At 73.0% G+C, this 55,673-nt stretch carries 54 protein-coding genes and 1 pseudogene (2 of these 55 only partly in view); 29 read left to right on the top strand and 26 right to left on the bottom strand.

Translation table 11 applies throughout. The annotated features are described in order from the left end of the window. The 3 genes from IE108_RS06780 to IE108_RS06770 all read right to left on the bottom strand — a co-directional run. On the bottom strand, nucleotides 1-873 hold the 5' portion of the coding sequence (locus IE108_RS06780) for a universal stress protein (RefSeq protein ID WP_064726614.1). The gene continues 36 nt to the left of window position 1, outside the view; only the first 873 of its 909 coding nucleotides appear in the window; it begins with the start codon at nucleotides 871-873; its stop codon lies beyond the left edge, outside the window. 100 nt (nucleotides 874-973) lie between these two features. Continuing rightward, nucleotides 974-1,555 (bottom strand): Rv1733c family protein, encoded by a 582-nt coding sequence (locus IE108_RS06775; RefSeq protein ID WP_064731650.1) that lies wholly within the window; start codon nucleotides 1,553-1,555, stop codon nucleotides 974-976. A 157-nt stretch (nucleotides 1,556-1,712) separates the two neighbouring features. Further along, a complete protein-coding gene (locus tag IE108_RS06770; protein WP_064726613.1) occupies nucleotides 1,713-2,384 on the bottom strand; it encodes a CBS domain-containing protein in 672 nt (223 codons plus the stop codon). A gap of 219 nt (nucleotides 2,385-2,603) precedes the next feature. Between IE108_RS06770 and IE108_RS06765 the strand changes: the two genes are divergently transcribed. From IE108_RS06765 to IE108_RS06745, 5 genes are all read left to right on the top strand, one after another. Then, nucleotides 2,604-3,500, top strand: coding sequence for a pyridoxamine 5'-phosphate oxidase family protein (locus tag IE108_RS06765; RefSeq protein WP_064726612.1), 897 nt, complete (start codon nucleotides 2,604-2,606; stop codon nucleotides 3,498-3,500). An 87-nt stretch (nucleotides 3,501-3,587) separates the two neighbouring features. Continuing rightward, the gene (locus IE108_RS06760) at nucleotides 3,588-4,235 is read left to right on the top strand and encodes an OsmC family protein (RefSeq protein ID WP_107420072.1); all 648 of its coding nucleotides are present in this window, start codon (nucleotides 3,588-3,590) and stop codon (nucleotides 4,233-4,235) included. 379 nt (nucleotides 4,236-4,614) lie between these two features. Continuing rightward, a complete protein-coding gene (locus tag IE108_RS06755; RefSeq protein WP_229851685.1) occupies nucleotides 4,615-5,490 on the top strand; it encodes a universal stress protein in 876 nt (291 codons plus the stop codon). A gap of 145 nt (nucleotides 5,491-5,635) precedes the next feature. Next, complete coding sequence (locus IE108_RS06750; protein WP_064726610.1) at nucleotides 5,636-6,331, top strand: response regulator; 696 nt, start codon at nucleotides 5,636-5,638, stop codon at nucleotides 6,329-6,331. A 132-nt stretch (nucleotides 6,332-6,463) separates the two neighbouring features. Continuing rightward, entirely contained in the window at nucleotides 6,464-8,203 is a 1,740-nt protein-coding gene (locus IE108_RS06745) for a sensor histidine kinase (protein WP_373296923.1), read from the top strand. Between the two features lie 39 nt (nucleotides 8,204-8,242). Here the strand turns inward: IE108_RS06745 and IE108_RS06740 are convergent, their stop codons facing one another. Further along, entirely contained in the window at nucleotides 8,243-9,184 is a 942-nt protein-coding gene (locus tag IE108_RS06740) for an Acg family FMN-binding oxidoreductase (protein WP_064726608.1), read from the bottom strand. A 273-nt stretch (nucleotides 9,185-9,457) separates the two neighbouring features. Here IE108_RS06740 and IE108_RS06735 point away from each other — a divergent pair, with 273 nt between their 5' ends. The 5 genes from IE108_RS06735 to IE108_RS06715 all read left to right on the top strand — a co-directional run bounded on the left by IE108_RS06735 (nucleotide 9,458) and on the right by IE108_RS06715 (nucleotide 13,828). Continuing rightward, nucleotides 9,458-10,087 carry a DoxX family membrane protein gene (locus tag IE108_RS06735; RefSeq protein ID WP_064726607.1) on the top strand — a complete coding sequence of 210 codons (630 nt, stop codon included), beginning with the start codon at nucleotides 9,458-9,460 and terminating at the stop codon, nucleotides 10,085-10,087. A 157-nt stretch (nucleotides 10,088-10,244) separates the two neighbouring features. Next, entirely contained in the window at nucleotides 10,245-11,150 is a 906-nt protein-coding gene (locus tag IE108_RS06730; protein ID WP_064726606.1) for a universal stress protein, read from the top strand. A 28-nt stretch (nucleotides 11,151-11,178) separates the two neighbouring features. Beyond that, the gene (locus IE108_RS06725) at nucleotides 11,179-12,039 is read left to right on the top strand and encodes a universal stress protein (RefSeq protein WP_064726605.1); all 861 of its coding nucleotides are present in this window, start codon (nucleotides 11,179-11,181) and stop codon (nucleotides 12,037-12,039) included. 195 nt (nucleotides 12,040-12,234) lie between these two features. Beyond that, nucleotides 12,235-13,302, top strand: a complete 1,068-nt coding sequence (locus tag IE108_RS06720; protein ID WP_064731648.1) for a zinc-dependent alcohol dehydrogenase family protein — start codon at nucleotides 12,235-12,237, stop codon at nucleotides 13,300-13,302. Between the two features lie 85 nt (nucleotides 13,303-13,387). Next, nucleotides 13,388-13,828, top strand: a complete 441-nt coding sequence (locus IE108_RS06715; protein WP_064726604.1) for a pyridoxamine 5'-phosphate oxidase family protein — start codon at nucleotides 13,388-13,390, stop codon at nucleotides 13,826-13,828. Nucleotides 13,829-13,910: 82 nt separating this feature from the next. Here IE108_RS06715 and IE108_RS06710 read toward each other — a convergent pair whose 3' ends face one another. The 5 genes from IE108_RS06710 to ppdK form a co-directional block, all read right to left on the bottom strand. Further along, complete coding sequence (locus IE108_RS06710) at nucleotides 13,911-14,591, bottom strand: CBS domain-containing protein (RefSeq protein WP_064726603.1); 681 nt, start codon at nucleotides 14,589-14,591, stop codon at nucleotides 13,911-13,913. 35 nt (nucleotides 14,592-14,626) lie between these two features. Continuing rightward, nucleotides 14,627-15,085 carry a cyclic nucleotide-binding domain-containing protein gene (locus IE108_RS06705; protein WP_064726602.1) on the bottom strand — a complete coding sequence of 153 codons (459 nt, stop codon included), beginning with the start codon at nucleotides 15,083-15,085 and terminating at the stop codon, nucleotides 14,627-14,629. A gap of 174 nt (nucleotides 15,086-15,259) precedes the next feature. Then, entirely contained in the window at nucleotides 15,260-16,579 is a 1,320-nt protein-coding gene (locus IE108_RS06700; protein WP_064726601.1) for a nicotinate phosphoribosyltransferase, read from the bottom strand. Between the two features lie 124 nt (nucleotides 16,580-16,703). Then, entirely contained in the window at nucleotides 16,704-18,230 is a 1,527-nt protein-coding gene (locus tag IE108_RS06695; protein ID WP_064726600.1) for a bifunctional aminoglycoside phosphotransferase/ATP-binding protein, read from the bottom strand. A gap of 149 nt (nucleotides 18,231-18,379) precedes the next feature. After that, nucleotides 18,380-21,082 carry a pyruvate, phosphate dikinase gene (gene ppdK, locus IE108_RS06690; protein ID WP_064726599.1) on the bottom strand — a complete coding sequence of 901 codons (2,703 nt, stop codon included), beginning with the start codon at nucleotides 21,080-21,082 and terminating at the stop codon, nucleotides 18,380-18,382. 164 nt (nucleotides 21,083-21,246) lie between these two features. Here ppdK and IE108_RS35390 point away from each other — a divergent pair. The 4 genes and pseudogenes from IE108_RS35390 to IE108_RS06670 all read left to right on the top strand — a co-directional run. Then, nucleotides 21,247-22,020, top strand: a pseudogene (locus tag IE108_RS35390) (CBS domain-containing protein); the annotation flags it as partial. A gap of 114 nt (nucleotides 22,021-22,134) precedes the next feature. After that, nucleotides 22,135-23,127, top strand: coding sequence for an Acg family FMN-binding oxidoreductase (locus tag IE108_RS35385; protein ID WP_418361222.1), 993 nt, complete (start codon nucleotides 22,135-22,137; stop codon nucleotides 23,125-23,127). Between the two features lie 122 nt (nucleotides 23,128-23,249). Next, nucleotides 23,250-23,996, top strand: coding sequence for a pyridoxamine 5'-phosphate oxidase family protein (locus IE108_RS06675; RefSeq protein WP_079163431.1), 747 nt, complete (start codon nucleotides 23,250-23,252; stop codon nucleotides 23,994-23,996). 139 nt (nucleotides 23,997-24,135) lie between these two features. Then, complete coding sequence (locus tag IE108_RS06670; protein WP_064726598.1) at nucleotides 24,136-24,786, top strand: PAS and ANTAR domain-containing protein; 651 nt, start codon at nucleotides 24,136-24,138, stop codon at nucleotides 24,784-24,786. Between the two features lie 118 nt (nucleotides 24,787-24,904). Here the strand turns inward: IE108_RS06670 and IE108_RS06665 are convergent, their stop codons facing one another. Further along, nucleotides 24,905-25,303 carry a DUF302 domain-containing protein gene (locus tag IE108_RS06665; RefSeq protein WP_064726597.1) on the bottom strand — a complete coding sequence of 133 codons (399 nt, stop codon included), beginning with the start codon at nucleotides 25,301-25,303 and terminating at the stop codon, nucleotides 24,905-24,907. Between the two features lie 159 nt (nucleotides 25,304-25,462). Here IE108_RS06665 and IE108_RS06660 point away from each other — a divergent pair, with 159 nt between their 5' ends. The 3 genes from IE108_RS06660 (at nucleotide 25,463) to IE108_RS06650 (ending at nucleotide 28,002) form a co-directional block, all read left to right on the top strand. Next, entirely contained in the window at nucleotides 25,463-26,827 is a 1,365-nt protein-coding gene (locus IE108_RS06660) for an MBL fold metallo-hydrolase (protein ID WP_064726596.1), read from the top strand. Between the two features lie 69 nt (nucleotides 26,828-26,896). After that, on the top strand, nucleotides 26,897-27,262 hold the full coding sequence (locus tag IE108_RS06655) for a rhodanese-like domain-containing protein (RefSeq protein ID WP_189397592.1): 366 nt from the start codon (nucleotides 26,897-26,899) through the stop codon (nucleotides 27,260-27,262). After that, nucleotides 27,259-28,002, top strand: coding sequence for a sulfite exporter TauE/SafE family protein (locus tag IE108_RS06650; RefSeq protein WP_064726595.1), 744 nt, complete (start codon nucleotides 27,259-27,261; stop codon nucleotides 28,000-28,002). The genes IE108_RS06655 and IE108_RS06650 overlap by 4 nt, the downstream gene beginning before the upstream one ends. 31 nt (nucleotides 28,003-28,033) lie before the next feature. Here the strand turns inward: IE108_RS06650 and IE108_RS06645 are convergent, their stop codons facing one another. Next, entirely contained in the window at nucleotides 28,034-28,321 is a 288-nt protein-coding gene (locus tag IE108_RS06645) for a metal-sensitive transcriptional regulator (protein ID WP_064726594.1), read from the bottom strand. Nucleotides 28,322-28,400: 79 nt separating this feature from the next. Here IE108_RS06645 and IE108_RS06640 point away from each other — a divergent pair, with 79 nt between their 5' ends. Continuing rightward, nucleotides 28,401-28,976, top strand: a complete 576-nt coding sequence (locus IE108_RS06640) for a rhodanese-like domain-containing protein (RefSeq protein WP_064726593.1) — start codon at nucleotides 28,401-28,403, stop codon at nucleotides 28,974-28,976. 262 nt (nucleotides 28,977-29,238) lie between these two features. Here the strand turns inward: IE108_RS06640 and IE108_RS06635 are convergent, their stop codons facing one another. From IE108_RS06635 to IE108_RS06615, 5 genes are all read right to left on the bottom strand, one after another. Further along, a complete protein-coding gene (locus IE108_RS06635; RefSeq protein WP_064726592.1) occupies nucleotides 29,239-29,970 on the bottom strand; it encodes a dienelactone hydrolase family protein in 732 nt (243 codons plus the stop codon). 803 nt (nucleotides 29,971-30,773) lie between these two features. Then, nucleotides 30,774-31,097, bottom strand: coding sequence for a putative quinol monooxygenase (locus IE108_RS06630; protein ID WP_064726591.1), 324 nt, complete (start codon nucleotides 31,095-31,097; stop codon nucleotides 30,774-30,776). A gap of 77 nt (nucleotides 31,098-31,174) precedes the next feature. Beyond that, entirely contained in the window at nucleotides 31,175-32,686 is a 1,512-nt protein-coding gene (locus IE108_RS06625) for a tripartite tricarboxylate transporter permease (RefSeq protein WP_064726590.1), read from the bottom strand. 1 nt (nucleotide 32,687) lies between these two features. Then, entirely contained in the window at nucleotides 32,688-33,248 is a 561-nt protein-coding gene (locus IE108_RS06620) for a tripartite tricarboxylate transporter TctB family protein (RefSeq protein ID WP_064726589.1), read from the bottom strand. Beyond that, nucleotides 33,245-34,231, bottom strand: a complete 987-nt coding sequence (locus tag IE108_RS06615) for a Bug family tripartite tricarboxylate transporter substrate binding protein (protein ID WP_064726588.1) — start codon at nucleotides 34,229-34,231, stop codon at nucleotides 33,245-33,247. Before IE108_RS06615 ends, IE108_RS06620 begins: the two co-directional genes overlap by 4 nt. A 291-nt stretch (nucleotides 34,232-34,522) precedes the next feature. Between IE108_RS06615 and IE108_RS06610 the strand changes: the two genes are divergently transcribed. Both IE108_RS06610 and IE108_RS06605 read left to right on the top strand, forming a co-directional pair. Beyond that, nucleotides 34,523-36,166: a sensor histidine kinase gene (locus tag IE108_RS06610; RefSeq protein ID WP_064726587.1), complete on the top strand. Its 1,644-nt coding sequence runs from the start codon at nucleotides 34,523-34,525 to the stop codon at nucleotides 36,164-36,166. Then, nucleotides 36,163-36,939, top strand: a complete 777-nt coding sequence (locus tag IE108_RS06605) for a response regulator (RefSeq protein WP_064726586.1) — start codon at nucleotides 36,163-36,165, stop codon at nucleotides 36,937-36,939. Before IE108_RS06610 ends, IE108_RS06605 begins: the two co-directional genes overlap by 4 nt. Here IE108_RS06605 and IE108_RS06600 read toward each other — a convergent pair. Continuing rightward, nucleotides 36,902-37,492: a TetR/AcrR family transcriptional regulator gene (locus IE108_RS06600; RefSeq protein ID WP_064726585.1), complete on the bottom strand. Its 591-nt coding sequence runs from the start codon at nucleotides 37,490-37,492 to the stop codon at nucleotides 36,902-36,904. The two genes, IE108_RS06605 and IE108_RS06600, sit on opposite strands and share 38 nt — an antisense overlap. Before the next feature lie 235 nt (nucleotides 37,493-37,727). On the opposite strand from IE108_RS06600, the gene IE108_RS06595 reads away from it, so the two are divergent. Genes IE108_RS06595 through IE108_RS06580 form a run of 4 tightly spaced genes read left to right on the top strand, consistent with a single transcriptional unit; the run spans nucleotide 37,728 to nucleotide 42,601 of the window. Next, nucleotides 37,728-38,321 (top strand): 2Fe-2S iron-sulfur cluster-binding protein, encoded by a 594-nt coding sequence (locus tag IE108_RS06595; RefSeq protein ID WP_064726584.1) that lies wholly within the window; start codon nucleotides 37,728-37,730, stop codon nucleotides 38,319-38,321. Beyond that, on the top strand, nucleotides 38,318-39,310 hold the full coding sequence (locus tag IE108_RS06590; RefSeq protein ID WP_064726583.1) for an FAD binding domain-containing protein: 993 nt from the start codon (nucleotides 38,318-38,320) through the stop codon (nucleotides 39,308-39,310). The genes IE108_RS06595 and IE108_RS06590 overlap by 4 nt, the downstream gene beginning before the upstream one ends. After that, nucleotides 39,307-41,478: a xanthine dehydrogenase family protein molybdopterin-binding subunit gene (locus IE108_RS06585; protein ID WP_064726582.1), complete on the top strand. Its 2,172-nt coding sequence runs from the start codon at nucleotides 39,307-39,309 to the stop codon at nucleotides 41,476-41,478. Before IE108_RS06590 ends, IE108_RS06585 begins: the two co-directional genes overlap by 4 nt. After that, on the top strand, nucleotides 41,471-42,601 hold the full coding sequence (locus tag IE108_RS06580) for an XdhC family protein (RefSeq protein WP_064726581.1): 1,131 nt from the start codon (nucleotides 41,471-41,473) through the stop codon (nucleotides 42,599-42,601). Before IE108_RS06585 ends, IE108_RS06580 begins: the two co-directional genes overlap by 8 nt. A gap of 191 nt (nucleotides 42,602-42,792) precedes the next feature. On the opposite strand, the gene IE108_RS06575 is transcribed toward IE108_RS06580, so the two are convergent. From IE108_RS06575 to IE108_RS06565, 3 genes are all read right to left on the bottom strand, one after another. Then, nucleotides 42,793-43,584: a polysaccharide deacetylase family protein gene (locus IE108_RS06575; RefSeq protein WP_064726580.1), complete on the bottom strand. Its 792-nt coding sequence runs from the start codon at nucleotides 43,582-43,584 to the stop codon at nucleotides 42,793-42,795. Between the two features lie 77 nt (nucleotides 43,585-43,661). Then, on the bottom strand, nucleotides 43,662-44,591 hold the full coding sequence (locus tag IE108_RS06570; RefSeq protein WP_064726579.1) for a DMT family transporter: 930 nt from the start codon (nucleotides 44,589-44,591) through the stop codon (nucleotides 43,662-43,664). A gap of 16 nt (nucleotides 44,592-44,607) precedes the next feature. Continuing rightward, nucleotides 44,608-45,462, bottom strand: a complete 855-nt coding sequence (locus IE108_RS06565) for an SDR family NAD(P)-dependent oxidoreductase (RefSeq protein WP_064726578.1) — start codon at nucleotides 45,460-45,462, stop codon at nucleotides 44,608-44,610. Between the two features lie 277 nt (nucleotides 45,463-45,739). On the opposite strand from IE108_RS06565, the gene IE108_RS06560 reads away from it, so the two are divergent. After that, the gene (locus tag IE108_RS06560; RefSeq protein ID WP_064726577.1) at nucleotides 45,740-46,810 is read left to right on the top strand and encodes an MGDG synthase family glycosyltransferase; all 1,071 of its coding nucleotides are present in this window, start codon (nucleotides 45,740-45,742) and stop codon (nucleotides 46,808-46,810) included. Between the two features lie 79 nt (nucleotides 46,811-46,889). Then, nucleotides 46,890-47,279 (top strand): DUF2267 domain-containing protein, encoded by a 390-nt coding sequence (locus IE108_RS06555; RefSeq protein ID WP_064726576.1) that lies wholly within the window; start codon nucleotides 46,890-46,892, stop codon nucleotides 47,277-47,279. Between the two features lie 24 nt (nucleotides 47,280-47,303). Here the strand turns inward: IE108_RS06555 and IE108_RS06550 are convergent, their stop codons facing one another. Then, on the bottom strand, nucleotides 47,304-47,702 hold the full coding sequence (locus IE108_RS06550; protein WP_064726575.1) for a DUF5997 family protein: 399 nt from the start codon (nucleotides 47,700-47,702) through the stop codon (nucleotides 47,304-47,306). Nucleotides 47,703-47,761: 59 nt separating this feature from the next. On the opposite strand from IE108_RS06550, the gene IE108_RS06545 reads away from it, so the two are divergent. Continuing rightward, complete coding sequence (locus IE108_RS06545) at nucleotides 47,762-48,565, top strand: LysR substrate-binding domain-containing protein (RefSeq protein WP_064726574.1); 804 nt, start codon at nucleotides 47,762-47,764, stop codon at nucleotides 48,563-48,565. Between the two features lie 19 nt (nucleotides 48,566-48,584). On the opposite strand, the gene IE108_RS06540 is transcribed toward IE108_RS06545, so the two are convergent. The 3 genes from IE108_RS06540 to IE108_RS06530 form a co-directional block, all read right to left on the bottom strand. Continuing rightward, the gene (locus IE108_RS06540; RefSeq protein ID WP_064726573.1) at nucleotides 48,585-49,325 is read right to left on the bottom strand and encodes a DUF4142 domain-containing protein; all 741 of its coding nucleotides are present in this window, start codon (nucleotides 49,323-49,325) and stop codon (nucleotides 48,585-48,587) included. A 173-nt stretch (nucleotides 49,326-49,498) separates the two neighbouring features. Then, nucleotides 49,499-50,194, bottom strand: coding sequence for an HAD family hydrolase (locus IE108_RS06535; RefSeq protein WP_064731644.1), 696 nt, complete (start codon nucleotides 50,192-50,194; stop codon nucleotides 49,499-49,501). Nucleotides 50,195-50,214: 20 nt separating this feature from the next. Next, complete coding sequence (locus tag IE108_RS06530; protein ID WP_064726572.1) at nucleotides 50,215-50,691, bottom strand: Lrp/AsnC family transcriptional regulator; 477 nt, start codon at nucleotides 50,689-50,691, stop codon at nucleotides 50,215-50,217. Nucleotides 50,692-50,898: 207 nt separating this feature from the next. Between IE108_RS06530 and IE108_RS06525 the strand changes: the two genes are divergently transcribed. Together IE108_RS06525 and IE108_RS06520 are read left to right on the top strand one after the other, a co-directional pair. Then, the gene (locus IE108_RS06525; RefSeq protein ID WP_064726571.1) at nucleotides 50,899-52,389 is read left to right on the top strand and encodes an FUSC family protein; all 1,491 of its coding nucleotides are present in this window, start codon (nucleotides 50,899-50,901) and stop codon (nucleotides 52,387-52,389) included. Nucleotides 52,390-52,525: 136 nt separating this feature from the next. Next, entirely contained in the window at nucleotides 52,526-53,557 is a 1,032-nt protein-coding gene (locus IE108_RS06520; protein ID WP_064726570.1) for a lactonase family protein, read from the top strand. 125 nt (nucleotides 53,558-53,682) lie between these two features. Here the strand turns inward: IE108_RS06520 and IE108_RS06515 are convergent, their stop codons facing one another. Beyond that, nucleotides 53,683-54,606, bottom strand: a complete 924-nt coding sequence (locus IE108_RS06515) for a sirohydrochlorin chelatase (RefSeq protein ID WP_064726569.1) — start codon at nucleotides 54,604-54,606, stop codon at nucleotides 53,683-53,685. Between the two features lie 137 nt (nucleotides 54,607-54,743). Further along, a protein-coding gene (locus IE108_RS06510) for an N-acetylglucosamine kinase (protein ID WP_064726568.1) crosses the window boundary here: on the bottom strand, nucleotides 54,744-55,673 show its 3' portion. 48 nt of this gene lie beyond the right edge of the window; the window shows 930 of its 978 coding nt (coding positions 49-978); its start codon lies off the right edge, out of view; the stop codon is at nucleotides 54,744-54,746.

Genomic DNA, 55,673 nt, shown 5'->3' with positions numbered 1-55,673 from the left:
GGGACTTCCTCTCACGACCGCGACGGCACAGTGCGCGTGCTGGAGCACGGCCTGGCTCACCGAGCCCAGCAGCAGGCCGGCGAAGCCTCCCCGGCCCCTCGACCCGACGACCACGAGCCGGGCGTCGCGGCTCGCCTCGATCAGCGCCGGTCTCGTCGGTCCCTGGACGCTCCTGCGCTCCACCTTCACGTCGGGATACCGGGCCCGCATTCCGGCAAGGGCCTCCCCGAGGAGGCGTTCCTCATCGGCGGCCAACACGCCGGGGGCGGAGGCATAGGCCTCGGACGGGTCCTGCGGAGGGGGCAGGGGGGCGTTCCAGGTCGTCCAGGCGTGCAGGGCGATCACTCGGGCGCGCTGCACGGACGCCTGGTCGAAGGCGAAACGCACGGCTGCCGCCCCGGCGGGCGAACCGTCCACGCCCAGGACGACGGGCCCCGCAGGCGTCGCGGCCCGCCGCACGACGACCACGGGGCACCGGGCACGGGCGGCGATCCCGACGGCCGTGCCGCCCGGGAGAGGCCGGGCGAACTGAGTCGGGCCGACGTGTCCGACGACGAGGGATTCGGCGGTCCGGGACTGTGCCAGAAGCACACCGACCGGTTCGCCGGGAAGAACCAGCGTCGAGATCTTCAGGCCGGGCGCCTTGTCCTGCGCCCGGTCGGCGGCCTCCCGCACCACCGCGTCCGCCGCCTCCCGGACATATTCTCTGATCGTCCTGGGAAGGGCGGCGTCCAGCGGCAGCCCCAGGGGCCGGGCGAGCACGTGGACCACCCGGAGCCCGAGGCCTCTCGTCTCGGCGTCCCTGGCGGCCCACGCGACGGCATCGAGGGACGAGGCGGAACCGTCCGCCCCGACCGTCACGTTGCGACTCATGACCACTCCTCCTTCCGTCTCACGGGCCTCGGGAGCCCCCGGAGTCGGCGTTCTCGAAGCCTTGACGGCGTGATGGACGTGGGCGTCCGAGGAGGGTGGATCAGCTGGCCGCGCGGCCCCACTGCGACCCGATCACGCGCCACTCGTCCTCCCACGCCGTGCGCCGCCGGCGGTCGAGAACCAACTTGGAGCCGTAGTAGCCGGCCGCCGCCGCCGTAACGACGGCGAAGGTCGATGCGGCGCCCATGAAAGCGGCGTCCACGCCCGCCTGAGTGGCGCTGGGGGGCGCGGGCGTCAGGCGGTCCTGCCGGTCCGTCCAGACCGTGACCCGGGAGCCCGCCTTCATGTTCTCGTCGACGGTGGCCCTGCCCGAGTGCCGCGTACCGTCGGGTGCCGTCCAGCGCACGGCCGCGTCGACGCGCCCGCCCGTGGTTCCCCCGGCCAGGGAGTCGCGGGAGGCGTCCGACGACAGGACCGCTGTGACGGGGTGGCGATCCGCGCGTCGCTGGGCGGCGCTCTGAGCCGAGGCCTGCGCCCCCAGGATTCCGGCCACGGGGGCCGCGACGGCGACGAGCAGCCAGACGACAAGCAGGATCCAGCCTTCAAGCACGTCCTCGCGGCGGCGCAGCGGATTGCGGCGCCAGCGCCACAGAGACCGACGAACGGTTCTGTTCCGGCGCATCCTGACCACCTCCGGCTGTCGTCTTCAGCCTCGCGCCCCGCGACGGTGCGCGGTATGGGCCGTTCGGGCAGCGCTCGCGCTGCACCCGGGTCGTCCGGCCCTGATCGGCCGCGGGCCTTCGCGAGTGGCGACACCGTCGCCACCGGGCACGGCGGACTCAGCCGATCCCCTCGTCCACCGGCTCCCCGGAACGGCTGACGATCTCGGTGTCGACGGACACCACGCCGTCCACACCGAGGCAGAGCCGCTCGATGACGGGGACCAGTTCCGTGCTGTCCACACGGCCCTTCAGCGTCACCCGGCCATCGGCGACCTCCACCGTCAGGCTGGTCGGGGCAAGGCCCAGAGTCCGCACGAGAAGATCACGGCTGATCTCTTCGCGCAGCGCGCCGTCCCTACGCAGGAAGACCCGGAGGAGATCACCGCGGCTCACGATGCCCACCAGTCGTCCCGCCTCGTCCACCACGGGCAGACGCTTGACTCCTGCGGACTCCATCGCCCGCGCCGCCTCGACCACGGTCCACTCCGGACGCGCACACTCCGCCGGCGCCGTCATCAGCGCTTCCGCCGTGACGTCGTCGCCCGCGGTGCCATCCGTCCGGGTCGGGGCCGCGTACACAACCGGTCCTGCGGGGTCCGGGCGTTCGGCGATCCTGACCACCAGGTCGGCCTCCGAGACGACGCCCATGGGGTGTCGGAGATCATCGACCACAGGTACGGCGGTTACGTCGTTGTCGGCGAGCAAAACCGCGATTTCCTTCAACGACGCATTTCTGTGTACCTGGATGACTCCTCGGGTCATCAGGTCTCCCACCGTTCGGTGCTGCATGACGCCTCCTTGGGGAGTGATCACCGCGAACCGGCCGCCGCGACCGTCCGCCCGGCTCACTCCCACTGTGGTCACGCGGGCCGTCAGGAGCTTGAGGCCCTTTGTGCAATGCGACCAGGGCCGTTCGGCACCGGCTGCCGGGACCCTCGGCCGTCTGGTGGGCACGGCCTCGCCGCGTGACGCTGGAGGCAGAGCCTCATCGAGGGAGAGGGCACCGTCATGTACGCGCACGTTGGCGACCGGCTGGTCGTCGAGAGCCCGTCCACCGGCGTCGTCAGGCGGGACGGGGAGATCGTCGGCCTGCACCACGACGACGGGACTCCGCCCTACGACGTCCGCTGGTCCGACACCGGAGACGTCACCTTGGTCTTTCCCGGCCCCGACGCGCACGTGGACCATCCCGGGGAGACCCAGGAGCCGGGGGCGAGGGGGACGACTCGCCCGGCCCACCGCGCCCCGCAGCCCGCCACCGGCGCGGGGGACATCGGGCGACGCCTGCTCACCGCGCGCCGGCGCAAGGGCCTGGGCATCGAGGAGGTGGCCCGGCGAGCGGGCATGGCACCCCAGTACGTGGCCTACCTGGAGACGCACACCGCGGACCCCGGGCTCGGCTCCCTGATGCGGCTGGCGGATGCCCTGGGGACGACGTACGCCGAACTGCAGGGAGGCGGCACGGACCGCCCGCCCGGACAGGGAGTGGCCCTCGCCACCCCGCGTCTGAGCGACCTTGACGAGGAGAAATGCCGGGCACTGCTGTCCACGCACGGAGTGGCACGCCTGGCGTTCACCTCGGAGCACGGTCCCTGCGTGCTTCCCGTCAACTACGACGTGACGGAAGGGGACCTCGTCTTCCGCACCGCTCCGGGCTCCGCGGCGGCCGCGGCGGCGGACCACGAGGTCGCCTTCGAGGTCGACCACGTGGACGACGCGACGAGCCAGGGCTGGAGTGTCCTCGTCGTGGGCCGGTGCCGGGCCGTCACGGATCCCGAAGCGGCACGCCGGCTGCACCGGGCCGCACACACCGCGCCCTGGGCGGGCGGGGCGCGCACGTCCTGGTTCGCCGTGCCGACCGAGCGTCTGACGGGTCGACGGATCACATCGGCGGCCGGCTCGTGAGCACACGAGCCCGCGCGAAGTGAGACGGGGGGTGCCGGGCGCCGGACCGACGAAGAGGAGCCGACCGGCAAACCTCGCGGAGACACGATGAAACTGCACACACGCTGTGGCCGCACGATCAACGTCACCCGGTTCGCCCCGGAGAAACTTCCCGCGCGGATGGGCCGGGTCGTCCTGGACACCTCGTTCTCCGCCCACGACGAGGACGAGCTGTGGGCGTCGCTCACGGCCGAGGAGGCAAGACGCCTCGCCGGGCTGCTGCTGTACCAGGCCGCCGCCGTGGATCCAGAGCCCCGTCCAGCCCCCGGACTGGTCGAGGTGGTGCCGGTGGTCGGGGACGCCTACGAGATACGCGTCCGTGGGCACGCCCTGACCGTCGATCAGCCGCTGTCCGACGGAGGCAAGGACACCGCGCCCACCCCGGTGGAACTGTTCGTCGCGGCGGTGGCCTCGTGCGCGGCGCATTACGCCGGCCGGTTCCTGGACCGCCACGGTGTCGGCCGTGACGGTCTGTCCGTCCGCGCGCGATTCCGGAAGGCGAACGACCAGCCGGCCCGGGTGGCTTCGCTGACCCTCACCGTCGTGGCTCCGGAGCTGCCGCCGGAGAAGGTGGCCGCACTACGCGCCGTGGTGGCCCACTGCACGGTCAGCAACTCCCTGACCAGGCCGCCGGAGACACAGCTACGGGTGATCCTCAGCTCCCCGGACGGCGCCCGTGGGCCGCTCGAAACCTGACACGGCCGACCTGCTCGCTGCCCGCGAGATTCCCGGGTGCGAGCACGCTAGTAGGGCATCGGTCGCCCCGAGGGCCTACGCAGGTCCGGCGGGTCCGGTCGGCGTGGTGGCCGCGGGCGCCTTGTCACCGGGATCCGTTGCATGACGATCGCCTCGTCTCGCTCTGCCTCCGCCGTTCACCAGCGTCACGCACCAGCGGCGACATGACGAGGGGCGATCGGCCCCTGCGCACCAGCCCGTACGGCCCGTCGTCCTGCCGGAGGGCCGAAGGTCCCCTGTCGGTACCCGCCCGTCCCTGTCCCGCCCGCCCGGGCAGTGCGACCGTGAAGGCGGCAAGCCATGCGGCACGAGGGGGGACGCGGAAGACAAGGCGGTGGAGATGATGGCACTTCCCCTGGTGGTCGGAGTCGACGGGTCGGACGGCAGTCTGCAGGCCATCGACTGGGCGGTGGACGAGGCGCTGCTGCGCCGACTCCCGTTGCGCCTCGTCTACGCCTCGCTGTGGGAGCGGTACGAGGGTGTCCGGCCGGCCGTGGGCCGGGAGCGTCCCTCGGAGCAGGTGATGGCGGACAACATCGTCGGTACGGCGGCCGAACGTGTTCGCCGGTACGGCCCGGACCTGGAGGTGTCCACCGAGGTGGTGCCCGCGGAGGCGGTGTCCGCGCTGCTGGCCGAAGGCATGCACGCCTCGGCAGTGGTCACGGGGTCACGCGGCCGGGGAGAGCTCAAAGGGGCACTGCTCGGCTCGGTGAGCCTGGCCGTCGCCGCGCGGGCCGACTGCCCGGTGATCGTGGTCCGGGGCGACAAGCCCGCGCTGTCCGGCTCCCACCAGCGTGTCCTGCTCGGCGTGGGTGACCCCGACACGAGTGGTGAGGCGGTGCGGTTCGCGTTCGAGGAGGCGGAGACCCGCGATTGCGAACTGGACGTGGTGCGGGCCTGGCGCTGCCCGGAGTACGAGATCATGGGGGTTGCGGCGCTGGCCGATACCGGGCATGAGCACCAGGAGCGGGCGTCGGCCCTGATCGACACGTTGACAGCGGACGCGGTGACGGCGCATCCCGGTGTCCAGATGCGCAGGGCGACGATCGAGGGGCCCGCCCGCAAGGTGCTGGTGGCACGGTCGGCCGCCGCCGATCTCGTCGTCGTGGGCGCCCGGCACAGGTCCGGCCACTTCGGTCTCCAGCTCGGGCGCGTCACCCATACCCTGCTGCAGCATGCGGCCTGCCCCGTGGCGGTCGTGCCCCAGAGGGCGTGACACCCGGGTCCCCCCCCGCGGCCGCGAGCCGGCCTCGCCGGGAGCCGCGGAGCACACTGGAGAGTGGGCCGACCGGCCCTGGCCCCTGGTCCCGGCTCGGGGAAGACTGATCCCGGAGAAGCGACGCGTCCTCAAGGAGTGGTCGATGATGGGCAGCGAGCGGGCCGACGGTGTGACCGAGATCAAGGTCTTCCTTCTGGACGATCACGAAGTCGTCCGGCGGGGGGTGCACGACCTGCTGGACGACGAGCCCGACATCACCGTGGTCGGCGAGGGGGCGAGTGCCGAACAGGCTCTGGCCCGGATCCCGGCGCTGCGTCCGGACGTGGCCGTACTCGACGTGCGCCTACCGGACGGCGACGGTGTGACCGTGTGCCGGGAACTGCGATCGAGCATGCCCGACCTGGCCTGTCTGATGCTGACCTCGTTCGACGACGAGGAGGCACTGCTCGACTCGATCATGGCGGGTGCGGCCGGTTACGTGCTGAAACAGATCGAGGGGTCGGACCTGGTCTCGGCGGTGCGTACCGTGGCCCGCGGACAGTCCCTGCTGGACCCGAGCGCCACCACGAAACTGATGGCGCGGCTGCGCGGCGGTCAGGAGCCCGAGGAGCCGGACGCGCTGCCCGGCCTGACCCAGCGGGAACGCGACATCCTGGCGCTGATCGGAGAGGGGCTCACCAACCGGCAGATCGGTGGGCGGCTGTACCTGGCGGAGAAGACGGTAAAGAACCACATCTCCCGCCTGCTCGCCAAGCTCGGGGTGGAGCGGCGCATCCAGGCCGCGGTGATCGCCACCCAGGCCCGGGACCGCATGCGGGCCGAAGGACAAGGACACTGACCCGCCGCGGAAGGCCCGCCCCGGGCGTTGCGCGGAACCGGCCGACTCCCATGTCGAGGTCTCCTGGGAGCCGCTACCGTGGAAATGTGCGGTGGGAGAGCCGTACCGTCCATGGGCGCACGGAGGCCGGTGGTGGGAGAACCCGAGGGGGCGCGGGAGGTTCGGCTGCCTCAACTGCGGCTGGACGAGCTGCTGGGTGAGTTGCAGGCCCGGCTCGACGCTGCCCGCGGCACTCAGGACCGGGTGCACAGCCTGCTGGAGGCGGTGCTCTCGGTCGGCCGGGAGCTGGACTTGGAGCAGGCGCTGCGCGGCATCGTGGAGGCCGCGGCGACGCTCGTGGACGCCGAGTACGGCGCGCTGGGCGTGATCAGTCCCGACGGCCGACGGCTGTCGGCCTTCCACACCGTGGGGGTGAGCGACGAGGAGATCGCCCGCATCGGCCCTTACCCCGAGGGACACGGCATCCTGGGCGAGCTGATCAGACACCCGGAGCCGCTGCGCCTGGCCAAGCTCTCCGATCACGCCGCCTCCTACGGGTTCCCGGCGCACCATCCGCCCATGAACACCTTCCTCGGCGTTCCCATCCGCGTCCGCGATCACGTCTTCGGCAACCTCTATCTGACGGAGAAGCGCGACGGACGGGAATTCGACGAGGACGACGAGTCGGTGCTGGCCACCCTCGCGGTGGCGGCCGGCGTGGCGATCGACAACGCCCGGATGTACGAGAGATCCAGGCTGCGTGAGCGCTGGCTCGAGGTGAACGCGGAGATCATGCACACCCTGATGTCCGGTGCCGACCAGAGCGACGCACTCAGGCTCATCGCGGAGCGGGCTCGGGAGATCACGGTGTCCGACCTCGGGGTGGTGGCCCTGCCCGTCCCCGGTACCGAGGATCTGGCGGTGGAAGTGGCGATCGGCCGCGAGGCCGATACCTGGCGCGGACTGGTGCTGCCCGTGGAAGGCAGTCTCGTGGGCGCGGCGTACGCCCGCAAAGCGCCGGTGAACAGTCCCGACGTGGCCGACGACGAGCGGATCTCGGTGGGCCCGCCGCGCTTCGCCGGTCTGGGGCCCGCGGTGGCCGTACCGGTGGGTGCGGGTGAGCGTCTGCGCGGCGTGGTGCTGCTGGTGCGAGCGGCGTCCGCTCCCGGGTTCACCCAGGAGGAGATGGGATCACTGCAGGTGTTCGCCGCCCAGGCCGCCGTCGCCATGGAACTGGCGGAACGCCGCCGGGACGCGGAGCAGATCGCGTTGCTCGAGGACCGTGACCGCATCGCCCGGGATCTGCACGACCTGGCTATCCAGCGTCTGTTCGCCACGGCGATGACCCTGCAGAGTGCGGGGCGCTTCATCCAGCACGACAGGGCCGCGGAACGGGTACAGCGGGCCGTGGGCGATCTCGACGAGACAATCAAGATCATCCGCTCGACGATCTTCGGGCTGCGGTCCAGGGAGGATGACAGCACGTCGTCCGGGCTGCGGGCCCGCGCGGTCCGCGCGGTGGCCGAGACGGCGCCGGCACTGGGTTTCGCCCCCGGAATCCGGATGGAGGGCCTGCTCGACACGCACGTACCGAAGGACACCGTCGAGCACCTCGTCGCAGTCCTGACCGAGTCCCTGACCAACGTCGCGCGCCACGCCCACGCCGGCCGTGCCGACGTCGTCCTGGAGACGGACGGCACATGGGTCCGGCTCACGGTCTCCGACGACGGGGTCGGCATCCCGCCCGGCGGTCACCGCAGCGGACTGCGCAACATGGCGGAACGCGCGCGGGGGCTCGGCGGAGAGATGCACCTGGAGAGCCCCGAAGGGGGAGGGACCCGGCTCGTGTGGCGGGTGCCCGTGGCGGGCGAGGCCGCCGGGCCGACCCCCTGACCACCGCGGGCAGCGGATCCGTTCACGCCGGCGGGTGAGTCACCCGGGCCGGAATCCGTTGGCGCCGTGCCGGGACGAGAGAGAGACCTCCGGACCGTAACCGAGGCGAATCGCCATCTGCGGCCGGGCGCGGCACGGATGGGTCGGGCCACCGAGCCGGCCGCGCAGGTCGGCCCACTCCACGGCCTGGTACAGCAGGGAGGCCCGCACGCCGGACGCGGTTGCCAGCAGGAGTACGCGTTCCAGTGCCTGGCCGGCGCGCAGCCAGTCCTCCCGGCGATCGTGGGCCGTGGTGAGAACCGCGAGCTGTGGTGGTCTCTCCAAGGGGCGGGCCGGCAGGACGTCCGGACGGTGGTGAGCACCGAAGGCGGGCGACGGCCTCCGGTGCCAGGCGCCCGGCGGCCCCGTTGGGCCGCGCGGCAAGCGGCGGCCGTCGGCGGCGTGGGCGAGGTGCTTCCGGTTCCGGCGTTCCCCCTCCCTGGTGGCGCTGAGAACGCGCTCGGTCTCCCGGTGCCCTGTGAAGAGCAGATCCGCTCCCTCCGTCCGGGCCGCGTCGGCCAGTTCGCCGCGCAGACTCATGGGCAGCGCCACGCCGGAGAAGGGAAACCGGCTGCTGTGCCGGTGCCAGACGGCGTCGTACGACCCGGGTGCCACCGTCCTGCGGGTGGCGTCGGCGAGCCGGACCGCGGCCAGCAGATCGGGGCGGTCGGGGCGGGGGAGCAGCAGTGTCACCGGTTCCCAGCCCAGATGGACCGCGGCGACGCGCAGGTTGAAGACCGCACAGCCCACCGCCAGATGGACGGCGCGTGCCGTCGGGGCGGCGCGGGGCAGCGCCCGTGCGGCAGCGGCCCTGAACTCCAGGGTGCAGGTCTCCGGTTCGAGGCCGAAGCGCCAGGGGTGGGTGTCGTGCAGGCTTGGAGCGGCGACGGCCGCGGAGATCAGTCGTTCCAGGGCCGGGGCGTCGAGTGTCGGCGAGGTCATCTCGGCTCCTTCCCGATCCGTCGGCGACGTGGGCCGGCCCGGCAGGTGTGTCACTTCTCAGCCTCGTGCCCGTGGCCGGGTCCGGGGGAGGGGGCGTCCGGTCCCCTCCGGCGCCATCCGGCCCGCTACCGCACCGGGCTGCCGAACGTCCCTGTCACTAGGGGCCGTTGAGCCTCGCGCCAGGGACCTCCGGCGTCAGGTGTGGCGCCGGTCCCCCTGTCAGGGTGAGGGTCGTCCGGAACAGACCGGACCCTCCCCGAAGGGATCACCGTCATGGTCGTGCACGACCACCCTCACCGGCGCACGGGCAGCCGTTTCCTGCCCGTCCGGAGGAGCCGGACCACGTCCGAGCCCGAGAGCACCCCGCCCGAGAGCACACACAACGACGGCAAGAGGGCCTACGCCATGGCCTCGATCCGCCTCATGATGGGATTCGTCTTCCTCTGGGCCTTCCTCGACAAGGCGTTCGGTCTCGGCTACGCCACTCCTTCCGGCCGGAGCTGGATCAGCGGCGGCTCACCCACGGAGGCCTTTCTCGGTCGCGTGGCCGTCGGGCCCATGGAGTCGACCTTCCACTCCTGGGCCGGAGCGGCCTGGGCGGACTGGCTCTTCATGCTCGGCCTGCTCGGCATCGGTCTGGCGCTGACCGCCGGTGTGGCCCTTCGCCTCGCGGCTCTGGCCGGCACCGTGATGATGGCGCTGATGTGGGTGGCCGAGTGGCCTCCCGCGCGGCACCTGTCGGACGGCGCTCCCAGCATGTCCACGAACCCGTTCGTGGACTACCACATCGTCTACGCCGCCGTCCTCGTCGTGCTGGCCGCGGCGTCCGCCGGCGACGCTGCCGGCCTCGGCCGGCCGTGGGCCCGGCTCCCGGTCGTCCGCGACCGGAGGTGGCTCCGCTGAAGAGGACCGGTGGGGCGGGTTCGGAAACGGAGCCGGGGCCTGCCCATCGTCCGGCGCGGGACCCTCGGCCGCATCACGGGGACGAGCGGCCCTCGCCCCGGGAGGCGGCCTCGGCACACGCTGAAAGCAGGGAGAACCGACACAGGAGGTGTGCAGCATGACCCGCATGATCGCCGTAGGGATCGACGGTTCGCCCGAGAGCCGCGCAGCCGCTGAATGGGCGGCGCGCGAGGCCGGGCTGCGCGATGTGCCGGTACGCCTGCTCCACGTCTGGGAGCCGGTGCCCGAGCCCATGGCCCAGGCTCCGCTCCTCGGAGCCGACACGCACCAGCACTGGACGGAGCGTGTCCCGCGGGAGACGGCCGTAGGACTGAGGCGCCGCCATCCCGGCGTCGAGGTGACCAGTGATCAGCTGTCCGGCCGGCCGGCGGACGCACTGGTCAAGTCGAGCGAGGGGGCGGAGCTGCTCGTCCTCGGATCGCGCGCCCTCAGCGGACTCGGCGGCTTTCTCGTCGGCTCCGTCGGACAGTCAGTGATCGCCCACACCGAGACCCCCGTGGTCCTCGTGCGAGCAGGCGAGCAGGCGGCCGACGAACACGTCATGGACCCCGCGGGAATCCCGTCCGCGGCCACCGCCTTCCGGCCCGTCGTCGTAGGGATCGACAGCGACAGCCCCGAGGACGGCGTCCTGGACTTCGCCTTCGAGGAGGCGCGGCGCCGCGGCACGGCACTGCACGTGGTCAGCGGCTGGCAGCTGCCGCCGTACTACCCGTACGTGCTGGCCGCGGGCGCGGCACCCGAGGAAGGCATGGCCCGCAGGAAGGCGTCCGACCTCACCCGGGTGCTGCTGCCCTGGCGGCAGAAGTACCCGGGCGTCGAGGTCGTCGAGGTCTCCCGCTCCGGCAGCCCCGCCCGGCACCTGGTCGACGTCTCGCACGACGCCTCCCTCCTGGTCGTCGGGCGACGTGTTCGGCACAACCCCTTCGGCGCGCACATCGGCGCCATCACCCACGCGGTGCTGCACCACTCCACCGCCCCCGTCGCCGTTGTCGCGCATCCCTGACGTTTCCCTGGCGCGAGGAGGAGGGATCATGTACCTGCCGCTGGTGGTCGGCGTCGACGGCTCCGAACCCAGCCTGCGGGCGGTCGACTGGGCGGCCGACGAGGCCCTCTTGCACGGGCTTCCCCTGCTGGTGCTCTTCGCGAGCCGATGGGAGCGGTACGAGGGGGACGCTCTCGCCCGCGAACTGGGCAAACCGTCGGCGCGTGTGCCGGCGGACGACATCCTGCGCGCCGCCGCCGGGCGCGCCCGGCGGCTGCACACGGACCTGGTCGTCACCACCGAGACGGTGCCCGACGAGGCCGAGCACGCCTTGGTGTGCGCGGGACGCAACGCGTCCATGATCGTCTTGGGCAGCCGCGGCCGGAGCGGTTTCGCGGACAGGCTGCTGGGTTCCGTCTGCCGGATCGTGGCCGCGAGCAGCGACTGCCCCGTCGTGGTGCTGCGCGGCGACCACGACAACCGGGCGGACGGCGGACGGCGTGACGGTCTCGTCGTCGGCATCGGAGAAGCGCCCGCCTCCGTCCTGCGATTCGCCTTCACCGAGGCACGCGCGCGCCATGCGCCTCTGACAGCCGTACGGGCATGGCGCTGCCCCACGCCCGAGACGGTGGACAGCCCACTTCTCACGGGCGAGCCGGCCCGCGTCTACGAGCAGCGGGCAGCCAGGGAACTCGAAGCCGCGCTGGAGGACGCACCGGCCGACGTCACCGTGCGCCGGCGCACCGCCGAGGGGCCCGCCCGCAGCGTGCTGCCCGGCGCCTCGGCCGAAGCCGATCTGCTGGTCATCGGCCGTCGCACCCATGCCAGGCTGGGCCGCGTCGCCCACACGGTTCTGCACCGTTCGTCGTGCCCTGTCGTCATCGTGCCCGAGCGGCCGCGAGAGCGCTGAACGGGCCGCCAGGGCCCGGTTCGGGGGGGCCGACGAGCGGCATGCGGGGGCCGACCGGCCCAAGCGGGCTTCACGAACCCCGCGACAGCCTGGAGACATGGGGCAATCCCCGTCGTAGCGACGGTCGTGGGCCCCTCGGCGAACCGACGACGAGGCCCCCGGACGCTCCCGAACACAGAGAGGGTGAGCATCGCGATGAAGGGCTATGTGTTCCATGGGCCGGGTCGGTCCGCGTGGGAGAACCTGCCCGACCCGGATCTCAAGGACCCGACCGACGCCGTGGTGCGGGTGGACGCGGTCACCATCTGCGGAACGGACCTGCACATCCTGAAGGGAGACGTCCCCGAGGTGCGCCCCGGAACCGTCCTCGGCCACGAGGCCGTCGGCGAGATCGTCGAGGTCGGCACCGACGTACGCACCGTGCGTCCCGGAGACCGCGTACTGGTCTCCTGCATCACCGCCTGCGGACGGTGCCGTTACTGCCGTGAGGGTGTCTACGGCCAGTGCCTCGGGGGAGGCGGCTGGATCCTCGGCCATCTGATCGATGGCACGCAGGCGGAGTACGTCCGGGTTCCGTTCGCCGACCTCTCGGTGCACCCCTTGCCGGGTGCCGTCACCGACGAGGACGCCGTGCTGCTGGCCGACATCTTCCCGACGGCCTACGAGGTCGGCGTGCTCAACGGACGCGTCCGCCCCGGGGACACCGTCGTCGTGGTGGGCGCCGGGCCCATAGGGCTGGCGGCCGTCGCCACGGCCCGGCTGTTCGCGCCCGAACGGATCATCGTCGTGGACCTGGCCGCCGTCCGGTTGGAGGCCGCCCGCAAACTCGGCGCCGAGGCCGTGGCCGATGCACGGGAGACCCCGGAGCAGCTGGTGGCCGACCTCACCGGGGGCCTCGGGGCCGACGTCGTCATCGAGGCGGTCGGGGTACCGGAGACGTTCGAGATGTGCACCCGCATGGTGCGCCCCGGCGGGCACGTCGCCAACATCGGCGTACACGGAAAGCCGGCGAGTCTGCATCTCGAGGACCTCTGGATCAAGAACGTCACCATCACCACCGGTCTGGTCGACACCCACTCCACACCCACCCTGCTGCGCATGGCCGCGTCCGGCCGGCTCCCCACCTCCCAGCTGGTGACCCACACCTTCCCGCTGGAGCGCATGGAGGAGGCGTACGAGGTCTTCGCGGGCGCCGCCGACACCGGCGCCCTGAAGGTGGTCCTTGGAGGCCCGCGGCACGATGTCGTCGCCGGCACCGTCTGACTCGACCCCCGTCGGACGCGTCCGTGACGCCGGGCGCGTCCGAACCACAGGTGAGAGCGGTTCACGAACAAGAGACGGCGGGCCGATGTACCGCAACGACGGATTCCTGGAACTGGGCAGGCAGGAGTGCCTGCGCCGGCTGTCGACGGCGGATGTGGGCCGGGTCGTCTTCACGCGCGACGCGCTACCGGCGGTACTGCCGGTCCACTTCTCGGTGGACGGGGACGGTGCCGTTCTACTGCGGACCTCGGCGGCGTCCGAGATGGCCCGCGCCGTCGACGGAGCGGTGATCGCCTTCGAGGCGGACGAGGTCGACGCGGCGGCGCACTCCGGGTGGAGTGTCGTCGTCACCGGACCGGCCTCCGTGGTGACCGACCCCGTCGACCGGCAACGCCTGATCCGAACCGGCCCTCGCTCGTGGGTCGCCCGGCCGGCCGACCTCTTCGTACGGATCGAGCCGGAACTGGTGACCGGACACGAACTCCGCGGCGGGCAGGACTCGTACGGAGTGTCCTGGCCGCCCTGAGCCAGACCCGAGGGGGTTGGGGGTACCTGTCACACCCTGCGCGGCCGGACAGCGCCGGCCGCGCAGGGTCGCGACACACCGGTCAGGGGGTGTTGCTCACCACGGCCTCACGAGGCCCGTCACGTTCGACCCTGCACTCGACGTCGACCACGCCCTCCACGGCGCGGACCAGACGGGCGGCGACGGGGACGAGAGACGTGTCCCGGAAGGGCCCCGTGAGCGTGACCACGCCGCCGGCCACCGACACACGGACAGGACTGGACGCGCCCGGGAAGAGGATCGGCAGGACGTCGTGCTCGACCTCGTCCGCAATCTCCTCGTCCGTGCGCAGGAAGACACGCAGCAGATCCCCCCGACTCACCACACCCTCCAGCAGGCCCTCCGAGCTGACCACCGGCAGTCGCTTGACCCTCCGCCGGGCCATGATGCGGGCCGCCTCCGCCAGCGTGGCGTGGGGATGGACCGTGACGGCAGGCGCGGACATCACGTCGGCCGCGGTCAGCCCTCCCGCCTTGGCCAGGTCGGCCAGACGGCGCATCTGGGTGAACCGGTCCGGGTCGCTGTCTCGGAACTCCTCCTTGGGGAGCAGGTCGGCCTCGGAGACGACGCCGACAACCCGGCCCTCCCCCTCCAGCACGGGGAGGGCACTGACCTTCCACTGCTGCATGAGCGCGACGACCTCCTTGAACGGGGCGTCGCGGCCCACGGCCACGACGGTGTGCGTCATGACGTCGCTCACGACGCGCGGACTGCCGTACAGCATGGTGTTCCTCCCTTGCGAAGTGGACGACACCCGGGTCACAGGAGGCTTCCGCTCCCGTGCGGGCCGTACAGGTCGAGCAGCCTGATCCGCGCCGCGTGCAGCCGGTGGGCGACCACGTTGCCGACCCAGACGGCGACCGCACGGCCGAACGCCGGATCCTGGGCGCACAGGGCACGCACTGCCTCGGCGTCGAACTCCCAGGCCCGAACCGGGGTCATCGCCTCCGCGCCCAGGTGCCACCGGTAGGGCGGGAAGTGCCAGGACCAGCCGACGAGTTCCCCGTGGCCGAGCGACTCGACGACGGCTGCCCGGCGGCCGGGAACACACAGATCGAGGGTGACGCTGCCGGTACGGACGATCCAGAACCGGTCGGCACGCCCGCCCTCTTCGAAAAGGCGCGCGCCCGCCGCGAAGGACACCTCGCGAGCGGCCCGCAACAGCCGTTCACGGTGCTCCGTCGGGAGGCCCGCGGCCAATGTGGTGGTGGAGGTCATCGCTCCGCTCCCTGCCTCTCGGGGGCGCGCGGTCAGGTGGCGTCCAGCGATACCTCGCCTCCGCACGCCGGCCGGGCGGCGCGCCCTTCACTGATTCCAGGCTGTTCCCGGGCGAGGTCGGTTGCCATGGGCTGCCCGGGCCGGACCTTTGGCCGTTTGGCCCTCACTGCGAGGTCAGTCCGAGCGCAGGTGTCTGCTGAGGTCCGAGGTCAGTTCCGACAGCCGTTCGGAGAACACGGCGCGCCCCGGCCGCGGATCTCGGATGAGCAGTGTGTCGGCGGGCAGGTCTTCGAGGTCCGCCGTCAGGCGTGCCTGTCCCTCCGGCAGGGTGTCCGGTGGAAAGAGACGCCGTCCGTCACTCATGACCGTGCGCAGCAGCGGCTCCGCCCCGGCCGGCCCGGGCTCGTCCGAGAGTGCGATGACGTCGTCACCATCGGGACGGCGGAAAACCTGTTTGCGCCCTGGTGACGTCACTTTGGCGGACGACAGCTTCATGACCGGACGGCCGTCGTACTCCACGAGTTTGTAAGCCGAATCCAGATAGGGGGCGTCGGCCGAAGTACCCACCCGGGTGCCGACCGCGTACACGTCGATGGGCGCCCCGGAGCGGACCAGGGAGTCCACGCCGTATTCGTCCAGGCCGCCGCTGGCGACGACGCGGACTTCGGGGAGACCGGCGCTGTCCAGCTCGGCACGTGCACGACGGGCGAGAGCACCGAGGTCGCCGCTGTCCAGCCGTACGGCGCAGCCTGGTCCACGCCGCAGATCGCGCAGGACACGAGCCGCGGTACGGACCCCCCGTACCGCGTCGTACGTGTCCACAAGGAAGGTCACGGGTCCCGGGTGGGCACGGGCGAAGGCGCGAAAGGCCGCCTCTTCGTCCGGGAACGCCTCGACGTAGGAATGCGCCATCGTTCCTGACGCGGGCAGCCCCCAGCGGACCGCCGCCGCCACGTTACTGGTCCCCGCGAACCCTGTGAGCGCCGTGGTGCGAGCGGCTTGCATCCCGGCCGAGGTCCCGTGGGTGCGGCGCAGTGAGAAGTCGACCACCGGACGTCCCGAGGCGGCCAGGACGGACCGTACCGCTTTCGACGCCACGGCGGTCTGGTGCGATACCTGGTTGAGCAGGAAGGTCTCCACGAGTTGGGCCTGAGCGAGCGGCGCGGTGACCTCCAGCAGTGGTTCTCCGGCGAACATCACACGGCCCTCGGGTACGGCTCGGACCTCGCCGGTGAACGTGATGCCGCACAAGCCCGCCACGTCGGCGTAGGGGCGATGCAGCGCGGACGCGAAGTCGCCCACGTCCGCGGAGGTGATGCGAAAGGCGCTGAGGTACTCGAGTGCCGGCTCCGTGCCCGCGCTGACAAGGAACCCGCGTTCGGCGGGCAGGTCGCGCACGAACAGACTGAATGTCGCGGACCCGCTCATGTCCTCATGCAGATAGGACAGGGCCATCGTGACCTCGTACAAGTCCGTGGTGGTCACATCCGACATGGTTCTCGCCCGCCCGTAGCCGCTCGTGCCCGGTCAGGACCAGCCTCACCGGCGTCCCCACTCCGCGGCAAGGGCCGTCCGGCAGCTCCCTGTCGCCGGTCGGCCCACGCGGACATCGCCTGCGTCAGTCCGGCTCCATGTAGGGTCGCCGAAATACTTTCGCCTGCTCCGAACCCCACGGCCGGACGGCTGCCAGAGCCTGAGCGACCGCCGATCCCAGAGAACCGCTGGTATCGACGTCGATCGCCTCGGGCCAGGGCTCTTCCCTGGCCGCCATGGCCTCGGCCACACGGAGATCGGCATCCGATGCGCCGGGGGCACGGGTCGTCAGGCGGGCCGCCGCCATGTCGCCGGGCACATGGCAGTGCAGGGCCACGAGGCCGGCGTCCGCCTGGTCGGCGGTGCGCCGCGCCGCCTCGCGCTGGGCCGAGTCGGTCCACGTGGCGTCCAGAACCACGGATTCGCCCCTGGCCAGGAGAGCCCCCGCGCGGTCGAGCAGTGCGGCGTAGGTTCTGGCCGTCCACTCAGGGGTGTACACGCCCTCGCCGTATTCGGCCGCCGCGGTCTCCTGCGGGGAGAGCCCCGCCATCTCCTTGCGCAGACGGTCGCTGCTGAGCAGCACCGCTCCCAGACGGTCGGCCAGCGCGCCGGACAGCGTGGACTTCCCGGTGCCGGGAAGCCCGGCCACGAGCGTCAGTCCGACGGCCGACGTCCTCAGATGACGCAGGGCCATGACGGCGAGCTGTCGTGCGGTCGCCTGCGCTCCGGGCGCGCCCTGCCGGGCCTGGATCATGGAGACCTTGGCCCGGACGAAGGCACGGTAGGCGACGTAGTGGTGCCACAAGGACTGCGGTGCGGGATCACCGGAGTACTCGCTGTACCGGGCGAGGAAGAACGCCGCGGACTCGGACGCTCCCAACAGTTCGAGGTCCATGGCGAGGAACGCCGCGTCGTCAAGACCGTCGACGTACCGGAGAAGGTCGTCGAACTCCAGGCAGTCCAGGATCCGCGGCCCGTCGTCGAGGCAGAAGATGTCGTCGGCGAGAAGGTCACCGTGCCCGTCGAGCACCCGGCCCTCTTCGACACGAACGTCGAACAGGGGTTTGCGGCCCGCGAGATAGCGACCGACCAATCGCTCGATCTCACTCAACTCGTCCCGCGCCGCGCCCTCGGCGGTCATGGCGTCGACTTGCGCCAAACTGGCTTCCCAGCGCGTTGCCAGGGCATCCCGCGTGCCCTGTTCCGTGATGCCGGGCCCTCGGGGCGCGGCGGCGTGCCAAGCGGCGAGTTGCCTGGCAACGGCCCGCAAAGCGTCGTCGACCGGGGCTTCGGCCCGGACCAGGTGCGAGAGCCGACGTTCGCCCGGCATGCGGCGCATCACCACAAGCGGCTCTGCCTCCTGCTCACCTGGTGTCCGGAGCTCTCCCAGGCCCGTGTACACGTCCGGCGAGAACCGCCGGTTGAGTTCGATCTCGCGCTCACACACGGCGCGGCGCGACGACAGCGCGGTGTAGTCCAGGAAGTCCAGCTTCACCGGCTTCTTGCGCTTGTACGCGCGATCTCCCATGAAGAAGACCACCGCGGTGTGCGTCTCACGGACCTCCGCGCGCTGTGCCGCCGCGGAGTCCCCGTGGCGCCCCGGATCAGACACAGCGAGCCCTTCGGGTCTCCGGACCCGCGATGACAGCTGGTGACATCACCGGTGGCCTCCGCGGTCTCGGCATCGTGCGCTCTCCCTCGAACAAGTACCTCACAGCCCTCTTTGTGCTGCATCCGGACCGGCTGCTCCGATCCCGGCTCTCACCTGAGGTCGGGCGGCGCTTCTGTTTCCAGCGCGGCCCGCCCTGCCTCCAGCCGAGCCACCGGGACCCGGAACGGCGAGCAGGACACGTAGTCGAGGCCGGCGGTGTGGAAGAAGTGCACCGACTCGGGATCCCCACCGTGTTCGCCGCACACGCCCGTCTCCAGGGAGGGCCGAGCGGAGCGGCCCTCGGCGACCGCGATCTCCACGAGGCGTCCGACGCCCTCGCGGTCGATCGTCTCGAAGGGCGAGGCGGTGAAGACTCCCTTGTCGAGGTAGGCGGAGAAGAAGGCCGCCTCGACGTCGTCGCGGGAGAAGCCCCAGGTGGTCTGGGTGAGGTCGTTGGTGCCGAAGGAGAAGAACTCCGCGTCCTCGGCGATCCGGCCGGCGGTGAGCGCGGCCCGCGGCAATTCGATCATCGTGCCGACCGGGCAGTCCACCGGGACGCCGGACGTGGTGGACACGTCGAGCAGGACGCGGTCCACCTCCTCGCGTACCAGCCGGAACTCGGTGACGTCCCCGACGAGCGGGACCATGATCTCGGCCCGAGGGCTGCCGCCCGCCCGGACGCGTTCCACGATTGCCTCGGCCACCGCCCGGACCTGCATGGCGACCAGCCCGGGAACCACGAGGCCGAGACGGACGCCGCGCAGCCCGAGCATCGGATTCTCCTCGTGCATGCGGTTCACGGCGTCCAGCAGCTCGGCGTCGTGCCCGTCCGGGGTCTCGCCTCGGGCCTCGGCGGCGGCGAGGCGGGTGGCGAGCCCGAGACGGTCGGGGAGGAACTCGTGCAGGGGCGGGTCGAGCAGGCGGATGGTGACCGGAAGCCCGTCCATCGCCGCGAGGATGCCCGTGAAGTCCTGGCGTTGCAGCGGCAGGAGGTCCTCGAGCGCCCGGTCGCGGTCTGTATCGCTCCCGGCGAGGATCATCCGCTCGACCAGCCGGCGCCGCTCGCCCAGGAACATGTGCTCGGTGCGGCACAGGCCGATGCCCTGGGCGCCGAACCGACGGGCGCGCGCGGCGTCCTCGGGGGTGTCGGCGTTGGCTCTGACCTCCAGCCGCCGTACTTCGTCCGCGCGGTCCAGGGCACGGGTGACGGCGCGGACCAGTGCGTCCGGCATCCCGTCGGTGTCGTCGGCTCCGGTTTCCAGCCGCCGCATCACCGTGGAGTCGACGAGCGGCACCGCTCCGCTGTACACGGTGCCCGCGGAGCCGTCCACGGAGAGCACGGCGCCCTCCTCGACGACGGTGCCGTCCCCGGTGGTGAGACGCCGGGCCGCGGTGTCCACGACGACGTCCTCCGCACCGCAGACGCAGACCTTGCCCATGCCGCGTGCGACGACGGCCGCGTGCGACGTCTTGCCGCCCCGGCTGGTCAACACCGCCCGGGCCGCGACCATGCCGGGGAGATCGTCCGGATTGGTCTCCTGGCGCACCAGGACCACCGGCTCACCCGCGGCGTGGCGCCGTACGGCTTCCGCGGAGTCGAAGACGGCGGCGCCGACCGCGGCACCCGGCGAGGCCGGCAGGCCGCGCGCGAGCGGTTCACCCGTCGCGGTGGCGTCGAAGCGGGGGAACATCAACCGCGCCAGTCCCTCCCCGCTCACCCGCGACAGGGCCTCGTCCGCGCCGATGAGGCCCTCGTCCGTCAGGGCGGCGGCGATGGCGAAGGCCGCTTCGGCGGTGCGCTTGCCCACGCGGGTCTGCAGCATCCACAGCTTCCCGCGCTCGATGGTGAACTCGATGTCGCACAGGTCGCGGTAATGCCGTTCCAGCGTCCGCATGTGCTCCCGGAGCTGCTTGTAGGAGGGCGGGTCCAGTCGCTCCAGCCCCGCGAGTGGAACGGTGTTGCGGATGCCGGCGACGACGTCCTCGCCCTGGGCGTCGGGCAGGTAGTCGCCGTACAGCCCGGGCCGTCCGGTGGCCGGATCGCGCGTGAAGGCGACGCCGCTGCCGGAGTCGGCCCCGAGATTGCCGAAGACCATGCGTTGCACGTTGACGGCGGTTCCCAGGTCGTCCGGAATGTGCTCGCGGCGCCGGTACAGCCGAGCCCGTTCACCGTTCCACGACAGGAACACGGCCAGGACGGCACGCCGGAGCTGGTCTGCAGGGGACTGCGGGAACTCCTCGCCGGTCTCGCCCCGAATGAGCTCCTTGTACGACTCCACGAGCCCGGCAAGATCGGCGGCGTCGAGGTGCACGTCGTCCGGAACTCCCCGCAGCACCTTCAGCCGGTCCAGCGCCTCTTCGAACAAGGGGGCCCCGACGCCCATCACCGTGCTGCCGAACATCTGCACGAGGCGACGGTAGGAGTCCCAGGCGAAGCGCTCACTTCCGGACGCCTTCGCCAGCCCGTAGACCGAGTCGTCGTTCAGCCCGACGTCGAGGATGGTCTCCATCATGCCGGGCATGGAGAACCGGGCGCCCGAGCGGACGGACACCAGCAGCGGATCGTCCCGCTGTCCCAGGCGCCGGCCGGCCGCCTCCTCCAGCCCGGCCAGGTGTGCGGACAGCTCGCGTGTGAGACCCGCGGGCTCCGTGCCGGTGGCGAGGAAGTCCCGGCATGCCTCGGTGGTGAGGGTGAAGCCCGGTGGGACCGGCAGCCCGAGCCGGGTCATCTCGGCCAGGTTGGCGCCCTTGCCGCCGAGCAGGCCGGCCTTCTCTCGCCCGCCGTCGGTGAAGTCGTACACGTATCGGACCATGACGCCCGCTCCTCGGCTCGGAGAGTGTGTGCCGTTCCCAGCGTCTCCCCGCCGGTCGGCGCGGTGCGAGGGCCGTCGGTCCCACGAGGGGGGCCGGTCGGTCCTCGTGTCCCGACCCGGCGCGTCCCCGTACCCCGCTGGGCCCGGACACCTGGAGGCGGTGCATGCCTCCGCCCTCCACACACATCGAGGCGACGAGCCGCGGCACGGCGGGAACACCGGCCCCGGAGGACGGCCCGTTCGGCCCAAGCCGCGACGGCCTCGAAAGGTCACCCTGGCCGTGTGGGGATCTCCACCCCCATGCGCGGGAGGAAACGATGTACGGCTCCGACTACACCGTGAGTGACGTCATGACCCGCTCCGTCGTGGCGCTCACCGCCGGGGCGCCCTTCAAGGACATCGTGCGCACCGTGCGGACCCGGCGGATCAGTGCCCTCCCCGTCGTCGACGTGGGGAACCGCGTGGTCGGGGTCGTGTCCGAGGCTGACCTGCTGCGCAAGGAGGAGTTCCGCGACAGCGATCAGCAGGTGTGGCGCGGGACCGGTTCCGCCTCGGCCCGCGACAAGGCCCGAGGGGTGACGGCGGCGGACTTGATGACGTCTCCCGCCGTCACGGTGCACGCCGACGAGACCCTGGCCGGAGCCGCCCGCGTCATGGCGCGCCGTGGCATCAAGCGCATGCCTGTAGTGGACGCCGACGGCGTACTGCGGGGGATCGTCAGCCGTGGTGACCTGCTGAGAGTCTTCCTGAGGCCGGACCAGGAGATCGCCGAGGAGGTCCTGCGCGAGGTCACCCGCGGTCGTCTCCCCGACAGCGCGGGTGCGCTTCGGGTCGGCGTCCACGACGGCGTGGTCACCCTCGCCGGCGAGGTCGGCGACCCCGCTGTCGTCCCGCTGGTCGAAGGACTGACGCGCTCGGTCGAGGGCGTGGTCGACGTCCGTTGTGAGCTGAGCGGTCCCCGTCACCGATCGGCGGACGGGACGGCGTCGGGGGCGGATTCCTCGGGTGGCGACAAGGATGCCGCCCATCGGCGAGCGGACGAGGAGACGACGGTGAACGACCGAGCACCATCCGACGAGCAGGTGATCGGCCTGGTCGGCGACGCTGTAGCGGCCCCGTCGATGCACAACGCGCAACCCTGGCGCTTCCGCTACGTGCGGCACACCCGGACGTTCGAGCTCCACGCGGACTACGACCGCGCCATGCCGTATTCGGATCCACGGACCCGGGGTCTCCACATCGGCTGCGGTGCCGCCCTGCTGAATCTGAGGGTGGCCCTGGCCGACGAGGGCTGGCGGGCGGAGACCCGGCTGCTGCCCCACCCCGAGCAACCGTCGCTCGTCGCGACGGTCCGGCTTTCCGGGCGCGGTGGCGGTGACCGCGATCTGGCCGCGCTGCACGGGGCCGTCGCCGAACGGCACAGCAGCCGCTTCCCCTTCGAGGAGAGGCGGATCCCCGACAGCCTGCGCGGCGCGCTGGCCGAAGCGGCCCGCCGCGAGGGAGCCACCTTGGTCTACCCGGCATCGTGGCACCTGCAACAGGTGCTGGATCTCGTGCGCGAGGCCGAGGCCCGTGGTCTCACCGACAGCGAGTCCGACCGGGAACTGGCGGAATGGACGCGCACCGATGCTCCTTCGGTGAACGGCGCGGTCGACGGAGTACCGGCGTATGCCTTCGGCCCGGTCCGGAGCGGGGGCAAGGCACCCATGAGGGACTTCGCCGGCCCGCGCCGGGTGAGCGGGCGGAACAGCGCGGTCTTCGAAGCCGCCCCTCAGATCGCCTGCGTCAGCACCACGCACGACCGCCCGGAAGACTGGGTGAAGGCAGGCCAGGCCCTGGAGCGCGTCCTGCTAATGGCCACGGCCGAGGGCCTCGTCTGCTCCCTCGCCACACAACCTCTAGAACGGCCCGACCTGCGGTGGCTGCTTCGCGATCCGAAGACCGGCGCGGGACAGCCGCAGATGCTGCTGCGGCTGGGATACGGCCCTGTGGGCCCTCGTACACCCCGTCGCCCCGTGGCCGACGTGCTCGAACTCCACCGTTGAGACAGCAGGGGGCGCTCGCCCCCGACGTGCCCCAGAGGGTCTCAGACCCTGTGGCTGCCGGTGATTGTCCTGCGCTGGCGGACCGCACAGGTCTCTGGTCCCCTGAAAGGAGGCTGACCAAAATGGGGTGGACCATCGTGTCAGGGGATCGTGGACGCTCGGATGCAGGCACCGAAGCGGCCTCCGGCGAGGAGCGTGTGGCGGCTCGGATAGCCGTGCTCCTGGAGCGGCTGGGCATGTCCAGAAACGAGCTGGCCGTGCGGGCCGGCATGTCCCTGGTGTACCTGCGCGAGGTGGAGAACCGGGCGGGGGACTTCGACCCCGATGCGCTCGCGCGGCTCGCCCGTGTGCTGCAAGTACCGCTCGAAGAACTCACGGCGGGACGGCCCGACGCGCCGCCCGGCAGGGGAACCGGGGTCTCCCGCCCGGTTCTGCAGCGCCTGTCCGAGCAGGAATGCTGGCAGCGGCTGGGAACGCACGGAATCGGCCGCATCGCCCACTCGGCCGGTTCGGTCGGTGGCGCGCCAGTAGTGGTCCCGGTCAACTTTCTCGTCGACGAACGAAGCATCGTCTACCGCACGGATCCGGAAGGCGCGGCCGGGGTCCGTGCCGGCACCCAAGTCGCCTTCGAGGTCGATCACATCGACGAAGACACCGGCGCGGGCTGGAGTGTTCTGGTCACAGGCACCGTCGAGCACCCGGCAGACCACGACGCGCTCGAAGCCGTCGCCCGCCGCCTCGGGGCGGGGCCGTGGGCCGGGGGCAGGCGCGACTTGTGGGTTCGTGTCCGGCCGGGCGAGGTCAGCGGCCGTGTCATCCGGCAGATGCCTACGAAAGAGCCCCCTCTACGGGGTCCCTCAGCTCCGTAGAGGGAGGCAGGATCTTCGACGCGCCGGCACGGGGTCGAACAGGCTGACGCAGAGGTGCTGCCGCCACCGTGACGCGGAGTACTCGCGTCCGCGTCACACTGGAATCAGAACGCTCGTTCGAGGGCGCTACCAAGGGAGGATGGCCGTGATGCGGGGCGTGGCGACGAACGAACCGGCGCCGGAGGAACCGCTGACCGGGGTGTTCGTCTACCGAGTGGAAGAGGACACCTGGTGGTGGTCCGACGACATGTACCGACTCCTGGGCTACGTTCCCGACGAGGTGGTTCCGACCAGCGAGCGGTTGCGGGAACATCAGGATCCGGACGACCGGGACAGAGTCGCTGGCGCGTTGGACGCCGTACGAGCTGACGGCAAGCCTTTCGGCTGTTACCACCGGCTGAAGGACGTTGCCGGTGAGGACCACGCCGTCGTCCTGGTGGCCGACGGCCGGACCGACGAGCAGGGCAGTGTGGTCACGGTGCGGGGATTCATCGTCGACGTGACCCAGTCGGTTGTCACCCATGCCAGAGACCTTGCCGAGAGCGATGTCACCAGGGCTCGGGCCAGCCAGGAGGACATCGATCTGGCGCGCGGCATGCTGATGGCCCAATACGGTGTCGACGCCGCGGTCGCCATGCGTCTGCTGCGTCGGCTGTCCCAGCAGACGAATCGCAAGCTGCGAGACCTGGCACGGGAACTGCTGGCAGCGGCACCCACTCCGACGGCGGAGGCTCGGCAGGACCTCTCGCGGCGCGTCGGCTCGGTTCTCTATCCCGGAAACGTCGACTGAGTGAAAGGCGGCGCGGTCTGTACCGGGTGACGGTTCGGTGTCGCCCAAGGCGTTTCGTCCCGCGACCCAGGTGCGCGCCCTGGCGGGTTTCCCGTTCAGCCTGTCGCCGGCGCGGTGTTCAGTCCTCCGATCCCGCGAGGGAGGCGAGGGCCGCGTCGAGGCGGCGGGTGGCTTCCTCGGCCACGGGTGCCATGGCGTCGAGGCCGGTAAGGGTGACCATGGTGCCGGGATCGACGGCTTGCACGATCACGTGGTCCCCAGCGGACCGGACGACAACGTTGCAGGGCAGCAGCAGCCCGATCGAGCGGTCGGCCTCCAGTGCCTGGTGGGCCAGGGGCGGGTTGCAGGCCCCGAGGATCAAGTAGGGCTCCATGTCGTGGCCGAGCTTGGCTTTCAAGGTCGCCTGCACGTCGATCTCGGTCAGGACTCCGAATCCCTGGTCGGCCAGGGCACGGCGGACGTCCTGCTGCACTCGGTCGAAAGGTGCCTGGACGGTCACGGTGCGGTCGTAGGGCATGTGACTTCCTCCTCAACTCTCACTGCGGCGTGGTTCGAGTGCCCGCATCGGAGCCCCGCTGCGCCGGTCGCCACTCTCTGAAATATACCCCCCGGGGTAAAGGTGTTAGGGTCGATTACATACCCCCGGGGGTAATTTTCGTGCGGAAGGAGTGTCGAGGTGTTCTTCGTTGACGTGATCGAGCTGGAGGGTCTGGGCAACCGCAGCTACATCGCCGGCGGTGAGTCGGCGGCGGTGGCGGTCGACCCGCCGAGGGATATCGACCAGGTGCTGGCTGCCGCGGCGCGGCGAGGGGTGCGCATCTCGCACGTGGTGGAGACCCACATCCACAACGACTACGTCACCGGTGGCCTGGAGCTGGCCCGGATCACGGGCGCCGTGTACCTGGTGCCCTCCGGTGCGCACGTCTCCTTCGCCAGGACCCCCGTCGCCGACGGAGACGAGGTCGACATCGACCCCGTCGCCGGTCTGAGTCTCACGGCCGTCGCCACGCCGGGGCATACGCCGCACCACACCGCCTACGTCCTGCGGGAGGCGGGCCGAGCTGTCGCGGCCTTCACGGGCGGCTCGCTGCTGATCGGCACGGTCGGCCGCCCCGACCTCGTGGAGCCGAGGCTGACCGAGCAACTGGCTCGCGCTCAGCACTCCTCCGCGCACCGGCTCGCCGACACCCTGCCCGACGACACCCAGGTCCTTCCCACCCACGGGTTCGGCAGCTTCTGCTCCTCGGCGCAGGCGGACGGCGAGTCCACGACGATCGGCAAGGAGAAGGCCGCGAACACGGCGCTGACCGTCGAAGTGGAGACTTTCGTCGCCGATCTGCTCGCGGGCTTGGAGGACGTGCCCGCCTACTACGCGCACATGGGACCGGCCAACGCGGGCGGCCCCGATCCGGTCGACATGACCCCGCCCTCAGTGGCCGACCCGCACGAGATCGCCGCGCGTCTGGCGGCGGGGGAGTGGGTCGTGGACCTGCGCAGCCGGATCGCCTTTGCCGAAGGGCACGTGGCCGGCTCGTTCAACTTCGAGGCGGACGGGAAGCTGGCCACCTATCTGGCCTGGATGATCCCGTGGGGCAAGCCGGTCACCCTGCTCGCCGAGACGGCCGGGCAACTGGCTGCGGCACAGCGGGAACTGGTCCGCGTCGGCATCGACCGGCCGGCCGCCGCGGCGACCGGTGGTCCCGCCGGGTGGCTGCGGGAGAGCGAGAGCCCGGCTTCGTTCCCGCGGGCGACGTTCGCGGAACTCGCGGACCAGGACCGCGACGGGATCGTGGTGCTGGACGTACGCCGTGACTCCGAGCGTGCCGAGGGCTGGATCGCCGGTTCGGTCCACCTTCCGATCCATCAGGTGCACCAGCGCCTTGGTGAAGTACCGGACGGCACCGTCTGGGTGCACTGCGCGGGCGGCATGCGCGCGGGCATCGCCGCCTCGCTCCTGGATGCCGCCGGTCGCCAGGTTGTCGCCGTGGACGACGGCTTCGACGCCGCCGCAGACGCCGGGCTGGACGTCGTCACCGGCTGAGCGATCTCAGCGGGGCCCGTGTCCGGGGGTCGTAGAAGAGCGAATGGCGAGAGAAAGGCGAAAGTGCTGATGTTCGTGTTCCGAAAGAGCGAGAGGCGTGTGTCCGTGGACGAGGCGCGCACTCGCACCGGTGGTGAGCCGCCCGAGGCCGTTCTGCTGGACGTGCGGGAGCGGCCCGAGTGGAAGGCCGGGCACGCCCCCGGCGCCCTGCACGCTCCGCTGACGGCCCTGGCCGCGGGCGCGTCCCTGCCCGTCGGCGCGCAGGGGCGTCCGCTGGTGGTGATCTGTCGCAGCGGTCACCGTTCGCAGCAGGCCGCGAAGCTGCTGGCCGAACGCGGCGCGGACGCGGTGGACGTGAAGGGCGGCATGAACGCGTGGGCCGCCGCCGGATACCCGGTCGTCGACGAGCGCGGGAACAGCGGCTCGATAGCGTGAGCACCCTCGTCCTCGCCCTGATCGCCGGGGCCGTCATCGGCCTGGCCCTCGGCGCCCTGGGCGGCGGTGGCAGCGTGCTCGCGGTCCCCGCTCTGATCTACCTGCTCGGCTTCTCCCCGGCGTCCGCGACCACAGCAAGCCTGATCATCGTCACCGCGACCTCCGCCACCGCCCTCTACGCCCACGCCCGCGACGGCACCGTCACCTGGAAAGCCGGGGCGCTCTTCGCGGCGGCAGGCATCGCGCCGGCCTTCCTCGCAGGCGCCGCAGCGGGCCACCTTCCGGCACAGGTGCTCACCGGAGCCTTCGCCGCCGTCGCCGCCCTGGCCGCAGTGCGCATGCTCCGCCCGACCGGTTCCGAGCCACCGGAGCGGGTACGCCCCGCCAAGGCGGTCGGCGCCGGCGCCGGACTCGGCGCGGTGACCGGGTTCCTCGGCGTCGGCGGCGGCTTTCTCGCTGTCCCGGCCCTGGTGGGCGCTCTGGGTTTGCGGATGAAGCAGGCGGTGGGCACAAGCCTGCTGGTCATCACCGTCAACTCACTCGCGGCGCTCACCACGCGAACGAACGCGGGCGGGGACCTGCGCTGGGAGGTGATCGCGCCCTTCACCGGCGCGGCGATCCTGGGCGCCTGGGACGGCAAGCGTCTCGCCACGAAGATCACCGGAGAGAGGCTGCAACGCGTCTTCGCGTTCGTTCTGCTGTCCGTGGCGGCCGTGATGCTCATCGACGTGGTCGTGTGAGCCGCCCTGCCGGCGCGTCCTCGCGGTGGGATCAGGCCAGGGACAGGAACAGCTTCTCCAGCCGGCCGCGCATCTCGTCGCGGTCCTCGGGAGTGCGGCTGCCGTTCTCCACCTCGGTCAGGCACTGCTGGAGCCCGGTGGCGATGATCGCGAACCCGGCCCGGTCCAACGCCCGCGACGCGGCAGCCAGTTGCGTCACGACCTCCTCGCAGTCCCGGCCCTCCTCGATCATCCGGATCACCCCGGAGATCTGCCCCTGCGCGCGACGCAGCCGGTTCAAGACCGCCTTCAGCTCCGCGGCCGCCAGATCAAGCTCCATCTTCACTCCTCATCGCATACCCCCAGGGGTAATATACTCCCCCTTCGGGGCCCCGCCGAAAGCAAAGGACGAACCTGCCATGACCACGCACACCACCCTCGGCACCGGTGAGGCCAGCACCCGTCTGCACGAACTGACCGTGCTCGACGTTCGCACCCCGGGCGAATACGCCGGCGGTCACCTGCCCGGCGCCCTCAACATCCCCCTGGACCAGATCCAGCGGGCGCTGCCCGACATCAGGCAGGCTGCCGAGCGCGGAGACATCCTGGTCGTCTGCGCTTCCGGAGCCCGCTCCGAGAACGCCTGCCGTCTCCTCGCGGACAACGGCATCGCCACCGCCACCCTCTCCGGAGGCACGGGAGCATGGGCCGCCGACGGCCACGACCTGCACCGCCCGGAAGGCGCGGCGCGCTCCACCTGGGGCATGGAACGCCAGGTCCGCTTCACGGCCGGCACACTCGTCCTGCTCGGCCTCATCCTCGGACTCCTGGTACACCCGGCCTTCCAGCTCCTCTCGGCGGGCATCGCCGCCGGACTGGTCTTCTCCGCCCTCACCAACACCTGCGGCATGGCCGCCATGCTCGCCAAACTTCCGCACAACCGTCCCCGAGCCGCCGAACTCGACAACACCCTGGCGAAGCTCCGCAGCCGCTGAGCAGGGAGAGAGGCAGGCAGTCGGCTCTCCGAGTCTCCGCGCCAGCCGCGTCGGCCTCTTGAGTGCTGCGTATGGCAACGTTCGGCGATCTCGACGTTGTTCGTGGTGGCCCAGTCGCCGAGGCGCCATCATTTCCTCGTGGTCAGGTGTGGGGAGAAGTCGTCGATCTGTCGAACCCGAACCCTGCCGGCCATCCCGACCAGCTTAAGAGAACGCGCCGATCGGGAAACGGTTCCCGATCGGCCCGTCGCGGGGTGCGGTATCAGCCGAGGTGCCGGCCGAAGAACCTCAGCGTGCTCTCCAGCTCGAATGCTGGAATCTCGCCGTGCTTGCCGGGGTTGGCGTGCAACGTTTTCTCGGCCGAGGCCAAGGCGTCGAACAGCGCCAAGCTCTGCACCCGCGGCACCCGCTCATCGTCCCACTGCACCAAGAACTCCACCGGGACGGTGATCCGTGTGGCGGCCTCGGCCGACGCGAGCACCCCGCCCAAACCCAGTACCGCCGCGCGGACCCGCGGTTCGGCAGCCACGAACGGAACGCCGAGTCCGCATCCCAGCGAGATCCCCCAGTAGCCCACCGGGCCGGCACCTACGTGCTCAAGTTGCTGAACCGCGTCCAGGATCGCCCGCCATTCGGGCACGGTCTGGCGGGCCACGAGCGCCTGGAAGTGGGCGATCAATGGGGCCAGCTCTTCACCGGCGTCCACGCGCGCCTGGTTCTCCGTCGCGATCCGGTCGTACTCCTCGACCTTCGGCCGGTCACCATGGGCGGGAACGTCCACCGCCACGACCGCGAAACCGCATTCGGTCACGAAGCGGTGTGCACGAGTCAGGACGTCAGGGGCCTTCTTGTGCTGACCGCCACCGTGTCCCATCAAGACGAGCGGACGAGTGGCGACGGCACCTTCTGGCGTCCACAACACGCCAGGAACGTCGCCGAGGGTGAAGAGCCGTTCGCGGACGCCGTCGGACGACGTCTCGGAGATGAAGCGCATAGCGATTCATGCCTTTCGGGATGCCTCTGCGGGCGCTCCCTAGGCCATGCGAGGGAGGGAGGCCCGACCTGTCAAAGCGTTGATCGGTCTCACCTCCTCAGTCGCAGCAGTGCACGGCGGCAGGAACGTATCACGAAGGACTGCCGGCCTGAGCAGGGATGCCGACAGAGCCCACGTTGTCTGATGCGGCACTGCGCCGTGGGCGCTGTGCTGGTCCGCCACCAACCCGGCCGCAGCGCGGGAGCGGCCCACAGGGTGGAATGGGCCGATACGACTACGGCGGGTGTGAATTCTGATGGCGGGGTACCGGGGCTGTGTCGGCTGTGGTCCGTTGGGACAACAGCGGGACCAGCCGGCCCGACCTGGCACCGTGTCGAACTGATCGGGCCGGGGGAGTGGGTTGCCCCCTGGGACAAACAGGGGGCAACCCACTCAGGCATGTCCGCCCGCTACGCAAGGCGGACACGGCGCCCAAGGATAGAACTCGCCACTGACAATGACCCGGCATCCCGGCAGCTTCATGGAGACCAGACGGCCGTGCACCCCCTCGTGGTGGATGCAGTTGCCGATCAGCGGGGCTCGGACCACTCCTGGGTGGCATGCCGCGCATGACGTCGCGCGGAGCCTGCGCTGGTGAGTATCGTCGGGGTTGTCCTAACGGAGGTTGGCGGACACCAACCGGGACAACCCCGACCGCCAGGTCCGGCTGAGCTTCCTCGGCTGAAGCGGAGCCGCGTGCGCGGTCCGGAGCCCGGCCCCGGGGAAGGCCGGGCTCGTCGCGGCACGGCCGCGCCCGGGGCGCCCTACTCGACCGCCATCTCGCCCAGCTCCGACCAGTCCCCCTGCTCGACCGTCGCGTTCACGATGCGCGGTGTGCGGGCCAGGTAGCGCGGCAGCTGCTCCTGCGCGGCGCGGAAGTGCGCGGACTGCACGTGGGCCGCGCCCGCCTCGTCGTCGCGGAACGCCTCGACCAGGACGTACTCCGAGGAGTCCTCGACACTGCGGGACCAGTCGAACCAGAGGCAGCCGGGTTCCGCCCGGGTGGCCCGGGTGAAGTCGCCGGAGATCTCCGGCCACCGGTCCGCGTGCTCGGGCAGCACCTGGAACTTCGCCGTGATGAAGATCATGGACTCTCCTTCTGTGGTGCGGGGTCCCGCGGAACGGAGCGGGACCCTTCTCCCGGTCACGGTACGAGGCCCCGCCCTCAGGCGTCGGACCGCGTCCGTCCCCGGCCCGCCGCCCGGGCCAGCGGCCGCCGCAGCAGCGGCCACGCCAGCAGCACCGCGATCACCGCGTACACCGTCACCGCGAACGGCGTGTCGACCAGCCCGGTCACGCTGCCGTCGCTGATCTGGAGGGCGCGGCGCAACTGCTGCTCGGCGTTCGGGCCGAGGATGACGCCGATCACGGCGGGCAGGACCGGGAGCCCGTAGCGCCGCATGCCGAAGCCGACCAGGCCGATGACCAGCAGGATCACCAGGTCGACGACCTCGCCGCCGACGGCGTAGGCGCCGACCGCCGCGAAGAACATGATCCCCGCGTAGAGGTAGGGGCGGGGGATCCGCAGCAGCTTCGCCCACACGGGTGCCAGCGGCAGGTTGAGCGCGAGCAGCAGCACCATGCCCACGAAGAGGGACGCGATCAGGCCCCACACCAGCTCCGGTTCGCGCTCGAACAGGAGCGGGCCCGGCTGGATGCCGTACTGCTGGAAGGCGGCCAGCATGACCGCGGCGACCGCCGTCGTCGGCAGGCCCAGGGTCAGCATGGACACCAGCGTGCCCGCCGCCGAGGCCGACGCCGCCGACTCCGGTCCGGCCACGCCCTCGATGGCGCCCTTGCCCCACTCGTCCTTGTGCTTGGACAGGCGCTTCTCCGTCACGTACGACAGGAACGTGGGGATCTCCGCGCCGCCCGCCGGGATCGCGCCGAACGGGAAGCCGATGAAGGGGCCGCGCAGCCAGGACTTCCAGGTGCGCCGCAGGTCCCCGCGGCCGAGCCACGGACGGCCCACCGGAATCGGCTCGGCGCCCCCGCGTCGCAGGTGCGCGGCCACCCACAGCGCCTCCCCGATCGCGAACAGACCGACGGCGACGATCACCACGTCGACGCCGTCGGCGAGTTGCAGCGAACCGAACGTCAGCCGCTGCTGGCCCGTCATCTGGTCCAGGCCCACCAGCCCGATGGTCAGGCCGATCAGCAGCGAGGCCAGGCCTCTGACCCGCGAGGAGCCCAGTACCGACGTCACGGCGATGAACGCCAGCACCATGATGGCGAAGTAGTCCGGCGCGCCGATGTCCACCGCCAGGTCGGCGACCGTGGGCGCCAGTGCCACCAGCAGGATCGTGCCGATCATGCCGCCCGCGAAGTGGCCTATCGCGGCCGCCGCCAGCGCCTGCGCGCCGCGCCCCGCCTTGGCCATGGGGTTGCCCTCCATGGCCGCCACCACCGCCGCGCTCTCACCGGGGGTGTTCAGCAGGATGGAGGTGGTCGAACCGCCGAACATGGCGCCGTAGTAGATGCCGGCGAACATGATGAACGCCGCGACCGGGTCGAGTCCGTACGTCACCGGCAGCAGCAGCGCCACCGCCATCGCCGGCCCGATGCCGGGCAGGACGCCGATCGCCGTGCCGAGCAGCACGCCCAGAGCGGCCCACAGCAGGTTGAGCGGGGACAGGGCCGTACCGAACCCGTCCATCAGGGAGTTGAGGGCGTTCATGTCAGAGCACTCCCATCAGCGGACCGCCGGGCAGCGGCACACCGAGCAGCTTGTCGAAGACGACGTAGGTGAGCAGGGACAGCACCGCGGCGATGAGCGGATCGCGGTCCACGCGCCGGCTGCCCAGGGCGAAGGCGGCGCCCCAGAAGAGCAGTGCCCCGGCGACCGGGAAGCCCGCCGGCTCGATCAGCGCGGCGGCGCCGAGGAAGATGCCGGAGAGCAGCAGCACCGTGCGCCAGTCGGCCGGTTCGGACAGGTCCACGTCCTCACCGCCCTCGGCCTCGCCCCGGCCGCCGCGCAGGACGTCCACGGCGAGCAGCGCGGCGATCACCAGCAGGCCGGCGCCGACCACGATCGGCACGGTCTTCGGGCCGACCGGTCCGCGCTGGGTGATGTCGACGTCCATGGTGAGCGCGTCGGCCAGGACGAGGACGCCGAGCGCCAGCAGCATGGCGCAGACGCCCAGTTCGGAGTGGTCGCGCAGCCAGGAGCGCCGCTCGGGCGCCGGGGAGCCGGCCCGGTCCGGAGCGGGCTCGGGGGAGGTGTCGGCCGGAGTCGTCACAGTCCCAGCTCCTTCAGTACCGACACCACGCGCTCGTCCTGGGCGTCCAGGAAGGCGCCGAACTCCTCACCGGTGAGGAAGGCGTCGTCCCAGCCGTTCTGCTCCATCGACTTCTTCCACTCGTCGGAGGCGTGCAGCTCCTCGGCCAGGCGGGTCAGCTTGGCGCGCTCCGCGTCCGAGAGGCCGGGCGGGGCGACGATGCCGCGCCAGTTGGTGAAGTCCACGTCGTAGCCGGACTCCTTGAGCGTCGGCGCGTCCTTCAGCTCGTCCACCCGCTCGGGCCCGGTCACCGCGAGGACCCTCAGCTCGCCCGCCTTGATCTGGTCCAGGTACTCGCCGACGCCGGAGACGCCGAAGCCGACCTTGTCGCCGAGGATCGAGGCGAGCAGCTCGCCGCCGCCGTCGAAGGGGATGTAGTTCACCGACTTCGGGGCGATCCCGGCGGCCTGCGCCATCAGCATCGGCGCCAGGTGGTCGGGACCGCCGGGCGACGAGCCGCCGCCCACGGGGATCTTGCCCGGGTCCTTCTTCCACGCGTCGATCAGCTCGTCGATCGTGCGGTACGGCGAGTCCTTGGCGACCACGACGACGTCCTGCTCCTCGGTGAGCCGCGCGATCGGCGTGGTGTCGGCGAGGGTCTTGGGCGCGTGGTTGGAGCGGGCGGCGCCGACGACGCCGAGGCCCATGGACATGGCGAGCTTGCCGTTGCCGTGCTCGCTCACCAGCCGGCTCAGGCCCACGGTGCCGCCCGCGCCGGGCAGGTTGAACACCTCGATGTTGTGCGTGAGCCCGGCGTCCTCGGCGTTCTTCGCGGCCGTGCGGGCGGTGATGTCGTAGCCGCCGCCCGGCGTGTTGGGAACCATGAAGCGCAGGCCCGGAATCTGCGTGCCGGAGTCGGAGTCGCCGCCGGAGGAGAGCAGCGGCGGCCCCGCGAGCACGAGCACGGCGGCCCCGAGCAGGGCAAGGGGAGTGCGCAGGCGCACGAATGACACCACCTGTCGGTCGGGTAGATCGGTACGGGGAGAGCCCTGTGGGGGAGGGTGACGTGGGCCACATGGTGCCCGGGCTCCCGCGGCCTGTCTTCCTTGCGGAACCAAGGGAGGTTGTGGTCATTGCGGTCGCCGCTTCATTGCGAAGACGGCACATCCCTTTCCTTCGCCGCAGGTGGGCGCCATGATGGCGACCCGGCACACCCGCCCCACCCAGGACCGCCCACCCGCGGCGCCCCGTCCGCACCCGTGTCCCACCCCCGTCAGCCGAGAACGAGTCCCGCCGTGGCCCCCACCTTCCGCCGTCAGACCCTCGCGGGCGAGATGCTGGTCCTCCAGCTCGCCATCGTCGTGGTGGTCCTGTGCGCGGTCGCCGCCGTCTCGCTCGCCCAGTCCCGCGCCACCTTCAACCGCGTCGAGGGCCGCCGCGTCACCGCGCTCGCCGAACAGCTGGCCGCCACACCGCTGGTGCGCAGCCAGCTGCTGCGGCCGGTCCCGCAGGAGGCCCTCGCCCCGCTGGTCAACGCCACGCAGACCCAGTCCGGGGTCACCTCCGTCACGGTCGCCGACGCGGCCGGCCGCGTCGTCAGCTCCACCGACCCCACCCTGATCGGCGGCCGGCTGCCCCGCGCGGGGGGCGCCGCGGCCGGCCGCGGCTGGTCGGGGCCCCTGAGCCTGCGGGGCAGCCGCGAACTCGTCGCCCAGGTCCCGGTGCTCGGCGCCACCCGCGACACCCTGGGACGGCACCTCGGCACCGTGATGGTCGGCGAGGCCGACCCGACAGTGTGGCAGCGGCTGAACGGCGCCTCCTCCTACCTGCTCGCCTACCTCGGCATCGCCAGCGGCCTCGGCGTCGCCGGCTCCTGGCTGCTGGCCCGGCGCGTCAAACGGCAGACCCTGGGCCTGGAGCCGCGCGAGATCGCGGGCCTCGCCGAGCACCGGGAGGCCATGCTGTACGGCATCGCCGAGGGCGTCGTCGCCCTCGACCCGCAGCACCGGCTCACCCTGGTCAACGAGATGGGCCGGCGCCTGCTGGACCTCCCCGCCGACTGCGTCGGCCAGAGCCTCGACGGCCTCGGCATCGAGGGGCGGCTGCGCGACGTGCTGGCCGGCACGGCACCGGACGCCGCCGCACCGCGCGACGAGGTCGTCGTGCGGCACGGGCGGGTCCTGGTCATGAACCGCATGACCGTCACCAAGGACGGCCGCGCGCTCGGGTCGGTCACCACGCTGCGCGACCGCACCGAACTGGCCCGCCTGGAGCGGGAGATCGGCTCCTTCCGCAGCACCTCCGAGCTGCTGCGCGCCCAGGCCCACGAGTTCGCCAACCAGCTGCACACCATCTCCGGGCTCATCGAGATCGGTGAACAGGATGAGGTGGTGCGCTACATCCGCGCGCTCAACCAGCGCCGCCAGTCCCTGGACGTCACGCTCAGCCGCCGGGTGCGCGACACCGCGGTCGCCGCCCTCGTCACCGCCAAGTCCTCGCTCGCCGCCGAGCGCAGGGTCGCGCTGCGGGTCTCGGACCGCACGGCCCTGGACCGGCTCGCCCCGCAGGACGCCGCCGACGTGGCGACCGTCCTCGGCAACCTCGTCGACAACGCCGTGGACGCCGCCGCCGCGGGCGACGGGCCCGACGCCTGGGTCGAGGTCGAGCTGCGGCAGGACGCCGCCAGCGTCGAGATCGTGGTCCGCGACTCGGGCCCCGGAGTCGCCCCCGAACTGGCCCGCGAGGTCTTCTCCCACGGCTTCACCACCAAGGCCGCCCGGCAGGGCGAGCGCGGCATCGGCCTGGCGCTGACCCGGCTCGTCTGCGAACGTCACGGCGGTGAGGTCTCGGTGGCCAACACCCCCGAGGGCGCCATGTTCACCGCACGCATGACCGTCAGCCACCTCACCGACGCGGTGGCGGAAGGAGCAGCGCCATGACGGGTACGGGCGGCACGTCCGACGCGACCGGGACGGCGGGGGCGGGTGCCGGCGGGGGCGCGATCGGCGTGCTCGTGGTGGACGACGACTTCATGGTGGCCCGCGTCCACCGCGCCTTCGTCGAACGCGTCGAGCCGTTCCGGGTCGTCGGGGTCGCCGGCACCGGTGGGGAGGCGCTCGCCGCGGTCGGTGAACTCCGCCCCGACCTGGTCCTCCTCGACCTCTACCTGCCCGACGTGTTCGGCCTGGACGTCATCCCGAGGCTGCGCGCGGCCGGGCACGACTGCGACGTCATGGTCATCAGCGCGGCCCGGGAGGCGGACGCGGTGCGCGGCGCGGTCCGCCAGGGCGTCGTCGACTACCTGCTCAAGCCCTTCGAGTTCGAGGACCTGCGGGTCCGGCTGGAGCGGTACGCGGTCCAGCGCGGCCGGCTGCTCGGCACGGTGGTGCGCAGCCAGGCCGACGTCGACCGCGTGCTCGCGGGCGCGGCGCCCGGCGCCGCGGCCCCGGCGCTCCCCAAGGGCATGAGCGTGGAGACCGCCGAACTGGTCGAACGCACCCTGCGCGAGGCCGACGGCACCCTCTCCGCCAGCGAGTGCGCGGCACTGACCGGTGTCTCCCGGGTCAGTGCCCGCCGCTACCTGGAGTACTTCCACACCGTCGGCACCGCCGAGGTGTCGCTGCGCTACGGCGTGGCCGGCCGCCCCGAGCGCCGCTACCGCTACCGGGGGGCGGTCACCGGCCTCGCGCTCCCGCCCGCAGCCCGTCCATGACGAGGTCGAGCAGCCGGGTGACCCTCGGCTGCCAGTCCTCGCTCGCGTCGACCTGCCAGAGACCGCCGATGGCCAGGAAGAAGTCGTCCGCCGACACACCGGGGCGGATGGTGCCCGCCTCCTCGTTCGCGCGCAGCAGCAGCTCGGTCGCCTCCGTGACCGGGGCGGGCTCCGGTTTCGCCGGACTGCCGGGTGCGCTGGTGACCAGCCGGATCGCGTCCGCCAGACCGACCTTGGTCAGGGCGAACCGGGCGAGCCGGTCCATCCATTCGCGCAGCGCCCGGTCCGGCTCCCGCGTGGCCAGCAGCTCCCTCGCGGCCTCCGCGACCTGCTGCATCTCGTAGCGGTAGACCTCCAGGACCAGCGCCTCGCGGTTCGGGAAGTTGCGGTAGAACGTGCCCTGCCCGACGCCCGCCTTCTTGGCGATCATGCTGAGCGGGGCGTTCGCGCAGCGCGTCAGCTCCTCGGTGGCGACACGCAGGATGCGCTCGCGGTTGCGCTGCGCGTCGGAGCGCAGGGGCGCGTCCGTCCTGTCCTTCTTCGGCGGCGGCACTCCTCCTCCTTCCGGGTTCGTGGCCGAATCCCGTCCTTGCTAACCGGACAAGTGTCCGTTACGTTTGCGTTCCCAGTGAGCGGACAGTTGTCCGGTTGTGAGTCCACTCTAACGGCGATCGGGGCCGGCGAGACCGGCCGGAGTCCCCGACCGCGGATGATCTTCCCCCCTACAGCCCGTTTTCCAGTCGTCGGACACCTCAGAAGCTGTCACCAGAGACCAGAGAAGGCTGATCATGGCCCCAGCACCCTCCTCTACGACCAGCGCCGTAACCCTGAACATCAACGGCGAGAAGCACCAGCTCACCGTCGACCACCGCACCACCCTGCTCGACGCGCTGCGCGAGCGGCTCGACCTCACCGGCACCAAGAAGGGCTGCGACCAGGGCCAGTGCGGTGCCTGCACCGTCCTGGTCGACGGACGCCGCGCCGTGTCCTGCCTGAACCTCGCCGTGGCCGCCGAGGGCCGCGAGATCACCACCATCGAGGGCATGGCCGAGGGCGACCGGCTGCACCCGGTGCAGCAGGCCTTCCTCGACCTCGACGGCTACCAGTGCGGCTACTGCACCCCGGGCCAGATCTGCTCGGCGATCGCCGTCATTGAGGAGCACGCGGCCGGCTGGCCCAGCGCCGCCACCGACGACGTACGCCCCGAGGCCGGACCGCCGCCCCTGACACCGGACGAGATCCGTGAACGGATGAGCGGCAACCTGTGCCGCTGCGGCGCCTACGTCTCCATCGTCCAGGCCGTCACCCGCGCCGCCGAGGCCCACGAGGCCGAGGCCCGGGGCACCGACGGCGACCGCGACGCGCAGGAGGCGGCGGCATGAGGGAATTCGGATACCAGCGCGCCGACGACGTCTCCGGCGCGGTCGCCCTCCTCGCCGCCGACCCGGACGCCCGCTTCCTCGGCGGCGGCACCAACCTCGTCGACCTGATGAAGACCGGCGTCGAACGCCCCGCCCGCCTCGTCGACGTCCGCGAACTCCCGCTGGACGGCATCGAGCCGACCGCGGACGGCGGCCTGCGCGTCGGCGCCACCGTCACCAACAGCGACCTCGCCGCCCACCCCGAGGTGCGCCGCCGCTACCCCGCGCTGGCCCAGGCGGTCCTGGCCGGCGCCTCCGGGCAGCTGCGCAACATGGCCACCGTCGGCGGCAACCTGCTCCAGCGCACCCGCTGCGGCTACTTCGCCGACGTCAGCCGGCCCTGCAACAAGCGCGCCCCCGGCAGCGGTTGCCCCGCCGTCACGGGCGAGCACCACAACCACGCGATCCTCGGCGCCTCCGACCACTGCGTGGCCACCAACCCGTCCGACATGGGCGTGGCACTCGCGGCCTTCGACGCCGTCGTCACCTACGAGACCCTCGACGGGCCCGGCGAACTGCCGCTCGCCGACTTCTACCTCCCCGTGGGCGACACCCCCGACCGCGAGACCGCCCTGCCGCCCGGCGCGCTGATCACCGGCATCATCCTGCCGCCGGCCCCGGTCGCCGCCCACTCCCGCTACCGCAAGGTGCGCGAGCGGGCCTCGTACGCCTTCGCGATCGGCTCCGTCGCCGCCGCGCTCACCATCGAGGACGGCGTCGTCCGCGAGGCGCGGCTGGCCTTCGGCGCGGTGGCCTCACGCCCCTGGCGGGCGCACGCGGCCGAGGCCGTGCTGACCGGCGCGCCCGCCGACGGCGAGACCTTCGCCGCCGCGGCCGACGCCGAACTCGCGGCCGCCAGGCCGCTGCCCGACAACGAATACAAGGTGACCCTCATGCGCAACCTCGTGGTGGCCGTGCTCACCGAACTCGCCGAGGAGGCCGCCCGATGACCACCGCCACGACCGGCGGCCGTACGACGGTCAGGGGCGTCGTCGGCACCTCGCGCACCCGCGTCGAGGGCCGCGAGAAGGTCACCGGAGCCGCCCGCTACGCCGGCGAGATCCCCTTCGCCGACCTCGCCCACGGCTGGCTGGTGCTGTCCACCGTCGCCCGCGGCCGCATCCGTTCGGTCGACACCGAACCCGTCCTCGCCATGCCCGGCGTCCTCGCCGTCCTGCACCACGGCAACGCGCCGCGCCTCGAAACCGACTACGTCGGCCTGCTCGGCATCCCGCCGGACCCGACCGCCGCCGTCTTCCAGAACGACCGCGTGCCGCACCTCGGCTGGCCGGTCGCCCTCGTCGTCGCCGAGAACTCTGAGCAGGCCCGCGAGGCCGCCGAGGCCCTGGTCGTCGCCTACGACGAGGAACCCCACGACACCCGGCTCACCGGCGCCCACCCCGACGCCTATCCGGCCGCCGGGGTGATGCCCGCCGAGACCGAGAAGGGCGACCTCGACGCCGGCCTCGCCGAGTCACCCTTCGTGGTGGACGAGGCGTACACCACCCCCGAAGAGCACCACAGCATGATGGAGCCGCACGCCGCCACGGCCCTGTGGGACGGCGGACGGCTGGAGGTCGTCGACTCCAACCAGGGCACCACCTGGATCCAGGGCGAGCTGGCCAAGATGTTCTCCCTGGACGAGTCCGCGGTGCGGGTGCGCTCCGAGCACATCGGCGGCGGCTTCGGCAGCAAGGGCCTGCGCGCCCACCAGGTGTCCGCCGTGATGGCCGCGACCGTCCTGCAGCGCCCGGTGCGCGTCGTGATGACCAGGCGTCAGATGTTCTCCCTGGCCGGTTACCGCAGCCCCACCGCCCAGCGGGTCAGGCTCGGCGCCGACGCCGACGGGCGGCTGCGGGCCCTGGACCACCGCTCGGTGAGCCAGACGTCGACCGTGTACGAGTTCGTCGAGCCCAGCGCCGGCGTGGCCCGGGTGATGTACGACGCCGAGGCGCACCGCACGGCCAACGAGGTCGTCCGTCTCGACGTGCCCTCCCCGACGTTCATGCGCGCGCCGGGCGAGGCGCCGGGCTCCTTCGCCATCGAGTCGGCGCTCGACGAACTCGCCGAGCGCTGCGGCGTCGACCCGGTCGAACTGCGCCTGCGCAACGAGCCCGAGACCGGCCCGGTCTCCGGCCTGCCCTTCGGCAGCCGCAACCTCGAGGCGTGCTTCCGCGAGGGCGCCCGCCGCTTCGGCTGGGACGGACGCGACCCGCGTACCGGCGTGCGCCGCGACGGACGGTGGCTGCTGGGCACCGGCACGGCCGCGGCCTCCTTCGGGGCGGGCGCCGCCCCCTCCACGGCCCTCCTCACCGCCGAGGCCGACGGCGGCTTCACCGTGCGGATCTCCGCCGCCGACATCGGCACCGGCGCCCGCACCGCGCTCACCATGATCGCCGCCGACGCGCTGGAGGTGGCGCCCGACCGGGTGCGCGTGCGCATCGGGGACAGCGACTTCGGACCCGCCATGATCGCGGGCGGTTCGATGGGCACCCGCTCCTGGGCCTGGGCCGTCACCGAGGCGGCCCGCGAACTGCGCGAACGGCTGGCGCTCGGCACCCCCGTCCCGCCGGAGGGCATCACGGTGCGCTCCGACACCACCGCCGCCCTCGGCAGCCTCGCCCAGAAGGAACGGCACTCCTACGGCGCCCAGTTCGCCGAGGTCGCCGTGGACACCGCCACCGGCGAGGTGCGGGTGCGCCGCATGCTCGGTATCTTCGCGGCGGGCCGGATCGTCAACCCGCTCACCGCCCGCAACCAGCTGGTGGGCGGCATGATCTGGGGCGTCTCCATGGCCCTGCACGAGGAGGCGGTACGGGACCGGGTGAGCGGCGGCCTCTACGCGCCCGACCTGGCCGGCTACCACGTCGCCACGCACGCCGACATCGGCGACATCGACGCGGACTGGGTGGACGACTCCGACCCGGAGGACCCGGTGGGCATCAAGGGCGTCGGCGAGATCGGCATCGTGGGCGCGGCGGCGGCCGTCGCCAACGCCGTGTGGCACGCGACCGGCGTCCGCCACCGCGACCTGCCGATCCGGCCCGACCGCGTCCTGTCGGCGGCGGCCGCGAACGGGGGAGCGGCGGGCACGGACGGGGGAGCGGCGGATGCTTGACATCGCCGCCGAACTGGACCGCTGGCTCGACGAGGGCCGGGAGTTCGCTGTCGCGACGGTGGTCTCCGTGGGCGGCAGCGCACCGCGCGGCCCCGGCGCCGCCCTCGCCGTCGACAGCGAGGGCACGGTGATCGGCTCGGTCTCCGGCGGATGCGTGGAGGGCGCGGTGTACGAGCTGTGCGCCGACGCCCTGCGCAGCGGCGAGACGGTGCGCGAGCGGTTCGGCTACAGCGACGAGGACGCCTTCGCGGTCGGGCTGACCTGCGGTGGGGTCATCGACATGATGATCACCCCGGTCGGTGCGGACGCGCCGGTGCGGGAGCTGTTCCGGGCGGCGCTGGCGAGCGCCGCCCGGGGCGGGACCGCCGCCCTCGCCCGGGTCGTCCAGGGCCCGTCCGACCTCCTGGGCCGGGCCCTGCTCGTCCACCCCGACGGTACGTACGAGGGCGCTCTGGGCGGCCACCCGGACCTGGACCGCACGGCGGCGGCCGAGGCCCGTGCCCTGCTGGACAACGGCCGCACCGGCACCGTCGCCCTCTCGGAGGACGGCTCGCACTGCCCCGGCGGGCTCACCCTGCTCGTCGAGTCCAGCGTGCCGCCGCCCCGCATGATCGTCTTCGGGGCGATCGACTTCGCCGCGGCGCTCGTGCGGGCCGGGAAGTTCCTCGGCTACCACGTCACCGTGTGCGACGCCCGGCCGGTCTTCGCGACCCCGGCGCGTTTCCCCGAGGCCGACGAGGTCGTCGTCGACTGGCCGCACCGCTACCTGCGGGCCACGTCCACCGACGCGCGGACCGTGCTGTGCGTGCTCACCCACGACGCCAAGTTCGACGTTCCGCTGCTGACCGAGGCGCTGCGGCTGCCGGTCGCGTTCGTCGGCGCGATGGGCTCGCGCCGCACGCACCGGGACCGGAACCGGCGCCTGCGCGAGGCCGGCGTGACCGAGGAGGAGCTGGCCGGACTGCGCTCGCCGATCGGCCTGGACCTCGGCGCGCGGACACCGGAGGAGACCGCGCTGTCGATCGCGGCGGAGATCGTCGCCGCCCGCCGCGGCGGCACGGGCGCACCCCTGACGGGCGGTGCGACCCCGATCCACCGCGACCTGACGGGCGCGGCCGCCTGAGATTCGCGCGGGCCTTCGGGCGCCGGTGCCGGGGTGGCGACGTTTCCGACGTCACGCCACGGGCGCCGGCGCCTTGCCGGTTGCCCGAGGGCCGCGCGGTGGTGTGCGTTGCGCGGGGGCCGCGTTCGGGCTGAGGTCCCGCCTCCGGCTGAGCCCCGTGGGGGCTGCCGGGTCATGGTGACTTTCCGGTGTCATGCCACGGGCGCCGACGCCTCTTCCGGCTGCCCGGCGCCCGTGCCGGCGGCATCCGTGCCGGGGATCCCGTGCTCCCGCAGCGGTCCCACCTCGAGACCCGCGGCACGCCAGTCGCGTACGAGGTCCGGGAGGGCACCGAGCGCGGACCGCCAGCTGCCGGGGGCGGAGGCGTGGTCGGTGTCGTGGAGGAGGACCGTGCCGCCCCCGCCCAGGTCCGCCGCGACGGTGGCCCGCACCGAGGCGGCCGTCGCGTCCGCCCGCCAGTCCCTGCCCCAGGCGGTCCACAGCACCGGCCGCAGCCCGGCCCGGCGCGCGGCGGCCCAGCGCCCCGAGCTGAGGATGCCGTACGGCGGGCGGTACCAGAATGGCTCCCGCCCCGCGGCCTCGCCCACCACGAGGGCGGCCCGCGCCAGCTCGCGCGCGTCCCGCCCCGGCGACGGCAGCCACGGGCCGTCGTGCGCCCAGCCGTGCACGGCGAGTTCGTGGCCCCGCCGGGCCAGTTCCCGGGCCGTCGCCGGATGCCGGACGACGTTCTCGCCGAGCAGGAAGAACGTCGCCCGCACCCCGAGCCCGTCCAGCACGTCGAGGAAGCGCGGCGTGGACACCGGATCGGGTCCGTCGTCGAAGGTCAGGGCGACGTGCCCGGCGCTGCCCCGCCCCGCCAGTCCCGGGAACCGGCGCCGACGCAGCTCGGGCAGCCAGGTCGCGGCCGGGCCGATGTGGGCCAGCGCGACGGCGGCGGGCACGACGGCCCAGGCCGCCCGCCCGGCGTGAATTCCCTGACGCATCCGTGTGCCTCCGGTCCGCTCGGCCCGACCGCGGTCCTCCGCCGTTCCCGACTTATGACCGACTCGCCCCACTCGCCCTACTCATGCCCCCACTCCTCCCGACTCCGCCCGCCGGCCCCGGGCCCGTCCCGCGCGGCCGGCGCCGTGTCCCACGCCCCGTGCACCGACGGCGCCCTTGCCAGACCGACACTGCCGAGCCCGATCAGCGCCACGCCGATCAGCTCGGGCAGCACCCGCACGCCGAGCGCGATCTCCTCACCGAACAGGGCCCAGCCCAGCGCGACGCTGGTCAGCGCGTCGCCGAGGGTCAGCGCGGGCTGCGACGCGGCGAGCGTCCCCGCCCGCAGCGCGCTCTGCAGCAGCAGGAAGCTGACCACCCCGACCGCCGCGGTGGCGTACGGCGGCCACTGGGTCAGCACCGCGCCCACCCCCTGCGGCAGCCGCCCGGTGACCTCCTTCAGCAGGGCCGCCGTACCGCCGAACCCCACCGCGGCCGCCGACCCGAACAGCGCGGCCCGGGGCGCGCCGCGCACCAGGCTGCCGACCGAGGCGAGCCCCGCCACGAGGACGAGCAGCGCGAGCCCCGCCCACCCCCAGCGGCCCTCGGCCGCGGTGTCCTCGCCCGCCGAGGGCGTCGCGGCGCCCAGGAACAGCGCGAGCCCCACGGCGAGGGCCGCGAAGGCCACCCACGTGCGCGAGTCCGGCCGCCGGTGGAAGACGGCGCTGCCCACCACCAGGGTGAACAGCAGTTCGCTGGCCATCAGCGGCTGGACGACGGCCAGACTGCCCACCGCCAGCGCGGCCGCCTGCAGCACCGTCGTCAGCGCGAGCAGCGCCGCACCGGCCACCCAGTACCGGTCGCGCACCAGCCGCAGCAGGGAGCGCACCATCGTGTGCCGGGCTCCGGCCCGTTCCTCGTCCTGTGCCGCAGCCCGCCGCTGCAGGACCGACGCCGCGGCGTTGGACAGCGCCGCGAAAAGGGCCAGGAGGACGGTGAGGAGGCTCACCGCCGGGCGTTCCCGCTCATCCGAACCGCGCGGCCAGCCGCCGGTACAGCCCCGGCGCCGCGCCCCGCACCCGGCACGGCAGCCGCAGCCAGGCGGGCACGTACACCTCGTCCCGGCCGCGCGCCACCGCGTCGCGCACCGCGTCGGCCACCCGCTCGGGCGGCACCGGGCGCGGCCTGGAACGCCGGTAGGGAGTGCCGCGGCGCTCGAAGAACGGCGTGTCCACCACCCCGGGCACCACGTGGGTGACCCCCACACCGGTGCCCCGCAGCTCGTAGCGCAGCGCGTCCGCGAAGGCGCCGATCGCGGCCTTGGCGGCGGAGTACACGGCCTCGTCGCGCACCGCCACACTGCCGGCCAGCGAGCCGATCAGCACCACCCGGCCGGAGCCCGCCGCCACCATCCCCGGCAGCACCAGCCGCACCAGCCGCAGGGTGGCCAGCACGTTGATGTCGAGCACGTCGTCGACCGTGTGCGGGGGCATGTCCAGGAACTCCCCGGCCCAGCCCACCCCGGCGCCCGCCACCAGCAGGTCCACATGGCCCACCGTGGCCAGGGCGAAGTCGGTCAGCTGCCGGTCGGCGCCGGGCAGCGTGAGGTCCGCGGCGAAGGCGGTGGCGGACGCGTCGTCGGCGACCTCCCGCAGCCGCACGGGATCGCGGCCGGTGAGCACCAGCCGCCAGTCGCCCTCGTCCGCCAGCCGGCGGGCCACGGCCGCGCCTATGCCGGAGGACGCACCCGTGACGAGCGCGGTCCGGGTCCGCGTGTCCCGGGCGCGGTCGGATCGCCGCCGGGTGTGCGCGTGGTCCGCGTCGAGGGCGACGGCCGCGGTTCCGGGGGCCGACCGAGGTCGGGAGAACGCATGGACCATGGGGACCACCTTGGCTCGGGGCGGACACCGGGGGAGTCGCCGACCGCGCTGGTCGGGGCCCCGGCGGCCGGCCGGACGGGCGATCACGGAGTATCCCCGCCAGCCCGCCCGAAACACACCCGGCTGCATTGGTTTGGACCGTTATGCCCGGGTAACTTGATCCGCCGTGCATCCACGCAGCTCACCGGCCGGCCCTCCGACGGGCTCCCCGGCACCCCGGCCGACGGCCCCGCGCGCTCCGGGCACGGGCCACCGCGTGCTCGTGGTCAGTGCGAGCATGGGCGCGGGCCATGACACCGTCGCCGACGAGCTGGTCCGCCGAGCCCGCGAGCGCGGCGGCGACGCCGTGGCCGTCGACGTCCTCGCGCTCCTGCCCCACGGCATCGGCGGCGTTCTGCGGCGCCTCTACCGCGGGTCGGTGCGCCATGCCCCCTGGCTGTACGCCGCCGTCTACCGCCTCTTCCTGCGCCCCGGCGCGGGCCGCCGTCCCAGCGGCACACCTCTGGCCCGGCTGGCCGGCCGCGGCCTGCGCGAGCTGGCCGAACGGACCGGCGCGGACGTGGTCGTGCCCGTCTTCCACCTCGGCGCCCAGCTGACCGGGCACCTGCGCGCCCGGGGCCGGCTGCCGGTGCCCAGCGTCGTCCTCGTGATCGACTTCGCCGTCCACCGGCAGTGGCTGCACCCCGGCAACGACCACTGCCTGTGCCTCACCGAGGAGGCCGCGCGCGAGGTGCGCGAGAGCACCGGCGCCTCGGCCGGCACCTGCGGCCCGGTGGTCGCCCCGGAGTTCTTCGCCGACGCCCCCGGCGCGGCCGGCTGGAGGGCGCTGTTCGACCGGCTCGGTCCCGGCCGCCCTCCCGTCGTGGTGTCCGCCGGCGCCTGGGGAGTCGGCACGCACCTGGACGGCACCGTGCGGCTCCTGGCCGACCGGGGATTCCTGCCCGTCGTGCTCTGCGGCGGCAACGGCCGGCTGCGCCGCACCCTGGCCGGCACGCCCGGTGCCCTCGCGCTGGGCTGGGTGACCGACATGCCCGGACTGCTGCACGCCGCCCGCGCGCTGATCGACAACGCGGCCGGCCAGACCGCCGTACAGGCGCTCGCCGCCGGACTGCCGGTCGTGGGGTACCGCCCGATCCCCGGCCACGGCGCGGACGGTGTGCGGCGCATGGCCTCGCTCGGGGTCTCCGAGACCGCCGTGGACGAGGCCGCGCTGCTCGACGCGCTGCGCAGACTCACCGCCCCGGGCCCGGCACGCCGCGAGCGGATCGCCGCGGGCCGCGCGCTGTTCGGGGACGACGCCCTGACCCGCCTGACCGCGTACGCCGACGCCGCACGCGCCCGCGGCTGATCCAGCCGCGGGGCCCTGTTTCCCGCCACCTGCCGAGGGCACCCGCCCCGGGCCGCTACCGGCACCTGGAGGCGAGGACGTGCGACTGGACGAATTCCTGACCCGGGTCCGAGACCTCGGCGAGTACCACAGCGACGAAGAGGCCGAGCAGGTGGCCACGGCCGTGCTCCGCGTGATCGCGTCCCGCGTCGACCCGGCGGAGGCGGCCGCGCTCGCCGCCTGTCTGCCCGCACCCCTGGACGACGTGCTGCGCACCGAGCGCGGGCGGCCCGAGTCATTCGGCGGCGCGGAGTTCCTGCGGCGCGTGGACCAGCAGACCGGCGCCCGGCCGCGCACCGCGGAGTGGGACACGGGCACCGTGCTCACCGCCCTGGCCGAAGCGGTGCCCCGCGAGCAGGCGGACTCGCTTCTGGCTCAGCTGCCCGACGATCTCTTGGGCAGCCCGGGCCGGGCAACACGTCGACCGTAGGCGAGCCCGGCCCCGCTACTGGGATCAGTCCCGCTCCGCCCGCTCCGCACGCTCCGCGTGCAGCTTCTTCACCCGGGCCGTCTCCTTGCGGACATCGGCCTGGACGGCCTGCTCACGCTCCAGCCACTCGGGGCGCTCCTGCTTGAGCGTCTCGATCTGCTCCGTGGTGAGCGGCTCGGCGACCCCGCCCCGGTGCAGGCCCGCGATGGACACTCCGAGCTTGGCGGCCACGACCGGGCGCGGGTGCGGACCGTCGCGCCGGAGGTCGCGCAGCCAGGCGGGCGGCTCGGCCTGGAGCGCGTTCAGCTCGGCGCGCGTGACGACGCCCTCCCGGAACTCCGCGGGTGTGGCTTCGAGGTACACACCCAGCTTCTTCGCCGCGGTCGCGGGCTTCATGGACTGGGTGTTCTGGTGCGACGTCATGCCGTCAAGGGTATCGAGCGTGTGAGCGGCTCCCGACCACGCCCGGGTAACCTGGCCGGGTGACAGCCTCGGAAGACCGCCCCTCGTTCCGGCTCGCGTACGTCCCGGGGGTGACGCCCGACAAATGGGTGCGCATCTGGCACGAGCGGCTGCCGGACGTGCCGCTGTCCCTCACCCAGATCCCCGCCGCCGGCGCGGACGGCGTGCTGCTGGAAGGGGACGCCGACGCCGGCCTGGTCCGGCTGCCCGTCGACCGGACCGTCCTCAGCGCCATCCCCCTCTACACCGAGACCACGGTCGTGGTGATCCCCAGGGACCACCTCGTCACCGCCGCCGACGAGGTGACCGCCGAGGACCTCGCCGACGAGATCGTGCTCCACCCCCTGGACGACGTCCTCGGGTGGGAGGACCGGCCGCCGGGCAGGCCCGCACTGGAGCGCCCGGCCACCACCGCGGACGCCGTCGAGCTGGTCGCGGCCGGGATCGGCGTGCTGCTGCTCCCCCTGTCGCTGGCCCGGCTGCACCACCGCAAGGACCTCACGTACCGCACGGTCACCGACGCCCCGCAGTCGGGCGTCGCGCTGTCCTGGCCCGAGGACGCGCACACGGACCGCGTCGAGGACCTGATCGGCATCGTGCGCGGCCGCACCGTCAACAGCACCCGCGGCCGGCAGCCCGACCCGGGGGCCGCCAAGAGCGGGCGTACCGACGAGGCACCCGCGCGCAAGAAGACGGCCGCCGGCAAGCAGCAGGGCGGCAAGGCACAGGGCGGGAAGCAGCCGGCCGGCGGAGCCCGGCGCGGCGGGGCACCGCGCAAGAAGAGCGGAAGCGGCGGCGGACGCGGGAAGCCCCGCCGCCGCTGAACCCGCGGTGCCCGGCGCGTCAGCGGACCGTCGGACTCGGCGACGGCGCCGAGGTGTTGACGTCGAGCCCGGGCGGCTGGGTCAGGGACAGCACCGGTTCGCCCGGCTGCGGCGCCGGCGGGGTCAGCTGGACCTTGGGCAGGCTCGGCGGCGCGGTCTGCTGGAAGTTGACCTGGTCGAAGTTGACCAGGCCGGTCTTCTCCAGCACGGTGATGTGGTCGAGGACGGTGTCGTTGGCCTGGTCGGCCAGCTGCCGCACCAGGGAGTTCTTCGTGTTGGCCCGGATGTTGGCGATGGCCGGGAAGATCTGGCCGTGCGTGATGCGCATGATGTTCACCGCGGTGGTGTCGAACTGCTTCCCCGTGGTCCCGTCCACCGTCGACACGAACTGCTGCTGCTGCGGCGACGCCAGATTGGGCAGGGTGATCCCCAGCTCGGGCGCGATCTTGCGGCAGGTGGCGTCCAGCCGCGAATGACCAACGACCAGGTGCTCGCCCGCCTCCTTCATCTCCGGTGTCGTCCCCCGCTCGATCGCCATCAGCCCCAGCGGGTGCTCCCACAGCCCCGCGGCGCGCACCTTGACCACGAAGTCCCGGTCCTGCTCGGTGAGCGGCCCGTACCGGGTGTTGGTGATGACCCGGGCCTGGTCACTGCCCGTGTTCTGCATCCCGAGCATGGTCGGGTACGCGAGGGCGGTGAGGGTGAGGACCAGGGCACCGGCCACGAAGGCCGTCCCTGCCGTGGTGCGCGTGATGCGCATCGTGCCTCCTGGGGCGAAATCAGGCTCGGACACCAGGAGATACGTAGGCGAACGACGCTCTGATCACCGCCGCGGGCAAAATCTCGGCCGCGTCGGCACCGGAGGCGTGCCGCCCGGTCCACCGGTCGGCACCGGACGCCCGCCGCCCGGTCAGCCGGTCTGCCGCCGCCCGGTCAGCCGGTCCGCACCACGTCCAGGAGCCAGTCGTACGCCGCCCGGGCGGTGAACTCGTCCTGGCCCCCGCGCACCAGCAGCCCGGCCGTGGCGAACTCGGGGGCGTCGGCCTGCGCCGCGACGTAGGGGACCGCGATGCAGCGCATCCCCGCGGCGTGGGCGGCGGCGGCCCCGGGGGCGGCGTCCTCCAGGACCACGCAGTCGGCCGGGTCCGCGCCGATCCTGCGGGCGGCCTCCAGGAAGACGTCGGGGGCCGGCTTGCCGCGCGCCACCTCGTCGGCCGAGACGACCGTGCGCAGCCGGGCGTCCAGGCCGGTGCGGGCCAGGATCGCCGCGATGGCCTCCCGGGACGACCCCGAAGCGACCGCCAGCGGGACGCCCTCGTCGGCGAGCCGCTCCACCAGGGCCCGCATCTCCGGGTACGCGCGCACCGAGGTGCGGGCCAGCTCCAGGTAGTGGCGGTTCTTGACGGCGAGCAGTTCCTCCACGGGCGCCTCCAGCGCGTACCGCCGCTTCCAGTCGGCCACCGTCTCCCGGGTGCTGATCCCCACGTAGGCCTCGTGGTCCGCCCAGGAGAAGTCCGGGACGCCGTACTCCGCGAGGGTCCGCCGGCCCGCCTCGTAGTAGTTCGGCTCGCTGTCCACGAGTGTTCCGTCGAGATCGAAGATGACCGAGAGGGCCCCGAGAGTGCTCATGCGCTCCAGGATGCCAAGGATCACTTCCGGGCCGAGCGCCCGATCGACTCCACCAGGGGCAGCAGCCGGTGCGGGACGCGCTCGCGCAGGGCCACCTCGCTGCGGGTGCGGACCACCCCGGGCAGGCTGATCAGCTTCTGGACCACGTCCTCCAGGTGCGCGTTGTCGCGGGCCACCACCCGGGTCAGCAGGTCACCCCCGCCCGTGATGGAGAAGGCCTCCACGATCTCGGGCACGGCGGCCAGGGCGTCGCCCACCTCGTCGAGATGGCCCTGGGTGACCTCGATGTGCACGAACGCGAGCACCGGGTGGCCGAGCGCGGCGGGGGAGAGGGACGGCGCGGTGCCGGTGATCACGCCCTCGCGCTCCAGCCGGTCCAGCCGGGCCTGCAGCGTGCCGCGGGCGACGCCGAGGAGCCGGGCGTACTCGCGGACGCTGGTGCGCGGCTGTTCCAGGAGCAGTCGCAGGATGCGGGTGTCGAGCGCGTCGACGGCCATGCGGGACGCGGTCCTCCTTCGTCGGCCATTGGCTCTCGGGTGGCCGTGGGAAAGCCGCGATCACTGTACCAATGGCTCAGTTCAGGAGTCGCCTGTTGAGCCAGTGGCGGCCGGGATGCTCCCATAGGAGCGTCGATGGCGCTGCGGGATCCCGCGGCGCCTTTTTCATGCCAGATCATCCGGACCGGTGCGAGGGGGCGGTAGGCAGTGCTGAAGAGGGTGTTCGTGAGTCCGGACCCGGGTCGGACGCGGCTGCGGTTCGCCGCGCGCGGCGTCCTCGGCATCGGGGCGGCCGTCGTCGTGTGCGGGCTGGCCGGCATCTCTCTGGTGGGCGCCGTCATCGGCGGCCTCGCGGCGCTGCTGGCGCTGTTCACCGTCACCGACGCGACCGTGCGCGGCCAGGCCGTGACCACCGCCCTGCTGCCCGTCGCCGGACTGCCGGTGCTGACCGCCGCGGCGGCCCTGCACGACCTGCCCGTCGCCCGCGACCTCACCTTCCTCGCGGTCGTCGGCGCGGGCGTGTACGCGCGCCGCTGGGGCCCGCGCGGGCACAGCCTCGGTGTGTTCGCCTTCATGACCTTCTTCATCGCCCAGTTCCTGCACGCGACCACCGGCCGGCTGCCCGAGATGTTCGCCGCCGTCCTGCTGTCCGTGGCCACCGCGGCGGCCGTGCGCTTCGGCCTGTGGTGCTACGAGCGCCGCCGCCCCGGTCCCGCCGCCCCCGTGCCGCCCGGCGGCGGAGGATTCGCCCGGATCACCACCCGCCAGGCCGTGCAGGCCACCGCGGGCGCCGGCTTCGCGCTGGTCGTGGGCCAGCTCGTCTCCGGCGAACGCTGGTACTGGGCGGTCGGCGCCACGTGGTGGGTGTTCGTCAACACCACCTCGCGCGGCGAGACCCTGGTTCGCGGCTTCCGCCGGGTCCTCGGCACCGTCGTCGGCATCGGCCTGGGCTTCCTGGTGGCCTTCCCGCTGGCCGGCTCCGTGCTGCCCACCGCCGTGCTGGCCGCCGCCTGCGTCTTCGGCATCTTCTACACCGCGGCCGTCTCCTACACCTGGATGATGCTCTGCGTGACGCTCCTCGCCGAGCTGCTCTACGGCCTTCTGGGCGTCCTCACCCCGGGCCTGCTCGCCCTGCGCGTCGCCGAGACCGGCGTCGGGGCGCTCGGCGCCGTGCTCGCCGTGCTGTTCCTGCTGCCCGTCACCACGCACGCCGTCACCGACGCCTGGATCCAGCGCGCCCTGCGCTGCGTGCACGCCTGCACTGCCGAGGCCGCCGCCCGGCTCGCCGGCACGGAGGGCGCCGACCCGGCACCGCGCGTCGCCGAGCTGGAACAGCTCCTCGGCCGGGTGCGGCTGTCCGTCGCCCCGCTCGTCCATCCGCTGAACCCGATGTACGGCCGCAAGCTGCGCGCCCGGCAGGTGCTCGGCCTGCTCGACGACTGCGCCCGGGAGGTCCGCGGCCTGGTCGCCGTCGCCGCCGACCCGGAGGCCTCGCACGACGCCCGGCTCGCCGCCGCCTGCTGGCGGGTCGAGACCGCGGTCGAGGCGCTCACCGGCGGCGGAGACATACCCGCCCACGCCGGCGGACCGCGCGCCGTCGAACCGGCGCTGGCCCACCTGCACGACCTGGAGCGCGCCCTCGCCGAACTCGCCGCACCCCTGCGCGCCCCCTCCGGTTCCAAGCTGGTCGGCGCCTGAGCCGCCGGACCCGCACCACCCGTCTGGTCTAGACCGTGAGTGATCGACTGCTACCGTCGCACCGGGGCGGACGACCGGCCGGACCGGCCCGCCCGGGACGGCGCGTGACGCGTGAGGCAGGACGAGAGGGGCAGCGGTGGCGGACGGTGGCAGGCAGCGGCGGGCGTACATCGGGTCGTTCACGGCGGCCGGCGGCCCCGGGATCCTGACGGCGGACGTCGACCCCGGCAGCGGTGCGCTCACCGTCGTGAGCGGCACGGACCGGCTGCCCGACCCCTCCTACCTGGCCCTGGCCCCCGGCGGAGCCGTGCTCTACGCCGTCAGCGAGACGGCCGAGGGGGCGGTGGCCGCCTACCGCGTGAACGGCGACAAGCCCGAACCCGCCGGACGGCCCGTCCCCGTGGGCGGCGACGGGCCGACCCACCTCAGCCTGTACGACGGCCACCTGCTCACCGCCAACTACGGCTCGGGCACCGTCTCCGCCGTGCCGGTCCGAGCCGACGGCACCCTCGCCCGCTCCGCGTCCGGCGTCCTGCGGCACACCGGTTCCGGCCCGCACGCCCAGCGTCAGCAGGCGCCCCACGCGCACCAGGTGCGGCCCGACCCGAGCGGACGGTGGGCGGTCAGCGTGGACCTGGGCACCGACTCGGTGCGGGTCTGCACCCTCAAGGACGGCGTTCCCGCCGTGCACCGGGAGACCGCCCTGCGCCCCGGCTCGGGCCCCCGGCACCTGGCCTTCCACCCGGACGGCACCCGGGCCTACGTGCTCAACGAACTGGCGCCCACCCTCACCGTCTGCCGCTGGGACGCGGCCGAGGGCGCCCTCCAGCCGCTCGCCGAGGTGCCGGTGCTGCCCGGAGTGCCGGCCGGTGACGCCTTCCCGTCCGGCATCGTCGTCTCGCCCGACGGCCGCTTCGTGTGGACCGCGACGCGCGGCGAGGACGTCCTGTCCGTCTTCGCGGTCGAGCCGGACGGACTGCGGCTGGAGGCCACCGTGCCCTGCGGAGGGCACTGGCCACGGGAGATCGCCCAGTCCGGGGGTTTCCTCTACGCGGCCAACGAGCGCTCCGGGGACGTGACCTGGTTCGCCCTCGACCCGGAGACCGGAGTCCCGCGTCGGGCCGGGTCGCTGGCGGTGCCGGCGGCGTCCTGCGTGGTCTTCGGCTGACGGGGCCGCGGCACGGCGGCACGGGACGGCGAAGGGCCCGCTCCGGGTGCGGAGCGGGCCCTTCGGCCTCCCTGGGTGCCGTGCCGCCGGGTCCGGCCGCCCGCGTCCGGGCGGGCGGCGGCGCGTCAGCGGACGGGTGTGCCCTGCGGCTGCTGCGGCGAGATGCCGAGCGCCGTCGTGTACTTGGCCAGCGCCAGCTTGCCGATCGCCGGGTACGGGCCGAGCGGCTCGGCGGTGGCGCAGCCCGCCTCCTTGGCCGCCTCCTCCAGCACGGAGGCCTCGATCTCCGGGCCGATCAGGTAGGGCGCGAGCGCCAGCTGCTGGGAGCCGGAGGAACGCAGCTGCTCGGCGACGGAGGCGATCGAGCCCTCCTCGTCCAGCGCGGCCGCGATCACCGGCACGGCGAGGCGCGCGGCGAGCAGCATGCCGGTGATGCCGGCCGCCTGCACCGCCTCGTCACCGCCCACGGAGGCCAGGATGATGCCGTCGGCGGCGGTCGCCACGGTGAACAGCCTGGCGCGGTCGGCGCGGGCCAGCCCGGCCTCGGAGAGCCGCACGTGCAGGCCCTCGGCGAGCAGCGGGTGCGGGCCGAGCACGTCGGTCAGCTCGGCGGCGATCCTGCTGTCCATCACGGCCTGGCGGATCCGGCGCAGCAGCGAGTTGTCCGGACCGGCGAGCAGCGGCACGACGACCGCGACGGGGCCGTCGGGCTCCTTGACGTCCAGGCCGGCGGCGCGCGCCTGCTCGAAGCGGGCGGCGCGCTCCTCGGCGGCGCTCACGAGCACGGCGGACAGCGAGGGGAACTCGGCGTCGTCCCCGTCGAGGTGTCCGACCCGGGCGTCGAGGCCGGGAAGCTCGGAGCGGGCGATGCTGATGACCTCGTCGGCGAGGCTTCGGGTGGCGCTACTGGGCGTGCCCGGGACCGCGAGGACGAGCGCGGGCGCGCCCTCGGGAGCCACCAGGGGTTCGGGGCGGCGGTGCCGTCCCGGCTGGCGGGGGCGCGGCATTCGTACTGGCAGGCCGGACGCGGGCCCAGTGGGGGAGCTCATGGCGCCGCATGTTACTGGTTTCCGGGGTTTCCCTGTTCGGGGAGGGTGCAGGTGAGCGGTATCCGTCCGGTTTTGTCTGATGAGTGATGTACGGATCGGCCGACATCGGCACGATTCACCTCGCCGGCGGACGGTTCTCAGCCGTCGCCGGCGGTCCGCACCCACAGCATCCCCTCATCACCGGGCAGGGTGAGCGCATCGACCGCCAGGTCGCGGGCGATCCGGACCGATCCGTCCAGCGGATCACCCTCCGCGGCCGTCCGCCGGGCCTGCGGCAGCCGCTTCGCCAGCTCCTCCTCCAGCGGTACGACGAGGGGGTCGCCCAGCTTCAGCAGGCCGCCGGTGACGGCGATGAGGGGCTCCCCGCCCCGCGGGCAGACCGCGGCGGCCGAGTCGGCCATGTGGGCGGCGGCGGCCCGCAGGATGCCGTCGGCCACGGGGTCGCCGGGTGCGCAGGCGCCCACGTCCGGTGCGAAGGAGGCCAGGACGGCGGGGCGGTCGGTGCGCGGGTAGAGCTGCCCGGGGATGCCCGCCGCCGGGCCGAAGCGCTCCTGGGCCCGGGCCAGCAGGGCCGCGGAGCCGCCCTCCCGCCCGTCGTGGGCGCGCAGGGCCGCCTCCAGACCGGCCCGCCCGATCCACGCGCCGCCGCCGCAGTCGCCGAGCAGATGCCCCCAGCCGTCGGCGCGGCGCCAGCGGGTCAGGTCGGTGCCCGTCGCGATCAGACCGGTCCCGGCGGCCACGACCGCGCCGGCCCGCGGGCCGAGGGCGCCGACGTAGGCGGTCACCGCGTCGGCGGCCAGGGCGATCCGGCGCGCTCCCAGTTCCCGGGCGAGCGCGCCCGGCAACTCGGCGCGCAGGGCGTCGCCGAGGGTCGCCATCCCGGCGGCTCCGACCACGACGGTGCCCAGCCGGTCCACGCCGGTCTCGGCGGTCAGGGCCCGCGCCATGGGCAGCAGCTGCGCCAGCAGATGGTCCGGCTCGATGCCGCGCGGCCCGGTCCGCACGGGCTCCCGCGACGCGCGGCGGCCGAGCGGGCCGCGCCCCTCGGCACCGGCGGCCCCCACGAC

Source organism: Streptomyces parvulus (assembly GCF_014648855.1).
Lineage (GTDB): Bacteria > Actinomycetota > Actinomycetes > Streptomycetales > Streptomycetaceae > Streptomyces > Streptomyces parvulus.
This window is presented reverse-complemented; position numbering and strand designations above follow the sequence as displayed.

Coding starts and splice junctions, on each gene's coding strand:
- IE108_RS06775 (WP_064731650.1), bottom strand. CDS start 1,555: ATGCGCCGGAACAGAACCGTTCGTCGGTCTCTGTGGCGCTGGCGCCGC.
- IE108_RS06770 (WP_064726613.1), bottom strand. CDS start 2,384: ATGCAGCACCGAACGGTGGGAGACCTGATGACCCGAGGAGTCATCCAG.
- IE108_RS06765 (WP_064726612.1), top strand. CDS start 2,604: ATGTACGCGCACGTTGGCGACCGGCTGGTCGTCGAGAGCCCGTCCACC.
- IE108_RS06760 (WP_107420072.1), top strand. CDS start 3,588: ATGAAACTGCACACACGCTGTGGCCGCACGATCAACGTCACCCGGTTC.
- IE108_RS06755 (WP_229851685.1), top strand. CDS start 4,615: ATGATGGCACTTCCCCTGGTGGTCGGAGTCGACGGGTCGGACGGCAGT.
- IE108_RS06750 (WP_064726610.1), top strand. CDS start 5,636: ATGATGGGCAGCGAGCGGGCCGACGGTGTGACCGAGATCAAGGTCTTC.
- IE108_RS06740 (WP_064726608.1), bottom strand. CDS start 9,184: ATGACCTCGCCGACACTCGACGCCCCGGCCCTGGAACGACTGATCTCC.
- IE108_RS06735 (WP_064726607.1), top strand. CDS start 9,458: ATGGTCGTGCACGACCACCCTCACCGGCGCACGGGCAGCCGTTTCCTG.
- IE108_RS06730 (WP_064726606.1), top strand. CDS start 10,245: ATGACCCGCATGATCGCCGTAGGGATCGACGGTTCGCCCGAGAGCCGC.
- IE108_RS06725 (WP_064726605.1), top strand. CDS start 11,179: ATGTACCTGCCGCTGGTGGTCGGCGTCGACGGCTCCGAACCCAGCCTG.
- IE108_RS06720 (WP_064731648.1), top strand. CDS start 12,235: ATGAAGGGCTATGTGTTCCATGGGCCGGGTCGGTCCGCGTGGGAGAAC.
- IE108_RS06715 (WP_064726604.1), top strand. CDS start 13,388: ATGTACCGCAACGACGGATTCCTGGAACTGGGCAGGCAGGAGTGCCTG.
- IE108_RS06710 (WP_064726603.1), bottom strand. CDS start 14,591: ATGCTGTACGGCAGTCCGCGCGTCGTGAGCGACGTCATGACGCACACC.
- IE108_RS06705 (WP_064726602.1), bottom strand. CDS start 15,085: ATGACCTCCACCACCACATTGGCCGCGGGCCTCCCGACGGAGCACCGT.
- IE108_RS06700 (WP_064726601.1), bottom strand. CDS start 16,579: ATGTCGGATGTGACCACCACGGACTTGTACGAGGTCACGATGGCCCTG.
- ppdK (WP_064726599.1), bottom strand. CDS start 21,082: ATGGTCCGATACGTGTACGACTTCACCGACGGCGGGCGAGAGAAGGCC.
- IE108_RS06675 (WP_079163431.1), top strand. CDS start 23,250: ATGGGGTGGACCATCGTGTCAGGGGATCGTGGACGCTCGGATGCAGGC.
- IE108_RS06670 (WP_064726598.1), top strand. CDS start 24,136: ATGGCCGTGATGCGGGGCGTGGCGACGAACGAACCGGCGCCGGAGGAA.
- IE108_RS06665 (WP_064726597.1), bottom strand. CDS start 25,303: ATGCCCTACGACCGCACCGTGACCGTCCAGGCACCTTTCGACCGAGTG.
- IE108_RS06655 (WP_189397592.1), top strand. CDS start 26,897: ATGTTCGTGTTCCGAAAGAGCGAGAGGCGTGTGTCCGTGGACGAGGCG.
- IE108_RS06645 (WP_064726594.1), bottom strand. CDS start 28,321: ATGGAGCTTGATCTGGCGGCCGCGGAGCTGAAGGCGGTCTTGAACCGG.
- IE108_RS06640 (WP_064726593.1), top strand. CDS start 28,401: ATGACCACGCACACCACCCTCGGCACCGGTGAGGCCAGCACCCGTCTG.
- IE108_RS06635 (WP_064726592.1), bottom strand. CDS start 29,970: ATGCGCTTCATCTCCGAGACGTCGTCCGACGGCGTCCGCGAACGGCTC.
- IE108_RS06630 (WP_064726591.1), bottom strand. CDS start 31,097: ATGATCTTCATCACGGCGAAGTTCCAGGTGCTGCCCGAGCACGCGGAC.
- IE108_RS06625 (WP_064726590.1), bottom strand. CDS start 32,686: ATGAACGCCCTCAACTCCCTGATGGACGGGTTCGGTACGGCCCTGTCC.
- IE108_RS06605 (WP_064726586.1), top strand. CDS start 36,163: ATGACGGGTACGGGCGGCACGTCCGACGCGACCGGGACGGCGGGGGCG.
- IE108_RS06595 (WP_064726584.1), top strand. CDS start 37,728: ATGGCCCCAGCACCCTCCTCTACGACCAGCGCCGTAACCCTGAACATC.
- IE108_RS06590 (WP_064726583.1), top strand. CDS start 38,318: ATGAGGGAATTCGGATACCAGCGCGCCGACGACGTCTCCGGCGCGGTC.
- IE108_RS06585 (WP_064726582.1), top strand. CDS start 39,307: ATGACCACCGCCACGACCGGCGGCCGTACGACGGTCAGGGGCGTCGTC.
- IE108_RS06580 (WP_064726581.1), top strand. CDS start 41,471: ATGCTTGACATCGCCGCCGAACTGGACCGCTGGCTCGACGAGGGCCGG.
- IE108_RS06575 (WP_064726580.1), bottom strand. CDS start 43,584: ATGCGTCAGGGAATTCACGCCGGGCGGGCGGCCTGGGCCGTCGTGCCC.
- IE108_RS06565 (WP_064726578.1), bottom strand. CDS start 45,462: ATGGTCCATGCGTTCTCCCGACCTCGGTCGGCCCCCGGAACCGCGGCC.
- IE108_RS06560 (WP_064726577.1), top strand. CDS start 45,740: ATGGGCGCGGGCCATGACACCGTCGCCGACGAGCTGGTCCGCCGAGCC.
- IE108_RS06550 (WP_064726575.1), bottom strand. CDS start 47,702: ATGACGTCGCACCAGAACACCCAGTCCATGAAGCCCGCGACCGCGGCG.
- IE108_RS06540 (WP_064726573.1), bottom strand. CDS start 49,325: ATGCGCATCACGCGCACCACGGCAGGGACGGCCTTCGTGGCCGGTGCC.
- IE108_RS06535 (WP_064731644.1), bottom strand. CDS start 50,194: ATGAGCACTCTCGGGGCCCTCTCGGTCATCTTCGATCTCGACGGAACA.
- IE108_RS06530 (WP_064726572.1), bottom strand. CDS start 50,691: ATGGCCGTCGACGCGCTCGACACCCGCATCCTGCGACTGCTCCTGGAA.
- IE108_RS06515 (WP_064726569.1), bottom strand. CDS start 54,606: ATGAGCTCCCCCACTGGGCCCGCGTCCGGCCTGCCAGTACGAATGCCG.